At 58.0% G+C, this 57,671-nt stretch carries 47 protein-coding genes and 1 tRNA gene (1 of these 48 running past the window's edge); 2 read left to right on the top strand and 46 right to left on the bottom strand.

What is annotated here, in order from left to right:
- Window positions 1–400: 400 nt before the first annotated feature.
- The 9 genes from FYJ78_RS04275 to FYJ78_RS04315 form a co-directional block, all read right to left on the bottom strand.
- Entirely contained in the window at window positions 401–1,663 is a 1,263-nt protein-coding gene (locus tag FYJ78_RS04275; protein WP_154620185.1) for an NAD(P)/FAD-dependent oxidoreductase, read from the bottom strand.
- A 413-nt stretch (window positions 1,664–2,076) separates the two neighbouring features.
- A complete protein-coding gene (gene rpoN / locus FYJ78_RS04280) occupies window positions 2,077–3,441 on the bottom strand; it encodes an RNA polymerase factor sigma-54 (RefSeq protein ID WP_154620186.1) in 1,365 nt (454 codons plus the stop codon).
- Between the two features lie 41 nt (window positions 3,442–3,482).
- A complete protein-coding gene (locus tag FYJ78_RS04285) occupies window positions 3,483–4,772 on the bottom strand; it encodes a hexokinase family protein (protein ID WP_154620187.1) in 1,290 nt (429 codons plus the stop codon).
- Between the two features lie 110 nt (window positions 4,773–4,882).
- Window positions 4,883–6,793 (bottom strand): ABC-F family ATP-binding cassette domain-containing protein, encoded by a 1,911-nt coding sequence (locus tag FYJ78_RS04290; protein ID WP_154620188.1) that lies wholly within the window; start codon window positions 6,791–6,793, stop codon window positions 4,883–4,885.
- Between the two features lie 125 nt (window positions 6,794–6,918).
- Complete coding sequence (locus FYJ78_RS04295) at window positions 6,919–8,211, bottom strand: M18 family aminopeptidase (protein WP_154620189.1); 1,293 nt, start codon at window positions 8,209–8,211, stop codon at window positions 6,919–6,921.
- 2 nt (window positions 8,212–8,213) lie between these two features.
- Window positions 8,214–9,593 carry a hemolysin family protein gene (locus tag FYJ78_RS04300; RefSeq protein ID WP_154620190.1) on the bottom strand — a complete coding sequence of 460 codons (1,380 nt, stop codon included), beginning with the start codon at window positions 9,591–9,593 and terminating at the stop codon, window positions 8,214–8,216.
- Between the two features lie 44 nt (window positions 9,594–9,637).
- Window positions 9,638–10,825: a DEAD/DEAH box helicase gene (locus FYJ78_RS04305; protein WP_154620191.1), complete on the bottom strand. Its 1,188-nt coding sequence runs from the start codon at window positions 10,823–10,825 to the stop codon at window positions 9,638–9,640.
- 41 nt (window positions 10,826–10,866) lie between these two features.
- Complete coding sequence (locus FYJ78_RS04310) at window positions 10,867–13,338, bottom strand: DNA topoisomerase 3 (RefSeq protein WP_154620192.1); 2,472 nt, start codon at window positions 13,336–13,338, stop codon at window positions 10,867–10,869.
- A 12-nt stretch (window positions 13,339–13,350) separates the two neighbouring features.
- A complete protein-coding gene (locus tag FYJ78_RS04315; RefSeq protein ID WP_154620193.1) occupies window positions 13,351–13,722 on the bottom strand; it encodes a YkvA family protein in 372 nt (123 codons plus the stop codon).
- A gap of 171 nt (window positions 13,723–13,893) precedes the next feature.
- On the opposite strand from FYJ78_RS04315, the gene FYJ78_RS04320 reads away from it, so the two are divergent.
- Entirely contained in the window at window positions 13,894–15,153 is a 1,260-nt protein-coding gene (locus tag FYJ78_RS04320) for a diaminopimelate decarboxylase family protein (RefSeq protein WP_154620194.1), read from the top strand.
- Window positions 15,154–15,339: 186 nt separating this feature from the next.
- On the opposite strand, the gene FYJ78_RS04325 is transcribed toward FYJ78_RS04320, so the two are convergent.
- The 18 genes from FYJ78_RS04325 to FYJ78_RS04410 form a co-directional block, all read right to left on the bottom strand.
- Window positions 15,340–17,016 (bottom strand): GGDEF domain-containing protein, encoded by a 1,677-nt coding sequence (locus FYJ78_RS04325; RefSeq protein WP_195847859.1) that lies wholly within the window; start codon window positions 17,014–17,016, stop codon window positions 15,340–15,342.
- A gap of 28 nt (window positions 17,017–17,044) precedes the next feature.
- Window positions 17,045–18,793, bottom strand: coding sequence for a GGDEF domain-containing protein (locus tag FYJ78_RS04330; protein WP_154620196.1), 1,749 nt, complete (start codon window positions 18,791–18,793; stop codon window positions 17,045–17,047).
- On the bottom strand, window positions 18,790–20,145 hold the full coding sequence (locus FYJ78_RS04335; protein WP_195847860.1) for a GGDEF domain-containing protein: 1,356 nt from the start codon (window positions 20,143–20,145) through the stop codon (window positions 18,790–18,792). Before FYJ78_RS04335 ends, FYJ78_RS04330 begins: the two co-directional genes overlap by 4 nt.
- A gap of 77 nt (window positions 20,146–20,222) precedes the next feature.
- On the bottom strand, window positions 20,223–21,188 hold the full coding sequence (gene pfkA / locus FYJ78_RS04340) for a 6-phosphofructokinase (RefSeq protein ID WP_154620198.1): 966 nt from the start codon (window positions 21,186–21,188) through the stop codon (window positions 20,223–20,225).
- 143 nt (window positions 21,189–21,331) lie between these two features.
- The gene (manZ, locus tag FYJ78_RS04345; RefSeq protein WP_154620199.1) at window positions 21,332–22,156 is read right to left on the bottom strand and encodes a PTS mannose transporter subunit IID; all 825 of its coding nucleotides are present in this window, start codon (window positions 22,154–22,156) and stop codon (window positions 21,332–21,334) included.
- A 24-nt stretch (window positions 22,157–22,180) separates the two neighbouring features.
- Entirely contained in the window at window positions 22,181–22,987 is an 807-nt protein-coding gene (locus FYJ78_RS04350; protein ID WP_154620200.1) for a PTS mannose/fructose/sorbose transporter subunit IIC, read from the bottom strand.
- 80 nt (window positions 22,988–23,067) lie between these two features.
- Window positions 23,068–23,544, bottom strand: a complete 477-nt coding sequence (locus tag FYJ78_RS04355; protein WP_154620201.1) for a mannose/fructose/sorbose PTS transporter subunit IIB — start codon at window positions 23,542–23,544, stop codon at window positions 23,068–23,070.
- The gene (locus tag FYJ78_RS04360; RefSeq protein WP_154620202.1) at window positions 23,544–23,975 is read right to left on the bottom strand and encodes a PTS sugar transporter subunit IIA; all 432 of its coding nucleotides are present in this window, start codon (window positions 23,973–23,975) and stop codon (window positions 23,544–23,546) included. Before FYJ78_RS04360 ends, FYJ78_RS04355 begins: the two co-directional genes overlap by 1 nt.
- Window positions 23,976–24,278: 303 nt before the next feature.
- Window positions 24,279–27,080: a sigma-54-dependent transcriptional regulator gene (locus FYJ78_RS04365; RefSeq protein ID WP_154620203.1), complete on the bottom strand. Its 2,802-nt coding sequence runs from the start codon at window positions 27,078–27,080 to the stop codon at window positions 24,279–24,281.
- A gap of 129 nt (window positions 27,081–27,209) precedes the next feature.
- Window positions 27,210–27,644 carry a hypothetical protein gene (locus FYJ78_RS04370; protein ID WP_154620204.1) on the bottom strand — a complete coding sequence of 145 codons (435 nt, stop codon included), beginning with the start codon at window positions 27,642–27,644 and terminating at the stop codon, window positions 27,210–27,212.
- 102 nt (window positions 27,645–27,746) lie between these two features.
- Window positions 27,747–30,293, bottom strand: a complete 2,547-nt coding sequence (locus tag FYJ78_RS04375) for a heavy metal translocating P-type ATPase (protein WP_154620205.1) — start codon at window positions 30,291–30,293, stop codon at window positions 27,747–27,749.
- Window positions 30,294–30,318: 25 nt separating this feature from the next.
- On the bottom strand, window positions 30,319–30,642 hold the full coding sequence (locus tag FYJ78_RS04380; RefSeq protein ID WP_154620206.1) for a metal-sensing transcriptional repressor: 324 nt from the start codon (window positions 30,640–30,642) through the stop codon (window positions 30,319–30,321).
- Window positions 30,643–30,732: 90 nt separating this feature from the next.
- Window positions 30,733–31,824 (bottom strand): HD-GYP domain-containing protein, encoded by a 1,092-nt coding sequence (locus tag FYJ78_RS04385; protein WP_195847861.1) that lies wholly within the window; start codon window positions 31,822–31,824, stop codon window positions 30,733–30,735.
- A gap of 84 nt (window positions 31,825–31,908) precedes the next feature.
- Window positions 31,909–33,618: a vWA domain-containing protein gene (locus FYJ78_RS04390; protein ID WP_154620207.1), complete on the bottom strand. Its 1,710-nt coding sequence runs from the start codon at window positions 33,616–33,618 to the stop codon at window positions 31,909–31,911.
- Window positions 33,619–33,636: 18 nt separating this feature from the next.
- Entirely contained in the window at window positions 33,637–34,545 is a 909-nt protein-coding gene (locus tag FYJ78_RS04395) for an AAA family ATPase (protein WP_154620208.1), read from the bottom strand.
- A gap of 36 nt (window positions 34,546–34,581) precedes the next feature.
- Complete coding sequence (locus tag FYJ78_RS04400) at window positions 34,582–35,643, bottom strand: tetratricopeptide repeat protein (RefSeq protein WP_195847862.1); 1,062 nt, start codon at window positions 35,641–35,643, stop codon at window positions 34,582–34,584.
- Between the two features lie 238 nt (window positions 35,644–35,881).
- A tRNA-Thr gene (locus FYJ78_RS04405) sits at window positions 35,882–35,957 on the bottom strand.
- A 90-nt stretch (window positions 35,958–36,047) separates the two neighbouring features.
- Entirely contained in the window at window positions 36,048–36,620 is a 573-nt protein-coding gene (locus FYJ78_RS04410; protein ID WP_154620209.1) for a hypothetical protein, read from the bottom strand.
- Between the two features lie 184 nt (window positions 36,621–36,804).
- Between FYJ78_RS04410 and FYJ78_RS04415 the strand changes: the two genes are divergently transcribed.
- Entirely contained in the window at window positions 36,805–37,911 is a 1,107-nt protein-coding gene (locus FYJ78_RS04415; protein WP_195847863.1) for a chemotaxis protein CheB, read from the top strand.
- A 7-nt stretch (window positions 37,912–37,918) separates the two neighbouring features.
- Here the strand turns inward: FYJ78_RS04415 and FYJ78_RS04420 are convergent, their stop codons facing one another.
- The 19 genes from FYJ78_RS04420 to FYJ78_RS04510 all read right to left on the bottom strand — a co-directional run.
- The gene (locus FYJ78_RS04420; RefSeq protein WP_195847864.1) at window positions 37,919–39,265 is read right to left on the bottom strand and encodes an amino acid permease; all 1,347 of its coding nucleotides are present in this window, start codon (window positions 39,263–39,265) and stop codon (window positions 37,919–37,921) included.
- 133 nt (window positions 39,266–39,398) lie between these two features.
- Window positions 39,399–39,872 carry an SsrA-binding protein SmpB gene (gene smpB / locus FYJ78_RS04425; protein WP_154620212.1) on the bottom strand — a complete coding sequence of 158 codons (474 nt, stop codon included), beginning with the start codon at window positions 39,870–39,872 and terminating at the stop codon, window positions 39,399–39,401.
- A gap of 40 nt (window positions 39,873–39,912) precedes the next feature.
- Window positions 39,913–42,582, bottom strand: coding sequence for a ribonuclease R (rnr, locus tag FYJ78_RS04430; RefSeq protein ID WP_154620213.1), 2,670 nt, complete (start codon window positions 42,580–42,582; stop codon window positions 39,913–39,915).
- Window positions 42,583–42,647: 65 nt separating this feature from the next.
- Window positions 42,648–43,394: an alpha/beta hydrolase gene (locus FYJ78_RS04435; RefSeq protein WP_154620214.1), complete on the bottom strand. Its 747-nt coding sequence runs from the start codon at window positions 43,392–43,394 to the stop codon at window positions 42,648–42,650.
- A gap of 129 nt (window positions 43,395–43,523) precedes the next feature.
- Window positions 43,524–43,736: a preprotein translocase subunit SecG gene (secG, locus tag FYJ78_RS04440; protein WP_154620362.1), complete on the bottom strand. Its 213-nt coding sequence runs from the start codon at window positions 43,734–43,736 to the stop codon at window positions 43,524–43,526.
- 185 nt (window positions 43,737–43,921) lie between these two features.
- A complete protein-coding gene (locus tag FYJ78_RS04445) occupies window positions 43,922–44,764 on the bottom strand; it encodes a sugar phosphate isomerase/epimerase family protein (protein WP_154620215.1) in 843 nt (280 codons plus the stop codon).
- 127 nt (window positions 44,765–44,891) lie between these two features.
- A complete protein-coding gene (locus FYJ78_RS04450; RefSeq protein ID WP_154620216.1) occupies window positions 44,892–46,820 on the bottom strand; it encodes a TRAP transporter permease in 1,929 nt (642 codons plus the stop codon).
- Complete coding sequence (locus FYJ78_RS04455; protein WP_154620217.1) at window positions 46,817–47,320, bottom strand: DUF1850 domain-containing protein; 504 nt, start codon at window positions 47,318–47,320, stop codon at window positions 46,817–46,819. The genes FYJ78_RS04450 and FYJ78_RS04455 overlap by 4 nt, the downstream gene beginning before the upstream one ends.
- 51 nt (window positions 47,321–47,371) lie before the next feature.
- Complete coding sequence (locus FYJ78_RS04460) at window positions 47,372–48,337, bottom strand: TAXI family TRAP transporter solute-binding subunit (protein ID WP_154620218.1); 966 nt, start codon at window positions 48,335–48,337, stop codon at window positions 47,372–47,374.
- 168 nt (window positions 48,338–48,505) lie between these two features.
- Window positions 48,506–49,336, bottom strand: coding sequence for an RnfABCDGE type electron transport complex subunit B (gene rnfB, locus FYJ78_RS04465; RefSeq protein WP_154620219.1), 831 nt, complete (start codon window positions 49,334–49,336; stop codon window positions 48,506–48,508).
- Between the two features lie 36 nt (window positions 49,337–49,372).
- Window positions 49,373–49,948: an electron transport complex protein RnfA gene (locus FYJ78_RS04470; protein ID WP_154620220.1), complete on the bottom strand. Its 576-nt coding sequence runs from the start codon at window positions 49,946–49,948 to the stop codon at window positions 49,373–49,375.
- Window positions 49,948–50,592: an electron transport complex subunit RsxE gene (rsxE, locus tag FYJ78_RS04475; RefSeq protein ID WP_154620221.1), complete on the bottom strand. Its 645-nt coding sequence runs from the start codon at window positions 50,590–50,592 to the stop codon at window positions 49,948–49,950. Before rsxE ends, FYJ78_RS04470 begins: the two co-directional genes overlap by 1 nt.
- 1 nt (window position 50,593) lies before the next feature.
- Window positions 50,594–51,145, bottom strand: coding sequence for an RnfABCDGE type electron transport complex subunit G (locus tag FYJ78_RS04480; RefSeq protein WP_154620363.1), 552 nt, complete (start codon window positions 51,143–51,145; stop codon window positions 50,594–50,596).
- A complete protein-coding gene (locus FYJ78_RS04485; RefSeq protein WP_154620222.1) occupies window positions 51,145–52,176 on the bottom strand; it encodes an RnfABCDGE type electron transport complex subunit D in 1,032 nt (343 codons plus the stop codon). The genes FYJ78_RS04480 and FYJ78_RS04485 overlap by 1 nt, the downstream gene beginning before the upstream one ends.
- Window positions 52,169–53,533 (bottom strand): electron transport complex subunit RsxC, encoded by a 1,365-nt coding sequence (gene rsxC, locus FYJ78_RS04490; protein WP_154620223.1) that lies wholly within the window; start codon window positions 53,531–53,533, stop codon window positions 52,169–52,171. The genes FYJ78_RS04485 and rsxC overlap by 8 nt, the downstream gene beginning before the upstream one ends.
- Window positions 53,534–53,605: 72 nt before the next feature.
- Window positions 53,606–54,022, bottom strand: a complete 417-nt coding sequence (locus FYJ78_RS04495) for a SoxR reducing system RseC family protein (protein ID WP_154620224.1) — start codon at window positions 54,020–54,022, stop codon at window positions 53,606–53,608.
- Window positions 54,023–54,267: 245 nt separating this feature from the next.
- Window positions 54,268–56,244, bottom strand: coding sequence for a penicillin-binding protein (locus FYJ78_RS04500; protein WP_154620225.1), 1,977 nt, complete (start codon window positions 56,242–56,244; stop codon window positions 54,268–54,270).
- 335 nt (window positions 56,245–56,579) lie between these two features.
- Complete coding sequence (gene rlmH / locus FYJ78_RS04505; RefSeq protein WP_154620226.1) at window positions 56,580–57,059, bottom strand: 23S rRNA (pseudouridine(1915)-N(3))-methyltransferase RlmH; 480 nt, start codon at window positions 57,057–57,059, stop codon at window positions 56,580–56,582.
- Window positions 57,059–57,671 carry the 3' portion of a S1C family serine protease gene (locus tag FYJ78_RS04510; protein ID WP_154620227.1) on the bottom strand. The gene runs 515 nt beyond the window's last position, so only the last 613 of its 1,128 coding nucleotides appear in the window; its start codon lies off the right edge, out of view; the stop codon is at window positions 57,059–57,061. Before FYJ78_RS04510 ends, rlmH begins: the two co-directional genes overlap by 1 nt.

Below are 57,671 nucleotides of genomic sequence, written 5' to 3' on the forward strand. Positions count from 1 at the left end.
AAAAATGAAGCTTAGTAAAGAAATTGCCGATTGCTTATGTTCATAATCAATCGATGTTTTAAAAACATCTGGCTTGAATCACAAATGATTCATGTTGCATTGTTTAGTTTTCAGAGAACCACCTGAGCTTCATCTTTCAGAACTTTCAAAGTTCTTATCGGATTCAGCTTTTATATTTTATCTCATCCATTTCCGTTTGTCAAGAACTTTTTCTCAACCTCGTAACAAAAACAATGAGATCAGCTGCCGCCGCATCCGTCCCCGGTTGCTGACGACTTGTATTATGATACACGGCTTTTCCCATCCTGTCAACCCCCATTATGAAAAAAAAACACCCCCCCTTAGCATCGGATAAAAAAAGAAGAAGCTGCGGCCAGCTCCTTCTTTTTCACGGAAAGAATCAAAGTTCAATATTGGTAATGATGCGCCCGAGTCTCGTCCCGGACAGCAGATTCCATGTCCACTTAATCGCCACCGTAACGTTTGCATGCGCGCCGGCCAGCCGGATGAGATGGACAAACATCCATGCGCACCAGGCGATGAATCCCGTCATCTGCGGATTGATCTTCGTCCGGTTGACGACTGCTTTGCCGCGGCCGATCGTCGCCATGGCTCCCAAATCCTTATAATGGAACGTTTCGAGATCGTTTTCACCGCGGATCAATTTCATGATATTGTCAAAGGCCGTCTTTGCCTGCTGCGTGGCGACAGGCGCGACAGTTGGCAGAGGACGCTCCGTTCCGTGCTGAAAATGCGCGCAGTCACCGATCGCAAATACCGTGTTGCTGCCTTTAACCTGCAGTTTTTCATTAACGACAATCCGGCCCGCGCGGTCCACCTCACTGCCGCAGTTGGCAATAAACGGAACCGCCTTGACGCCCGCTGCCCAAATCACAGTCTTGGTGGGAATCTCGCTGCCGTCCTTAAGTTTCAGCGTATTGCCGTCATAATCCACGACCTGTGTATCCAGCATGACATCAACGCCTTTTCTGCGAAGGACCTCCACCGTATAGTCACGGAGGTTCGGCGCCATCATCGGCAGGACATTCGGGGTAGCCTCGATGAGTTTAATGGAGACTTCATTGAAGTCCAGCTGGTGAAATTCTTTTTTCTGAATACCGATCAGCTCAGAAATCGCGCCGGCTTCCTCAATGCCGGTCGGACCGCCGCCGACAACGACAAAGGTCAGCATGCGCCGGCGTTCGGTTTCATCGTCTTCCCGCTTGTCCGCACGCTCGAACATGTGCAGAACATGATTGCGGATATGGATGGCCTCCTGCAGCGTTTTCATGCCGAAGGAGTTCTTCTCCACCCGGTCCATGCCAAAGAAATTCGTCGTCGCGCCGGCAGACAGCACCAGATAGTCATAGGGGATCTCCCCATGATTGGTCAGCAGCACCTTGCGGTTCTGATCGACGCCCTGCGCCTTGGCCATGAAGAATTTCACATTTTTATTGTCGCGGAAAAACGTCCGGATCGGATAGGCAATTTCATCCGTGGAGAGAACCGCGGTAGATACCTGATAAAGCAGCGGCTGAAACAGGTGAAAGTTATGCCGGTCAACCAGTGTGACCTCGACATCTTCCCCGGCGAACAGTCTGGCCAGCTTGACGCCGCCAAACCCAGCACCCACAATTACAATACGCGGTTTTTTATCTGCCATGATAACGCCCTCCCCAAGCAACACAGTAAATTGTCACAGATGCTGTACAAGTGAAAAAAATCACGTTATGAGTAAAAAAAGAAAAAGCCTGCTGGTAAAATCTTCACGATATGCAGGATCTTTATGCACAGAAAACGGACAGAATGTGTATTTTTTAACTTACTTACGGTATTCTGTCACCTTGTTTCAACATCTACGAATACTATCATAGCACGTTCCAAGACAAATGCAATAGGATATTTACATTTTTCTGTAAATTTATCATTATATCCTATTTTAGTGTAAATATCCAACGCATTTTATCTTGGTTTAAGGGTTTCCTGAGTGAAAACAATAACTTGTATAGCAAAAAAAAGCAGCTGCGGGATGTGCGCTATGCACACTTCGCAGCTGTTTTCCAAATCACGAACCACTCAATACCGCTTCCGTTTGACCGACGAAGGATACCCCAGTTGTTCGCGGTACTTCATGACGGTCCTGCGGGAAAGCTCCATCCGGCGCTCCTTGAGCAACGTGCAGAGTTTCTGATCGCTGAGCGGCTTATGCGGGTCTTCCTTTTCAATCAGTTCCCGGATCGCGGCCTTGGCCTGACCGGCGATGAAATCTTCACCGCTGCCAGCCTTAGCCAGATTCGCCGTAAAAAATTTTCTCAAAGGCATCACGCCGCGCGGAAGCTCCGCGTATTTATTGGCTACGGCCCGGCTGACCGTCGACTCATGGACGCCGATTTCGTCCGCCACCTCTTTCATCGTCAGCGGACGAAGAAAATCCGGCCCCTTATCGAGGAAATCCCTCTGCACCCGCACGATCTCCGTGACAACGCGGCGAATGGTCGTCCTGCGCTGCTCGATGCTGTTGATGAGCCATGAAGCGGCATTCAGGCGCTGGGTAATATACTTTCTGGTCTCCGCATCGAACGATTCTGCCTTGCGATAGACCGAAGAAATATGCAGATGCGGTACATAATTGTCGTTGAGAATGACCTGATATTCCCCGTCGATTTTTTGGATCAGCACATCCGGCGTAATGTAGGCCGGATCGTCCCCGCCATAAGAGCTGCCGGGCTTCGGATCCAGCTGCCGCACAATGTCCACAGCCAGCTGAACGTCCTGCGGGCGGCAGTGTTCCTGCGCCGCGATCTCACGAATGCGTGATTCGGCCACATCATCCAGATGCCGGTCGATGACAGCAGCGACCAGCCCCTCGTAAATCCCCTGACGCTCTGCCTGCAGCCTGAGGCATTCAGACAGATCACGGGCCGCGACCCCGGCCGGTTCAAAGGCCTGCACACGGCGAAGCACCGCGCTGACCTCCTCCACGGAACTTTGTACAGCCCGGGCCGCCTCCTCAATGGAAAGGGTCAGATAGCCGCGGCTGTCGACCGAGCCGACGAGAAATACGGCGATCGCCCGCTGCTGCAGATCGGAAAAAGTGAAATTCACTTGCTCCAACAGCTCTTCTTCCAGCGTAAGATTCACAGGCGCTGCTTTTTCCCGTCCCGGCTCCCGCTCCTCCGGAGAGTAGCTGCCGCGGTTTTCCTCGTCGCCCAGATATTCGCTCAGACGGGAGATATTCTCCGCCCGCAGCAGCGGATTGGAAGGCTCCGGCGCCGCATCGCCGTAATCCATTTCCAGCGCGGGATTCTCCAGATATTCTTTTTCGATCTCAGCTCTGAGTTCCTGTGCCGAGAGCTGCAGGATCCGTATGGCCTGCTGCAGCTTCATCGTCATGGCCAGATGCTGCGAAAGATTCATATTGAGTGATTGTTCCGCCTGCATAAAAGGATCTCCTCACAACGGGACGCGGCCGTTTTTCCGGATTATTTCTGCGACATAGCCGCAGCGATGGCCGCACCGAGTCCCGAACCGCCGTTTTCCAGAACCGTATCGATATCCGCCGCTTCCTCGCCGAGCAGCTCGGAAAGCGCGCGCAGGATATTTTCCTTGGCCAGCGGCATCTTCTCATACACGGATCCATCAATGGCAATATGCTGTTTTTGCGGCTTGCCGCTGCCCGCCAGCTGCCAGATGATTCCCACATACGAGGCCGTGACCAGACGGGCCGAACGGATGACCAGCGTCTGCGCCAGCTGCTGAACCATCTCACAGTCCGCCTTCTCCAGCGTATGACCGGTCTTGGCGGCGACAATCTCCGCCGTTTTGCTGCGCGCAGCGCTGTCGTCGAGAATGATGTTGCTCATGTCGATACTGGTAAAACCGTACGATCTGCCCTTTTCCTGCAGCAGCTCGGCCAGTGCCATGCCGAAGAGCTCGCCCATATAGCGGCCCGAAACCATCTTCTCCAGACGCTGCTCGCCCGGTTTTTCCGAGTTCTGGTCAAATTCCTGATCCAGACGATTCGGGATCAGCTTCATAAATCCGCCGGATTCCAGATTGAGAATCATCGGCTGCTCCGCACTGTCCGCATACGGTTCGAGATAGCAGGTGTTATGACCGGTAGCATAGATGGAGCCGATATAGACATCCGGCTGCTTATAGGCGGCGGCCAGAAGGACCGCAACCGTATCATTGATCACGGCCGTCGGTTCAACATTGTCAAGGCCCTGACGGTGCAGCGCAGCCTTGAGCAGATCATTGACCACCTGCCCCTCGACGCCGGAAGTCGCAAATTCCTTTGTCCAGATGATAAGTTTTGCATTGTAGAGATTCGTCTGTTCTGACGGGAACGAGAAGGTATGCCCCAGCAGATATTTTGTCGAATGGTCTCCATCGACAGCCTCATCCACAAGTCCCGCGATAAAGTCAAACATTTGCTCTGCCGTGGACCCTTCCCCGATGAAATCATAAATGCCTTCCACCTTGAGCGGCTTTGCCACCTTGCGGACGACTTCAAATTTTCCATTGCCTTCCAGACGGATGCGGAGCACACGGACATTGGTTCCCCCAAAATCCAAAGCCAGATACTCCCCGGTCTCCGCACCAGTCGGCAGCCCGACGTAGGACTTCAGCATGCGCAGCGAAGATTCTGCGGGATTTTCCAGCCCCTTCTGCAGGTCATAACGGAAATCCGCTGCGATCTCGCGCAGCCGGCCGCCGTCCACCGTAAATTCCCGGATGATGTCGTCGAACTGATTCTTGTCGAATGCCATGATACTGTCTCCTTCTCGTTTTGATTTGATACCCTCTATGATGAACCACCAGAAAACCATGCGTCAGAAGCACAGGTCAGCCGGGTGTTTCCAAAAATACCGCAGCGCGATTATTGCTGGTGCTCTGCAATCTCTTCCAGATAAGCCCAGCGATCCATAAGCTGGTCGAGGCGGGCCGCCAGCCGTTCTTCTTCCCGGCTCAGCTCACTGAGACGCCCGTAGTCGGACGCGCATTGCTCCATCTGAAGCCGCACCGCCCGAAGCTCGCCCTCCGTGCTGGCGATGATCCCCTCAATTTCCGCATATTCCTTCTGCTCCCGGAACGTAAGCCGGGGCTGGGAAGCGGTCTTTTTCGGGACAGAGCGGGCGGAAGCTGATTCTTTCTCCTTTTCCGCAGGATGCGAATCGGCAGAATCCGGCTCCGCCTGCCCGGCCAGCTTCTGCCGGTAATAGGTATAACCGCCCTCGTACCTCGTCAGTCTGCCGTCCGGCTCATACACAAATACCCGGTCCGCCAGCCGGTCCACGAAAAACCGGTCGTGCGACACGAAAACAATCGCTCCCGGGAATTTATCGATAAAATCCTCCAAAACCGCCATCGTCTCAAGATCGAGATCATTGGTCGGCTCGTCGAGCAGCAGCACGTTGGGCGCTTCCATCAAAATGCGCAGCAGAAACAGCCTGCGCTTCTCACCGCCGGACAAGCGGGCAATCGGCGTCCACTGCAGGCTGCCCGGAAACAGGAACCGCTCCATGAGCTGCGAGGCGGAAATTCGCGTGCCGTCCGCCAACGTGACAGAACGGGCAGCTTCCTGAATGTATTCGATGGCGCGCAGCCGCTCATCCATCTCCACGGGGCGCTGAGTGAAATAGCCGATCCGGACCGTCTGTCCGATCTTCACCGTGCCGGCCGAGGGTGAAAGACGGCCGGACAGGATGTTCAGCAGCGTCGTCTTGCCCGTCCCATTCCGTCCCAGAATGCCAATACGGTCATGGCGCAGCAACGTATAGGAAAAATCCCGGATAATCGTACGCCCATCCACCGAATAGCCGACATGATCCATCTCGATGACCGTGCGCCCGAGCCGGCTTCCAGCCAGCCCGATTTCCACCTTTTCCTGTCCCAGATCGGGCCGCTGCTCCCGGATCTCTTCATAGCGTGCGATGCGGGCTTTCTGTTTTGTCGAGCGCGCCTGTGCGCCGCGGCGCAGCCATTTCAGTTCATTGCGCAGGAAATTCTGCCGTTTTTGCTCGCTGCGCTCCTCCCGTTCGAGCCGGGCAGACTTCTGTTCCAGAAAGTCCGAATAATTGCCCGTATAAGTATAGGCCCGCCCCTTGTCCAGTTCCAGAATCTTATCCGCAGTGTGATCGAGAAAATACCGGTCATGCGTGACCATGAGCAGCGCGCCCTTCCGGCCGCGCAGGTATTCCTCCAGCCAGCTGATCGTCTCGCTGTCCAGATGGTTGGTCGGCTCGTCGAGCAGCAGCAGGTCACAGGGCTGGATCAGCGCCGCGGCCAGCGCCAGCCGCTTCTGCTGTCCGCCCGAAAGCGTACCGGCCAACGCCTGATAATCCCGGATCCCGAGACGGTTCAGCACCGCCTTGGCCGTGCTTTCGAGCTGCCAGCCGCCCAGCTCATCAATCCGGGCCGTACACTCCATAATCCGCTGACGAATGGATTCATTGCCCGGATCCGCCGCAGCCCCGGCCATGGCCACCTCATAGCCACGCAGGGCCTGCATCAGCGGACTCTGCCCGCAAAACACCTCCATGAGCACCGTATGATCCGGATCGAAAACTTTATCCTGAGCCAGATAGCCGATGCGAAGCCCCCGCATGGTGATCATCGTGCCTGAGTCCACAGGGACAAGCCCGGCCACCGCCTTGAGAAAGGTCGACTTGCCCGTACCGTTGACGCCGACGATGCCGACCCGGTCTCCGGATTCCATACTGAGGTTCACATCCCGGAACAAGGTCTTTTCCCCGTAGCTCTTGGTAAAATTTTCTATCGTAACGATCATAATGATATTCTTCCTATCTGCAAACATTATCTATTATTATACCGTGTTTCAAGACAAAAGGATAGTACAGGAAGCGGAATGCGTTACAGTATACTCCAAACCATCCGGTTTCGCCGTTCATTCGTTCAGCGGCTGAAAAACGCACGGACCAGACGCTGCAGCGCCTGCTGGTCTTCCGCCCCCATCGTCTCGCGGGCAGAGTGCATAGCCAGAATCGGCACGCCAATGTCCATCGTCCGGATCGGCATATTGGCAGACAGCATCGCACCGAGTGTGGAGCCGCCGCGAAGGTCAGAACGATTAAGAAAGCTCTGGCACGGGATCTTTTCGCGGCGGCACAGTCCCCGAATCACGGCTGCGGCCTCAGCATCGCCCGCGTAGGCCTGACTGCAGGCCATTTTCAGCGTCACGCCGCCGCCGAGCCGCGGGAAATTCGTGGGGTCATTCTTTTCCGGCACATTCGGATGAACCGCATGAGCCACGTCCAGCGACAGCATAAAGCCGCGGCTGATATCGGCCCGCGCTTCGCTTTCGCTGAAGCCGAGCGCCGAATAAATGCGGTGCAGGATATCCGGCGCAAGCATGGAGGCCGCCCCCTGCTTCGTCCGGCTGCCGACCTCCTCATGATCGAAGAGCGCAATGCCGCAGACTCCCTCGGTTTCTTCCGCTCCGATCAATCCGTCCAGACAGGCATAGACCGATGTCATATTATCCAGCCGGGACGCCGACAAAAACTCCTGATGCGCGCCAAGCAGGCACGGCGGATCCGTCGGATAAGCCGTGAGCTCATAGGCCAGGATCCGGCTGCGCAACAGGCCGCATTCCTCCGCCAGAAAATCCAGGAAGGCATCCTCTTCCGGCGCGCCCTCCCGGCAGCCGGGCAGCAGCGCAAACAAGGGCAGCATATCCTTCTGCGGATTGAGCGTCTCGCCCTCATTGACCGAGCGGTTCATATGAATGGCCAGATGCGGGATCGTCACGACCGGACGTCCAAGGTCTACAAGACGCACCTCCGGACGGTAGACATCCTCCGCCTCCAGCACGATCTTTCCCGCCAGCGACAGAGGACGGTCCAGCCAGCTGCTCCGGATCATACCGCCGTATACTTCCACATTGAGCGTTCCGTATTCGCGCGTACGCAGCACCGAATGAGGCTTGACCCGGAGGCAGGGAAAATCGGTATGCGCCGCGGCCAGATGAAGCCGGCGGCGCGGCTGCCTTCCCAAACGGAACGCCAGCAAAGACGAGCCGAAAGCACGGACATAATAAGACCGCCCCGGCTGCAGCGACCAGTCTGCACTCAGATCGAGTTCTTCAAAACCAGCCCGCCGCAAACGATTTGCGGCAGCCTGAACCGCATGAAACGGTGAAACCGCTTCCTGCAAAAACGGAATCAGTCCGTCCTGTACGCTGTTCATGTTCATCCCTCCCGTTCCGGTTCTGTCCATCCGTCCCGTTTCAGGCCGCGCCCCTGAACGATCTCCTCGTGCTTTCGGGACAGCGGGCGGGCCAGACGGATCAGCACACGGGTGATGCGGGCGCCATCGACTTCCTCTACGAAAAACAGGCTGCCGTCCGCCGCCGCCATCTGCCCGATGCGCGGCTCGACGCCCAGCTGGTCGTACAGCCATCCGCCGACGCTGTCCACATCCTCGTCCTCGATCGAAATCTCCAATACGTCTTCCAGCTCTTCCAGAAGCATTTTGGCATCCACAGAATAGACCAGACCGCCCCGGCTTTCCGCCGTCGGACGCTCCTCATCGAATTCATCCTGAATATCGCCAACGATTTCCTCGACAATATCCTCGATCGTCACCATGCCCGCAGTTCCGCCAAATTCATCCACAACGATGGCCAGCTGGGAATGGCTGCGCTGCATCGTTTTCAGCAGCACATTGACGTCCATGCTTTCCGGCACGACAAGCGCCTTGCGGGCCAGTTTGCGCAGATTCGGGCGGCGTCCCTCCACCATGACCCGCATCAGGTCCTTGACATGCAAAAAGCCGATGATGTGGTCCTTGTCCTCCCGGCAGACCGGATAACGCGTCAGCTGCTCCGTCGTGATGATTTCCATATTATCCTCGAAGCTGTCCTCCAGATACAAAACCACCATATCCGTGCGCGGCGTCATGATCTCCCGCACATTGAGCTCCGTAAAATCAAATACATTGTCGACAAAATCCGCCTCGGTATCGTCGATAAGCCCCTGACGATGGCTCTCTTCCATCAGCAGGCGGATCTCTTCCTCCGTATGCGCATTCTCGCCCTCGGAAGCCGCCTGAAATCCCATGCGGCGCGCCACCCAATTGGCCACATGATTAAGGACCCAGACAAAGGGGTACATGACTTTATGAAAAATCAGCATGGGAAGAGCGACAGCCAGCATGATTTTTTCCACATTCTGAATCGCCATCGTCTTCGGCGTCAGCTCGCCCATGATGATATGCGCCGCCGTAATGAGCGAAAAAGCAAGAATCAGCGAAATCGTATGACCGATCCCTTCATCTATGCCCAGCCAGCCGGTGACGGGAAGAATCAGCGTCGCCACGGCAGGCTCGCCGACCCAGCCCAGTCCAAGAGATGCCAGCGTGATGCCGAGCTGCGTGACAGACAGCGACGCGTCGAGATGATCCGTCAGCCGTTTGGCATAAACGGCCCGTTTGCTGCCCTCCTGAATCAGCGTCTCAAGCCGCGACGGACGCATCTTGACACAAGCAAATTCCGCCGCGACAAAAAAACCGTTCATGAACACAAGAAAAACGACCAGTACCAGCTGAAACAATATCGGTACAATATCCAAGACGATATTCCCTCCATTTTCTTAAAACCCTTATTTTTGTCCGTTCAGGCATGCGGCTTTCGGCCGGCAGAGGAATCCCTGCGCCTGCGCCCGGCTGATTTCTTTTTCCCCGGACGGGTTTCGCCGCCCGGCAGCGGCCGGAAACGGATGCCCAGCTTCTGCTCCAGCTGCCCGACTTTGGCCATTTCCTTATCGTCGGCCAGCGTAATGACCGCTCCGGCTGCGCCGGCCCGCGCCGTACGGCCGGCACGATGCCGGTACGTCTGCGCCTGATCCGGCAGATCGAGATTGAACACATAATCTATCCCGCCGATATCCAGTCCGCGGGCTGCCAGATCCGTGGCCAGCAGCAAACGGATGCGGCCGACCCGGAAATCGGCGATGGCTTTCTGCCGTTCCTGCTTATTCTGATGGCCGAGGAGCGAGCCCGCCCGTATCCCGTCAAACTGAAGGCGGGCCAGCGTCCGCTCGGCATCAAAGGAACGGTTCAGGAACACCAGACCGCGCTGAACATCAAGGCGCCGGGAAAGTCTTCGCACCATCCCCGCTTTCTCACGAAACGGCACGCGCACCACATAATGCGAACGCTTCTTCTGCGCCGCTTCGTCCTCGCCGACGGTGATGCGCTCCGGGCTGCCGAGAAAATCCGCGCGCTCCAGCGCCTTCTTCGACACCGTCGCCGAAACCATGACAACCTGTCTGTCCTTGGGAAGCAGACGGACAACAGCCGCTGTATCCTGCAGATTCTGATCATCGAGCATCCGGTCAAACTCATCCAGCACCAGCAGAGCAGTGTCCCGGAGCTTCAGTTTGCCCTGACGCGCAAGTTCCAGAATGCGGCCGGCAGAACCTGTGACAAGCTGCGGCTTTTCCTTCAGCTTGTCTGCCTGACGGGCAAGACTCGCCCCGCCGATCAGTCCGAGCACCCCTACGCCCAGTCCCGCCTCACGGCTGAGTGTCCGCGCCACACCCGCAATCTGCATGGCCAGTTCATACGTCGGCGCCAGAATCAGCACCTGTGTCTGGCGCTTGGCAGCATCGATCCGCTGCAGCGCCGGCAAAAGATAGGCCAGGGTTTTCCCGGTTCCTGTCGGAGCCTGAGCGATCAGATTCCGGCCGGACAAAACCCGGCCGATCATTTCTCTCTGGATCCCGGTCGGTTCTTTGATGCCCTGTTCTTCCAGCACCGGGCAGAGCGCTTCCTGTATGCCAAGATCGGCAAATGTCGTCATTGTCTTTCCTTTCTACTCCGCTGCCATCTTAAGCGGCAGACTTATGTGCTTAAAAGCGGCGCCCCCCGGCTGTCGTCAAATGTCGCGGTACAGCGCGGGTAATTGGAGCATCCCCAGAACACCCCGTTCTTCCCGTGAATCTGCCGGAGATGCCCCTCCCGGCAGCGCGGGCAAAGATACTGCGCCGACGGCTGGCTGCCCGTCTCCTTTTTCATATGCTCCATCGGACTGGCCGAATACTTTGGCTTGTCCGCGCCGGAGCCCCATCGGGCGAAGCTTTTTTTGTCCGGAGAAACGTACTCCTTCATCGCCGCAGCGATTTCCGCTTCATAGTCCGCAGGAGAAAACAGCCGGTTGAGCTCTTCCACCTCCCCGGCCGGCGATGCAGCGTTTCGCTGATATCCGCCGGCCGGGCGTCCGGCATTCTGCGGCGTCCGGCGCGCCATCGCCGAAGCCGATACAGCGGCGGGAGCCATGCGCTGCGGGCTGCGGGCCAGCTTCTCTCTGGCCGCATCGAGATCCGGCTTTCCGTCCCGGTCATCGCAGGTCATCCGGCAGGATGGGTAATTCGAGCATCCCCAGAACAGGCCGTTTTTCCCCTTGCGCCGAATCAGCACGCCCTTCTGACAGCGCGGACACACAGGCCCGCCGCCGGTTTTCATCGGCGCACTTCCCGCTTTGCGGCAAAGCTCCCGCGTAAAGGCGATCTGTCCCTGCAGAAATTCTTCCAGCGTTCCCTCGCCCTCGGACATTGAGTGAAGCTTGTCCTCCCAGATCGCCGTGGAATCCGGATACGTCATTTCATCGGGCAGCGCGTCCACGAGCAGATACGCCGCAGGAGTCGGAATCAGGTATTTCTTGCGCCCCTGTGTTTTCATGAACCGGCGCCGGATCAGATCATCGATGATCGTCGCGCGCGTGGCCTCCGTGCCGATTCCGTAGACATCCTTCAGCTGCTTTTTGGCCTCGGGATTCTTGACATACTTATGGATCTCCTTCATACCGGCCAAGAGCGTCGACGGCGTAAAGCGCACCGGCGGCTTCGTCGCCCGCTTAAGGATATCGCCCTTCTGCCAGTCCGCGCGGTCCTTTTTCTTCATGGCCGGCAGCGTTTTGTCGCTCTCGTCCTCCTCCGCGTTCTCGTCCTCTGCCTTTTTGCGCCGGGACTGATACATAACCTTCCAACCCGGGTCGCGCTCCGTGCGGCCGCTGGCCGTAAACAGCTCATCCTGATAGGTGACCTCCACTTTCGTCTGGTCATAGATATGAACCGGATAGAACTGAGCGATGTAGCCGCGCGCGATCAGGTGATATACATTTCGCTCCTCCGGCGTCATGGACGTCACGTCGGCCCGGACGGTCGTCGGGATGATCGCGTGATGTGCGGAAATTTTCTTATCGTTCCAGGCGCGGCTCCGGATCCCGCGGTCCGCTTTCGGCGCCCATTGCGCAAGCTCAGGATCGCCGCAGGAAGACAGATGGGAAAGAATCGTCCCGGCATCGCCAAACTGGCTGACCGGCAGATACTCGCAGTCTGAGCGCGGATAGGTCGTCAGCTTCTTCTCATAAAGGCGCTGCGCCGTATCGAGCACCAGCTGCGGCGCATAGCCGTACCGCTTGCCGGCCAGCACCTGAAGCGAGGACAGGGAAAACGGCAACGGCTGCGGCTCCTGCTTCTTCGTCTTCTGATAAGCAGAAATCACCGCATCATGCGGCTCAGCCTGAAAAGATGCCAGTTTTTCCTCTGCGGCCCGCCGGTCAATCAGACGGTTTTCGCTGTCCAGTCCGGCCATGGTATCGGCCGGTTTCCACTGCGCGGTAAACGTCCCATTCGCATGAAGAAACGTCCCCTTGATCAGATAATAATCCGTCGGCTTGAACTGCTCGATCTCACGCTCCCGCCGCACGACCAGCGAAAGCGTCGGCGTCTTGACCCGGCCGATGGGCAGAACCAGTTTATCATGACCGGCCCGGCGCGCAGCCAGCGTATAAGCCCGGGAAAGATTCATCCCGATCAGCCAGTCCGCGCGCGCTCTGGCCAGTGCAGACTGCTTGAGCGGGAAAAAATCCCGGTTTTCCCGCAGGCTGGCGACGGCCTTCCGGATGCTCGTCTCATCCAGCGCATTGAGCAGAAGGCGTTTGACCGGCTTGGTATTGCCCAGATAATCCAGCACCTCGTCCACCAGCAGCTGTCCCTCGCGGTCCGGATCTCCGCCGTGCACGATTTCGTCCGCTCGCTCGATCAGCGCTTTGACGATCGCGAATTGCTTTTCACAGTCTTTGGTCACAAACAGCTTCCATTCCCGCGGAATGATCGGCAGATCCTCCGCCCGCCAGCGCTTATAGCGCGGATCGTATTCCTCAGGCTCCGCCTGACGCAGGATATGCCCGAACAGCCAGGTCACGATCCCGTCCTTTGTCTCAAGGCAGCCGTCGCGGCGGATCACAGGTCCGGTCAGACACTTGGCCAGTTCCCGGCCGACACTCGGTTTCTCGGCAATAAACAAACGCAAAATAAAAACTCCTCATCCAGCAATCAGCTTATAGATCCCATACAGGAACAGGGCAGCCCAGGCCAGTACGACCAATGAAGCGGCGATCACAAAAACCGGCATATAGCGCGACACGCGCTCCGCTTTCCATTCCGCATCACGCCGCACATGATCCGGCAGCAGTCGGGTCAGACCGCACACAGCAGCCGGAACGATGAGCACATCATCCATGACCCCGGCCAATGGTATCGCATCCGGGATCAGATCCACCGGACTCACAAGATACAATACGGCCGCCAGCAGCAGCAGCTTGATCCGCCGCGGAGTGTCCCGATGCCCCATGGCAGCCAGCATGACCAGCAGATCATAGCGGAACAGCTTCAGAAAACCGATGATTCGCCGCATGAAAATCCCCTCCCCTATAAATAAGAACTTCTTTTTATTTTACCATATTCATCTAAACCGTGTCTGTATACATTATTATTATATCAATTGACAGGATTATGCTATTTTGTTATAATTTATTTACCTTTACAGATAATAATAATTCTCGATGCCCGACAGGAGGAATACGCTATGCCTAAGAAATCATTCCCGCTTTCCCATTCCCAGCTGCAGGAAATCGTAAAAAAATACCCCACGCCGTTTCATATTTACGATGAACATGCCATTCGGGAGAACATCCGCGCGCTGCAAAAGGCGTTCGCCTGGGCGCCGGCTTTCCGCGAGCAGTTCGCCGTCAAGGCCCTGCCGAATCCGCGCATCGTCCAGATCCTGCATGAAGAAGGAGCCGGCACCGACTGCAGCAGCAAGGCAGAGCTTCTGATCTCCGATTACGCGGGCGTCAAAGGGGAAGAGATTCTGCTGACTTCCAACGATACGCCGGCCGATGAATTTCAGAAGGCCATCGAACTCGGCGCCATCATCAATCTCGACGACATTTCCCATCTGGACTACCTCGAAAAGAACGCCGGTCTGCCGGAGAGCCTCTGCTTCCGTTACAACCCCGGCGACCTCATGGAAGGCAACGACATCATCGGCAAGCCGACCGAAGCGAAATACGGCCTGACCCGCGACCAGCTCTTCGAAGCCTATCGGATGGCAAAGGAAAAAGGCGTGCGCCGTTTCGGCCTTCACACCATGGTCGCTTCCAATGAGCGCCGCACGGAAGCCTTCCTGTTCACGGCAAAGCTCATGTTTACGCTGGCCGGCGAGCTCAAGGAGCGGCTCGGCATTCATGTCGAGTTTGTCAATCTCGGCGGCGGCTTCGGCATCCCCTATCGTCCGGAAGAAGAGCCGCTGAATCTCATGGAAATCGGCGAAGGCATCCATAAGCTCTACGAGGAAATGATGGTGCCGAAAGGTCTTGGCGACGTCGCCATCATGACGGAAAGCGGCCGCGCGATGACCGGCCCGGCAGGATGGCTTGTTTCCACCGTCCTGCACGAGAAAAAAACATACAAGGACTATATCGGGCTCGATTCCTGCATGGCCAACCTCATGCGCCCGGCCATGTACGGCGCGTACCACCATATCACGATCTCCGGCAAGGAAAGCGCGCCCTGCGATCATATTTATGATATTACCGGATCGCTTTGCGAGAATAATGATAAATTCGCCATCGACCGCAAACTGCCGAAGATCGACATCGGCGATCTGGTCATCATTCACGATACCGGAGCCCATGGCAGCGCCATGGGATTCAACTACAACGGCAAGCTCTGGTGCGCAGAACTTCTGCTGCGCGAGGACGGCAGCATCGAACTGATCCGCCGCGCCGAAACCATCGACGATTACTTTGCCACGCTCCGTTATCCCGGCTCCATCATAAAGTAAAGGAAAAAGCCGCCCGTCCTCCGTCACACAGAAAGTCCGGCAGCCAGCGCAACACGCTCTGGCTGCCGGACTTTTTTGCGAAGTCTCCGCGTTATTCTTCCTCCGGCTTCTCATAGGCCCGGCCGACCCCGTACCGCTTTGCAGAGGTTTCCGCCAGCTGATGCCCGGTCACACCGCCACCCGGTGTCAATCCTCCCCGGCCAGAACGACGCGGTTGCGTCCTTCCTGCTTGGCCCGATACAGCGCCGTATCCACACGCTTAAACAAAGCGTCCGGCGTGTCCTGACGTCCATGCCAGAACGCCACGCCGATACTGCAGGTGATCCGGTGTCCGCCGAGATCCGCCGACTCCGTTTTCCGGCGCAGCAGCTGCGCCTGACGAACGACCGCTTCCCGCTCCTCCATATCCATCAGGATCATGAACTCTTCTCCGCCCCAGCGGATACACGAGCATCCCGGCCCCATGCTGCTGCGTACCATCTGAGCAAAGGCGGCCAATACCCGGTCGCCGGCCACATGTCCGAACTGATCATTGACCCGCTTGAAATGATCGATGTCCAACAGAAGCACCGCAAAGCCATGCCCGCCGCTCTGCACCGCCTCGGTAATGGAGGACGCCAGCAGCCGGTTCAGGACCGAACGGTTCCAGCAGCCGGTCAGAACATCCGTCTCCGCACGCTGCAGCGCCCGCGCCGCCTCCCGCTCCAGCCCCGCATTGTGCACGGCCAGACGGTGTTCCCGCCGCAGCTTTTCCCGCAAAATGGCAATCACAAAATAGAGGAACGCGTAGATCGCCAGCGGAGTCAGAAACGTATGCCATGTAAACAGGCGGAAATGGCCTGCCATCCCGTCAAGCAGGCCCAGCAGCGTAAACGTGGCCAGCGGGACCATGACCGCCCGGCACAGCCGATTCCCCTGCCGGGCAGCGCGCCAGCACCAATACATGGCGGCGGTCTCGCCCGCGGCAAGCAGCGGGTAAAATACGTCCATGAGATCATTCATGCTGTGCAGTCCCAGAAGTTCGCCGGCCGCCGCCAGCAGGAACAGCAGCGCATTGACGCCCGTTACCAGCTTCATCCTCGCATAGGGCTTGTCCTTTAAAAGCTCAGACAGCATAAGGTTCGCCGACAGCGGAAGAAGATAGGCCAGTATGCTGAGCATATACCACCAAAACACCGGATGATCAAAGAAGAGCGACCGGACCTTGGCAGCGCTGACGAGCCAGCAGGAAAAGACGAGCAGGAAACCGATCACGAAGCTGTACAGGCGATTCCAGCGGCCCGAATAGAAATACTGGCACAGCAGCATCAGAAGAATCATCGCCGCCGCAGCCGGCAAGGCCAGAATCACCGGCAGATCATAGAGAAAGATCCGCTGGACCTGACGGGACGGCGTGTCGAGCGACAGGAGATGAACGATGCCGAGCTGGCGGTTTTTCGCCGCGTATAATTCGATTTTCAGCTGTTTCCCAGCAAAATCCCCGGGAAGCGCAACCCGGTGAAACACCGTACCCTGATCGAAACGGGTGGGACGAAATTCCCCCCATGTATAGATCATCGTACGGTCCAGCCATACCCGAACGGCCTGATTCGTCGTCAAAAACATCAGGACATTCCGGTCGGGCGCATCATCCGGAAGCTGCACGGACAACCACACCACATGACTGTCCGGAGACAGCGGCGGACGCTTCCGATGATCGTACGGATGCCAGTCAGCGATCTGCCCCTCCCGGCCGAACGGCACAGCCTTTTCCTCGTGATAGAACCAGGATCCATCCCATGCGGCTGCCCCGGCCTGAACCGGCAGCAGGAACAGCAGCAGGCAAAGGAGCCCTATCCTCTGCCATCGGTTCTGCCGTCTCATCCTGATTCCTCCCTTCCTTTGCTCTGTCTCATTCCGGTGATCCGCCTTCTGCGGCGACCCGGTTGCGCCCCGCCCGCTTGGCCCGGTAAAGCGCCTCATCCGCGCGCCGGAAAAGCGCCGTCCACGGATCGTCTGCTCCGTGCCAAAACGCCACGCCCATACTCACGGTCACCGGGCGGGCGGGCAGAATCTCCGCCCGCCCGATCCTTCGGCAGAGATCCTCTGCCAGCTGCACGGCCTGATGAAGATCCCGATCCGGACAATACAGAATAAACTCTTCGCCGCCCCAGCGAAAGAACCGAAACCGGTGATCCAGATGCCCGCGAACCAGCTCCGCGAACCGGATCAGCACCTTGTCCCCCATATCATGCCCATACGTATCATTTACATCCTTGAAATGATCGATATCCATCATAATCAGGGAAAACGTCCGCTCATTCCCGCGCCGGGCAGCCTCTCTAAGAAAGGTATCAAAAGCTGCCCGGTTGCGGCAGCCTGTCAGCGCGTCGATTTCCGACCACTCTACCGCCTGCGCGATCTTATACGTCAAAGCGACCTCCTGCTCCTGCATCCGGCGCTCGCGCAGCAGCTGAGCGCGCAGCATACAGACGACAAACGAAATAAACGTATAAACGCCAAGCGGCAGCAGCCGTGTCTGCCAGGGGAAGAGATGCAGCGTCTGATTGAGCCCGTCAAACAAGGCCAGAGCGCTCACGCCAACCATCGGCAGCATGGCGAACCGCGCATAAACATTTCCCCGTCCGATTGACACCAGCAGACAATCCAGCACGACAGCCTGTCCCGGCAGAAGCAGCAGGTACAGCAGCTTCTGCCCGTAGTGAAAGCCGTCCAGCATCAGCATCTCGGCCAGCAGGGCCAGCGCCGTCAAGGCAGAATAGGCGCCGACGACCTGCAGAATCCTCCGCTTCAGATCCAGCTCTACAATCTCATACAGCACCATATCGGCCGTCACAGGGATCAGAAAGAGCAGAAAAAGGGAAAGCTCCCGCCAGAACACCGGCCAGTCCAGCAGAAGCTGCCTGACCTGCGACAGACTGACCATCCACACGATCAGGACCAGCAGCAGAAGAATCAGATGGATATTCAGACGTTTCCAGGCCAGCTGATTGAAATAATACATACTCATAACGGCAATCATCAGCACGCAGACGGGAAGTGACGCCGCATAGGGAATATCTTCGGTAAACACGCGCATCATCTGCGTTTCTTCCGAAGCCAGACTGAAATCCCCCAGCCGTCCCAGCTCATACGGATGATCCGCATACAACTGCACCAGAAGCCGCGAGGTTCCGTTGAAAGCGGGAAGGACGACCCGGTGCCAGCGATATCCATGGCCGAACGGCCGGACAGGACCCATCACTCCGTCGGAATAAATGAGCGCACCATCCATCCAAATACGGACAGCCTGTCCCTCCGTGGAAAAAAAAAAGGTATTCTCGTCCGGAAATTTATCCGCTATAGGAATGGAAAGCCAGAGCCAGCGGCCCCCGGACTGCACCGGAGCAGACAGATCTTCGTCAGGCTTCCAGTCCTCTTCGGCGGGCAGCGTCTCCCCGTCGGGGACAGCCTGATAAACCACGCTGCCGGTCAAAGCAGCGGCTTCACCGCGCACCGCTCCCATCGCCGCCATGCAGCAGAAAAACAGCAGCACCGCCGCTCTCCCGAACCATTTCATCATTTCGTCTCCCGTATCCGCCACAACATCCATCTCTTCACTCAGCCCGCGCCGCTTACTGCAGCTTATGGAAATACTCAAACCAGCTGCAGCGTCTCATCCGGGATCGTCTGCGGCTCGCAGCACACCCGGTTCCGGCCGCTCCGCTTGGCTTCATACAGCGCTTCATCCACCCGCTTCATCAGCTTCTCCGCCGTATCGCCGTCCCCGTGCCAGACGGCAACGCCCATGCTGCAGGTAATGCGCCGCGGGAAAAGAAGATCCGCCCTCTCTACCTCCCGGCGCAGCCGCTCCGCCATCCGGCCGGCCTCTTCCCGGCCGCAGCCGCGGCAGATCAGCACGAACTCCTCGCCGCCCCAGCGGACAAACACATCCGTCCGCTTGATCCGGCTGCGGATCCGTTCCGAAAAGGAAGCCAGCACGCGGTCGCCGGCGTCATGTCCATACTGATCGTTAACCTGCTTGAACCAGTCGATATCCATCATGACCACGGAAAAACATCCGGCCGCCTGTCCATGCAGCCGAATCTCCTGATCGAGCGCCGCATCCAGCCGGTTCCTGTTGTAACAGCCGGTCAGCGCGTCCAGCTCCGAACGCGCCACAGCCTCCGCCACAGCATCCTCCAGACCGGCGGTCCGCAGGGTAAGCGAACGCTCCCGCCGAATCTGCTGGCGAACCAGAAACAGAACGAACACCGGCAAAGTGAAGGAAACATACGGCAGGGCATAGCCGTCGGCCCTCAGCCAGTGAAACTGCAGAGCCGCGCCGTCCAGCATCCCGGCGCCCAGGATCCCGGCCAGCGGCAGAAGGACAGCCCGGCAGTAGCGGTTTCCCTGAAAGGCGGCACACAGGACGCGATACCCAACCACCGGCTCCAGTGCAAAGACCAGCAGATAAAAGGCCGGCAGACCGCGCTCCAGCCCGCGAAAGCCGGCCAACTCCGCCGCCGCAGCCAGCAGAAACAGGCCGAGATAAGCCAGCACCGTCAGCCAGACCAGCCGCCGGTACGGACGGTCGATGATCTGATAAATCACCATATTCGCCATGGCCGGCAAAAGATAGGTCGCCGCACGGAACAGGAAGATCCCCGCAGCATCCGAAGCCCCGCGGGCCAGCGAGGCGCAGAGCATCCATACCTGAAAAAGCACCAAAAAGGCAATGAGCTGCCGGTAAAGGCGCCGCGGCGCCATCGGACTGGTATAATACATCATCAGGAGGAGGATCATAAACAGAGCCAGCGGCAGATTTGCCATGCAGGCAATGTCCTGAAAAAAGAGCGGCCGCATCGGTCCGTCCGCTGCCGCAGACTGCCAGTAACAGCAGCCTTCCAGCCCTGCCGCAAAAACAGGCAGCAGCACCATCAGCAGACCGGCAGCCAGAAAAACACCGCTTTCCTGCCATTTCGCTATGCCGTTGTTTCCTCTTTTCCTCATGGTCCGCACGCGCCGCAACCTCTTTCTGCAAAAAACAGCCCCACCAACTGTCAGGTGGGGCCGGACTTCATTGTTCCTCAAGCCAGGACGCGGGCCAGTCTCACCAGTTCCGGATCCAGGGTCTTCTTATTGTTCACAGCATCAAACAAATTGACGCTGACGACTTTTCCTTCATTAAAGCCGAATACGATATTGGTTGCTCCCGAAATGATGGCCAGCGCCGCCTTCTCTCCGAGCATCGACGCCTTCATCCGGTCCTCCACCGTCGGCGAACCGCCGCGCTGAATATGGCCGAGCACCGACACGCGCGTATCGATTCCCGTCTTTTCCTCGACGATTTTCCCGAGGCCTACAGCGGAGGCCGCGCCTTCCGCCACCACGATGATGCTGTAGCGCTTGCCCGCATCATACATGGCCTTGAGCTCATGGCACATATCATCGAGATCGTACTTGACCTCCGGGACCAGTACATACTCCGCGCCGCCGGCGATACCGGCCATCATGGCCAGCCAGCCGGAATTCCGGCCCATGACCTCGACGAGCATGATGCGCCGGTGAGCCGAAGCCGTATCCCGGAGCTTGTTGATCGCATCGACAATCGTATTCGCCGCCGTATCGCAGCCAATGGTATAATCCATTCCCCAAACGTCATTGTCGATCGTACCCGGCAGGCCGACAATCGGCAGACCCGTTTCCTTACTGAGCAGCGAGCCGCCGGTCAGCGACCCGTCGCCGCCAATGATAACCAGGCCCTCGATGCCGCGCTTCACCAGATTGTCATAGCCCTTCTTCCGGCCTTCCGGCGTCTTGAACTCCATGCTGCGGGCCGTCCCGAGGAACGTGCCGCCGCGCTGGATCAGATCGCTGACGCTGCGGCTGGTCAGAGGAACAATATCATCGCTGATCATCCCAGCATAACCGTTATTGATGCCGTAGACCTTCACGCCTTCATACAGGGCAGTGCGGACCACAGCGCGTGCAGCCGCGTTCATTCCCGGGCTGTCTCCGCCAGAAGTCATTACGGCAATTGCTTTTTTGATCATGGAACCATCTCTCCTATAAAAACAGATAAATCTTTATGATCCAACCATACTACTTTATTTTACGAAACTCCATCATAAATGTAAAGTAGTTCCAACGAAAAAGGGGCTGAAAATCAGCCCCTTTACGGTGAGAAACGATGTAATTATTTGACGTTCATGATGCCGAGCGCATAGCAGATAATACCGACAGCGAACAGTCCGAAGATGATCCAGATCGCGTTGACCTTCCGCTTCAGAAGCGCCATGCAGGCAAACGTCATAAGCAGCGGAACAAGGCCCGGCATCAGCTGATCGAGGATGGTCTGAACGGTCGTCGTGACGACCTCGCCCTTCGCGTTGGTGATCTGTGACACGACCACCGGGATATTGACCGACGTCCATTTGTTGACCAGCGCGCCCATGACGAACAGGCCGAGGATCGATGCGCCCTCCGTGAGCTTCTGCAGCTTGTTGCCGGCCACATCCTGCACGATATCCGTACCTTTATCATAGCCGTATTTGATTCCGTACCAGCGGATCGCCAGACGGATCACATTAAAGAGCACAAAGAAAAGAATCGGGCCGGCAAGGCTGCCGCTGATGGCAAACGAAGCGCCGAGAGCCGCCGTGATCGGACGCAGCGTGCCCCAGAAAATCGGGTCGCCGACGCCGGCCAGCGGGCCCATCATACCGACCTTGATGCCGTTGATTACGCCGTCGGGGATGTCCGCACCATTGGCGCGTTTCTCCTCCAGTGCCGCCGTGATGCCGATAATCGGCGCCGTGACGAACGGCTGGGTGTTGTAGAACTCAAGGTGGCGCTTCATCGCCTTTTTCAGCTCCTCGCCTTCATAGAGACGGCGAAGAATCGGCACCATACCGAAGGCATAGCCCAGCGCCTGCATGCGTTCCATGTTCCAGGAGCCCTGCAGAAAATTCGAACGGACAAACGTCCAGAAAAAATCACTTGAAGTAAGTTTCTTTTCCATTGTTAATTCCTCCTCTGCTCTCAATCAGTCCAGTTCATCGTCCAGATCATCGTCAGCGCCCGAAGATGCAGCTGCCGGCGCTGCGGCGACCTGCTGATATTTCGGATTCAGCTGGATGTAGACGATTGCGGCGACAAGGCCGATCACGCCGAGAGCAACGAGGTTGAACGTCGTGAATGCGGCGACGACAAAGCCGAGGAAGAAGAACGGCATGAGGTATTTGGCGCCCATCATGTTGATGACCATCGCATAACCGACGACGACGATAAATCCGCCGGCTACCTGCAGGCCGCCCGTGATGACCGGGGGAATGGCATCGAGCATAGCCTGTACGGCGCCCGTGCCGATATACATGGCAACAAGCGTAGAAGGAACGGAAACGCGCAGCGCCTGAATGAGCAGTGCGCCGATGTGGCAGATATCAATGCCGCGCAGATTTCCTTCTTCCGCATAGCTGTCCGCCTTGTGCTGGAACGCGACGGTAAGCGTACGGCAGAGGATGGTCAGAACCTGTCCGGCGGCAGCCAGCGGCATCGCGATCGCAATGCCGGCGCCGATGGACTGATGTCCGGCAATGACGAGAATGGTCGAAATCACGGAAGCCAGAGCCGCATCCGGCGCCATGGCAGCGCCGATATTCATCCAGCCAAGAGCGATCATTTCCAACGTACCGCCGATGATGATACCCGTCGTGATATCTCCGAGAATAAGACCGGTGAGTGTGCAGGCAATGAGCGGACGATGGGTCTGGAACTCATCCAGAACCGAGCCCATACCGGCGACTGCTGATACAATGAATACAGCAATGATTTGAATACTACTAAGTTCCATTATGTTTCCCTCCATTATGTAATAAAACATTGGATTCCTGCCGGAACACCCCCCAATGCGTTCCGGCTATGATCATGCCCTTATTTCAGGACATCCATCAGCATAACTTTCTTATCGGTATCCACCTTGCGGATCTCCAGCTCAATGCCCTTTTCATTGAGTTTCTTAAACGCCTCGATGTCCTTATCATCCACCGAGACCGCGCCCGTGATCTGATGCTTGCCCTCATGGAAGCTCATGCCGCCGATATTGATGCTCTTGATGTCCACGCCATGCTCGACCAGATAAAGAACGCTGGACGGATTGGTGAAAAGCAGCAGGCAGCGGTCGTTTTCATATTTCGGGTTGTTGTAGACCCGGATGGCCTTGTCCAGATCGACGACATGCGACTTGATGCCTGCCGGAGCGACCTGCTTCAGCAATGTGGCGCGGATCGTATCCTTTGCCACCTCATCGTCACAGACAATGATGCGCTGGCAGTTCGTCACCTTGGACCAGACCGTTGCGACCTGCCCGTGAATCAGGCGGTCATCAATTCTTGCTAATACGATATTCATTATAAATCGTCCTCCTCATCCTCAGAAATCTGGCTGGCGTGGAATGTCTGCGTGCCGTTCTTTCCGGCCTCCACCGCCTTCTCCATCAATGCCTGAATGTCTGAACCGTCGTCGATCATCTGCGCGCTGCACATCTCGATGAGCATCGGCAGATTGACCCCCGTCACGATTCCATACTTTTCGTTGCTGATGACCAGCCGGCAGGCCGCGTTGTACGGGCTGCCGCCGAACAAATCGTTCAAAAACAGCACGCCGCCCCCGCAGTCAAGCTCGCCGATCGCCGCCTCATATTTGGCGACGACATCATCCGGTCCCTCGCCCGGAACCAGCGTGACTGCGCGGACATTCTTCTGTTCGCCGCAGATCATCTCACAGGACTTCACCAGTTCTTCGGCAAAGCGCCCGTGCGTCCCTACAATAATACCAAACATCACAATACCCCCTTGTCCTCACGTTCCAAAAAACCTTCGTCTTTATGGCTTTTGCACTTACAGCCTCTATATATTGCAATCAGCGTGCCAACTTTGTGTATCAAAACGAAACCTCCCGCTTTCGCTATTCTTTCCGCGTTTTCTATTCGAGTTTTCTCCCGTTTAATACTATAATTATGATTCTGATACACTTTTTATCCTGTTATGATACAGTTTGATACGATCTGAAACGAAATTCAGGAAAATAAAAATACACTATGGCTCGTTTTTTCGCCATAGTGTATTGTATCGTATCGTTTTTTATCAGATCATATTTGCCATAAAGCAGATTTCATCCTCATCAACGCGCAGCTTCAGCGTATCATCGAATACTCTGACGGCCTCCCGGACCGCCGACAGCTTGCGCTCATCGAGCTGCCCTCTGTCGCCCTTATAGACCAGCGGGCTGCGCGTGACAATGCGCTCCAAAGCACAGCCGCAGTGAACGAGCAGGCGGATGCGGAGCGGGTTGGACAGGCGGATGCCCAGCGTCTTTTCCAGCCGGTAATCGAACTCCATCAAAACGCCCATCACCTTGGCCGGATTCAGATAGGTCAGGAATTTCTGCAGGGACTCCTCGCACAGCTTCTGCACCACCAGATTGCTCCGGCGCTGCGGCGTCATGGTCACGCGCCGATCCAGCACCAGCTCCGTCAGCAGCTGTTCGCCCGAACCGTCGATCAGCTGCTCCAGCGGGATAAACGGGATGTCCATTTTCGGCTTTTTCATGCCGACGGCCGCCACGATGCGATAGGTCCGGCTGATCTCTTCCAGCCTTTCCTCCAGCCGCGACAGGCCGACAGGAAGGACCTCCATCGCCCGCCCCGCATGATGCAGGACATCCTCGACCAGCGTTTTCAGCTTAAGCGCCGCGCCCTGACCGGACGAGCAGATCGTAATGATCGCCTCGGGGCTGCCGCCCGCAGGATGTTCTTCCTCCGCGGTATCGACGGCTTCATACCCCTTAAAGCTGCGCAGCGACTCATAAATGCCGTCCAGATCCATGCCGGCGATGTCCACCTTGCGCATCGCTTCCAGAATCAATGGCGTCGATACCATGTCCAGCGTCCGGACCGGAATCTTCAGCTTTTCCGACAGCATGGCGCCGATGTTGCAGAGCGAGCCCATATCCGCCAGGATCAGCACGCCCTTCCGGCAGCTCATGGACCGCAGCATCGCCGCGGTCTTGTCAAAGATCTCCTGCGGCCCGACCTCCAGCGGCATATCCACGGCGATGATATTCGTATCCATCGAGCTGAACAGCTTTTGCGCCACATCGACCATGGAGCTGGCCGTGCTTTTCCCATGCGTCGCCACGAGAATGGTGACCTTTTCATCTGAATCGTCCTCATCATCCGCCGATTCCAGCAGCAGCGCAATATATTCGATTTCGTTAGCCGGCACCTTGATATGGTAATGGTTCTCGATCAGACGGCCGATTTCTCCGGCAACCTGCTGGCATTCCGAGTCCTGCCGCACTGCGCCCTCGATCTCCGTATGCGTAATGGCTTCGTTGGACTTGGCCCGCTTCAAAAAGGCCGACAAGTGCAGGCTGAACGCATAGAGGAACCGGTCGCGGTAGCTGCGGTTCATGCGCTTCTGCACATAAAGGGAAATCTGCTCCGAAAAATCAACCAGCGAAGCATCGACGATTTTCAGCAGCCGCTCACGCGTCGTCATATTGACCGAATGCTTTTTGTTATACAGATCCTTGACATAGACATTGACATCCGTGGCGACGATCTGCTTGATCAGATCATCGCTGATCCCCTCGCCCTTGAGCAATGCCACCTTGTCCTCAACCACCTGATACAGGTTGAAGCCGTTCTCGCTGCCGGACGCATCATCCTCCATCTGAAACGAGCCGCCCGGCGGCGATACGACCAGCGGCTCGCTGACATACTTCGTGAGCTCCGTCAGGGCCTGCCGGTTCGCCGACAGGGTCAGCAGCCCGTCCTTGACGTTCGGCGGCAGCATCTTAAAATCCACTTCAATGTAGTTCGGATTGTCGATGCCATTGAGAAACGCCTGCGCGCAGAGCAGCTTGATGTTCGATTTCAGCTGGCCGACATTGCCGCCGCCGATGCTGCCGATCAGCGCTTTGACCGACTCCACGCTGATGCGGATCGGCTTTTTGACACGCTGCGCCTCATCCATGAACAGCAGCTTCAGGATATCGAGCTTTTCCTCCAGCGTGCGTTCCGCTAGCGGACGGATCGTGATGATGTTCGGGATGCGCCGCACGAAGGTCTTGGTCAGCGCTGAATCCGGATCTTCCGTCGTCGCGCCGATGATGAGCACTTTGGCATGGCGGCTGCGGGTCGTCTCTCCGAGCCGGTTGAACGATCCCGTATCCATGAAATAAAAGATCATCTCCTGGCCTTCCGGCGGGAGGCGGTGAATCTCATCGAGGAACAGAACGCCGCCGTCCGCCTCCTCCACCAGCCCCGCCCGGGACGAATCCGCTCCGGTAAAGGCGCCCTTGATATGGCCGAACACATGGGAGATCAGCAGCTGCGGATTATTGTAATAATCCGCACAATTAAATGTCACAAAGGGCGCGTCCTCGGCAAAGCGGTGCATTACCTTGCCATAGGAAAACATCAGATGCGCAAACAAAGTCTTGCCCACGCCGGTCTGGCCGACGATCAGCGTATGCAGGCCGTCCGGCGGATAGAGGATCGCCGCCTTGGCCTGCTCCACCTGCCGTTTGAGGCTCCGGTCCGCGCCGATCAAATGCGCGAACGGATTCGATTCCTCCTCATCGCCGCTCAGTTTCCGGCACTCATCGATATCGCGGAAAATGCAGGGCTTCGGCCCGAAATCCGTATGAAGCAGCGTTTCCAGCGCATCCCGGTCGAAATACCGCACCGGCCGCCCCGAAAACTTCACAATCCGCCCCTGACGATGCAGCTCATTGAGCTCCTTGGAAACATTATTCCGCAGAATGTCCAGCGCCGCCGCGATTTCCTGCGCGTCCAGTCCGACTGTCCCCTTCAGCTGCGCCTTGGTATACTTTGTGGATTGTTCCCTGATGTATTGGTAAATACGCTCTCCGCGTCTCATCTGTACCGCCTCATTTCTGATACTCTTGATTGTATTATTATATCATGTGTATCAAAAAACAGGAAAGATCCCGCCGTGCTCCCGGTCAGGGAGACGGCGAAGCTTCTTTCCTGCTCCATCCGCTTTCGCTTATTTCTTTTTCGCAGCCGGCTTCTCCGCCTTCTCCTTGAGCGGCGTCAGCGCAAAATTCTGCAGCTGGCCCTTCTTGTCAAAGAGCAGCGCGCAGCGCACAGCCGGTTCCTTTTCAAAGGTCATGAGATAGATCATCTGATCCGCCTGATCGAAACGGGTCCAGCTCACAAACCGGCGTTCCTTCAGCTGTCCCAGCCGGCTGGCGATATCGCCGCTCAGTGTATTGAGCTTCGCCTTGTCTATCTCTTTCTGCGCATCGCCGGCCATCAGTTTCAATGCCGCGGAAGAGTCCCGTTTCACCAGCATCGTGTCTACCCATTTTCCAGCGATATCCTGTTCCCCCGAAAAAGCCGCGGCATCCGGCGAAGCGGCCATCGCCGTACCGGAGAGGAGCAGAACGATCAGCGCTGCTGCAGCGATATATTTTTTCATGAAAAAACCACCTTTCCTGTTCTTTTTATTGTATCATATCCGCCGGAAAAAACAACGAAAAAGCGGCGCCTGCCTCTTTGGGAAAGCGCCGCCCGCAAGGGATCAACCGACAAGCTCGTAGCCAGCTTCCTCTATGACCTTCTGAAACTCTGCCCGCGGGATATCCCGGTCGGCCCTGACGTTCGCCGTGCCCTGCTCAAGATCCACATGGACCTCGCAGACGCCCTGCATCGCCGACAAAGCCTCGGTTACATGCTTCTGGCAATGCGCACACATCATACCCTGAATGTTCAATGTTGTTTCCATACTGCACTCCTCTTTCTGAATTCTTCCTTCTTTTTCCTGCTGTTCTGTCTGCGGCAGCGCGTCCGGGCGGAACCGGCGCAGGCGCAGAGCGTTGAGGCACACGCTGACGCTGGACAGGCTCATGGCCGCAGCGCCGGCTATCGGCGAAAGCCGAAGGCCGAAGGACGGGAAAAACACGCCCGCGGCCAGCGGGATACAGACCACATTGTAAAAGAACGCCCAGAACAGATTCTGCCGGATGTTGCGGATCACGGCTCGGGAAAGCCTCACCGCACTGACTGCATCCAAAAGATCGCTGCGCATCAGCACCGCATCGGCGCTTTCGATGGCCACATCCGTCCCCGCGCCGATCGCGATGCCGACATCCGCCTGCGCCAGTGCCGGCGCATCATTGATGCCGTCGCCGATCATCGCCACCTTATGTCCGGCAGCCTGCAGCGCAGCGATATGCTGCGCCTTGTTCTGCGGCAGCACGCCGGCGATCACCCGCGGGATGTCCAGACGGCGGCGGATCGCTTCCGCCGTGCGGGCATTGTCTCCCGTCAGCATGATCACATCGATGCCCATCTGCCGGAAACGTCGGATGGCCCCGGCGCTCGTCGGCTTTTCCACATCCGCCGCGCCGATGAGGCCGGCAGCCGTTCCGCCGCAGGCAAACAAAAGCGGCGTGCATCCCGAATCGGCCAGCGCGTTCAGCCGCTGTTCATACGGAGTCATATCGATGCCCTGCTCCCGCAAAAACTCCGCATTGCCGGCCAGCCAGACCGCACCGGACGACTCCGCCCGGACGCCGCGTCCGGCGATCGCTTCAAAATGCTCCATCGGCTGCGGCGCGATTCCCCTTGCCGCCACATACGACGTAACCGCCTCAGCCAATGGATGCTCACTGCCCTGCTCCAATCCCGCCGCTGCCGCAAGGAACAGCGCCTCGTCCATGCCAAACGGGTCCACCGCAGTGACCCGCGGCCGCCCTTCCGTGATCGTACCGGTTTTATCCATGACCACCGTATCGATGTCATGGGCCCTTTCGAGCGCTTCCCCCGACTTGATCAGAATCCCGTTTTCTGCACCCTTGCCCGTGCCGACCATGATGGCCACCGGCGTCGCCAGTCCGAGCGCACAGGGACAGGAAATCACGAGAACCGCAATCGCCGAAGAAAACGCGAACTCCGTCCCCGCGCCGAGCGCCAGCCAGACCGCACCGGTTATCGCGGCCACAAGCATCACCGCCGGAACGAATACCCCGGCGATCCGGTCCGCCATACGCGCAATCGGAGCCTTCGAGGCGCTGGCCTCATCGACCAGCCGGATGATCTGACGGATCGTCGTATCTTCGCCGACGCGGTCCGCGCGGAACCGGATAAATCCGGTCTGATTGATCGTCGCGGAAATGACCGCATCGCCGGCCGCCTTCGCGACGGGCATGCTCTCGCCGGAAATAGCCGACTCATCGACGCTTGTCGATCCATACAAAATCGTTCCGTCTGCAGGAATCTGCTCGCCGGGACGCACTACGACCGTATCGCCGGCCGCCAGTTCAGACACCGGAACGACCGTCTCCGTGCCATCACGCAGAACCGTCGCCTGCTTCGGCGCGAGATCCATGAGCGCTTCCAGCGCCCGCCCGGTCTGCCGCTTGGCGCGAGCCTCCAGATATTTACCGACCGTGATGAGCGTGACAATCATGCCGGCCGACTCAAAATAAAGATTCCTGCTGTAGCCGGCCGCCAGCTCCATATCGCCATGCCCCAGACCCCAGCCCATGCGGAAAATCGCAAAAACGCCAAACAGCGCCGAGGCCATCGAGCCCATGCCGACCAGCGTGTCCATATTGGGCGCGCCCTGCAGCAAGGTGCGGAACCCCACGATATAAAACCTGCGGTTCAGATACATGATGGGGAGCACCAGCAAAAACTGCGCAAAGGCGAAGCTGACCGCGTTTTCCGGACCGTCAAAAACCTCCCGCACGAGTTCCGGCACCGGGAGGCCCAGCCATGCAAGAACCGTGCTGTGCATGGAAAGATACAGAACCGGCAGCAGAAACAGCACCGAACGCCACAGCCGGGAATACAGCTCCTCCGCCTGCCGCTCGGACACATTCTTCTCCGGCGCAGCCGGCGCGTCCGCCCTGCCCGGGAGGGACGCGCCGTACCCCGCCTGCTTTACCGCAGCGATGATCGCCGCCTCACTCGTCTTTTTCTCGTCAAATTCCAGCTGCATGCTGCCCGTCAGCAGATTCACCTGAACCGCGCGGGTTCCCACAAGCTTCTCCACTGCCCGCTGAACCCGCGACGAACACGCCGAACAGGTCATGCCGGTGACTTCAAATTTCTCCTTTTTCATCGCCGCTCCTTTCTCATCCCCGCGCTCATTTCATCACCTTCTGCAGCAGCGCGCAAAGCTCGTCCACTGCCTCGTCATGACCGGCGCGGATATCTTCGACCACACAGCTGTGAATATGACGATTCAACAGCTCCTTGGTAAACGCATGCAGCGCAGCCTGCACCGCACTGACCTGTGTCAGGATATCCACGCAGTACCGGTCGTCCTCCACCATCTTGTGAATCCCGCGAATCTGCCCCTCGATTCGGTTCAGCCGCCGGATCAGGCACTGATATTCCTCGCCGTTCCGGTCCCGGAACTTATGTCTTACCTCCTGACAGCAGCCCGTTCTCTTTCCGTCCGCTTCCATCCGGTTCACCTCCTGTCTTCATATACCCTATGCCGGTATCATATACCCTATATGGGTATATGTCAAGCAAAAAGAAAACAGCCGGTTTTTTTACCCCGGCTGTCCCGCCTGTATCGCTGTCCGTATCTGATCTTCCTCCTGATCGTGCTCATGCAGCAGATAATCCACATCCTCATCGATAATCTGCACCATGACCTTCACGAAGCGCGGATCAAACTGCGATCCCGCGCCCCTCAGAAGCTCCTCACGCGCCACATGCTGCGGCAGAATATCGCGGTAGCTGCGCCGCGATGTCATAGCATCGTAAGAATCCGCCACGGCGATAATGCGCGCATAAACCGGAATGGCCTCGCCGGCCATCCCGTCCGGATAGCCCCGGCCGTCAAAGCGCTCATGATGCGAACGGGCGCCAATAGCCAGCTCCGGAAACTCCTCGACCTGTCCCAGAATCTTCGAGCCGATCACCGTATGTTCGCGAATCTTCGCATACTCCTCTTCCGTAAGGCGGTCCGGCTTATTGATGATCGCCTCCGGCACGCCGATCTTGCCAATATCATGCAGCAGGCCCATCTGATAAATTTTCACTTTCTCCTCGTTCTGCCAGCCGATTCTGGCGGAGATCATGCGGGCATAGCGGGCAACCCGGCGCGAATGGCCGCGCGTATACGCATCCTTGGCATCGATCGTCTCCGACAGCGCCATGACCATCTGCCCGAACAGCCGCCGGCTGGATTCCAGCCGCTCCTCAGCGAGCTTTGTCTGCCGCCGGACCTCACTGCGCAGATGGCGGTGCAGATACTCCAGCTCCAATACCTGCTCGACTTTTTTGACCACGATGATCGGCACAAACGGCTTGCGGATAATATCAAACGCACCGGCCATAGTAATGGCCGCTTCGGCCTTCTGACTCTGATCCGTCGTCATCATGATGACCGGAATGCTTCGCAGCTTCTCATCCTCATGGATACAGCGCAGCAGCTCAAAGCCATCGCTGTCCGGAAGCGCCGTCGAAAGCAACACCAGATCCACAGCATTCCATCTCAGATACGTCAGCAGCTCCCTTCCCGCCGACAGCCCCGTAAAGGTAACGCGCGAGGACAAGATCTGCCGAAGCTTCCGAAGAGCCTCCCCGCTGCCATCCACGGCCAGTACCGACGTCTGCCGCATCTGATAGATTTGCATTCTCTCATCCCCCCCTGTTCCTCAAACGATATTCTCCCCCAAACAGCTTATTCTATTCTGCCCTGTTTTTCTGAAAAAATCAAGTCAGCCGGCATCCTGCCCGATCTGGCGCACGATCCATGTGCCGACAGTCCGGGAAAGACGGCCGATTTCCTCAATGCGGGCGCTGTCCTTCCCGTAAATCTCCCGCACCGCAGGCCCCGTCACCGCTTCCGGCAAAACGCTGTTGATCAGTCCGACCAGTTTCACCCCATGACGGCGCAGCGTCCGCGCGGCGGCAGCGGCATCCTGCACGGCTGACTCGCCCATATAACGGCGGCCCGGCCGGAGACCGTCCGCCGAAAGCCCCAGATCGTCGCCGGGCCGGGCGTCAGTCAGAACGAGCATCAGCGAGGAACGTCCCTCCTGCCGCAGCATCCGCTCCGCCCCGGCAAGAGCCAGTCCGTCACGGTTCCAGCCCTGCGCCGAATAATCGAAAATCCCCTCACAGCTTTCCTCTTCCAATGCCTTGAGCTGACAGAACACCGTAACGCCGTGGGTACTACAGAACGATACAACCTGAACCGGTATATGGCACAGGCAAAGGGCCGACGCGATGGCATAGGCCTGCGAAGCGATCAGCGCCTGCTGGCCGACTCTCGATTCGGAGGCGTCGAGCAGCAGCATGACATCAAACGATGCCCTGCTGCACTCGCGCCGCAGAGTAAAGACCCGGCTGTCATTCTGTTTCAGGGCCTGCCAGACGAGTCCGGGACGAAAGCATCCGGTCTTCCCGCGAAGCTCCACAGGCTGACGACAGACGGACAGGCTGCTCTGCACCCTGCGGCGCAGCTGGCGGATCGCCAGCCGGTAACGGGTCCGGTTCGCCGCAAAAAACGCCCGGTTCGCCGCATGGCTTCCGGCTTCATTTTTCCCGCCGCGGGCAAAATAGAGCTGCGCGCGGCGATGTGCGCCGACGCAAAGCTCCCGCTCAATCTGGAGGCGTTTCGTTTCGCTGAAAAGAGGATTGCCGAAGGTCTGGCGAACCTCCGCCAAAGCCCGCTGCGCGCCAGCGCTTCCGTCCCATCCGCGAAACGTTTCCGCCGGAAGCGCCCCGCCATGCTCCGCCGGAAGCGCCGCCTGAAGACGCCGCATGCCGGCCCCGCGGCGCTGCTCTGCCGGCAGAATACGGCGCAGCCAGGCATTCAGCCGGCTGCCCAGCGAAATATGCCAGACGCGCCGATGACGAAGATCGGCAAAGCGAAAGACGAAAAAACGCCGGAGAACATCCTCCGTGTGTCCGATGATTTCTTCCGTAGTAAGGCGGCCCGGATACTTCAGCGCCTCATACAAGGCTTTATCCCAGGGATTCCGTATGCCCGGCCTTCCCGTCAGCACCTCGCGGCAGCGGCCTGCCTTCAGCGTATGAATCAGCTCGCTGCGCATCATCAGCTGCTGCATCGGCAGATCCTCCTGATCCAGCAGAAAGCGGCGGGCATGCTCCCGGCGCAGGTCGGCCATCACCGGCCGCTGCGGGAGTTCACGGTCATATACGGCATGCTCTATCCCCAGCCACAAAATATCCGAAAACAATTCCCGCAGCAGCGACTCATCGAGCCGGCAGACATACGCATGCAGCAGCTGCTGATCGTAAAACCTGTGCGCAAACCCGACCACCGAGTTCAGATAAAGATCCGGACTGCCGTCCCTGTGAAACGCCAGAAAATCCGGAAGGAAGCCGTACTCCCCCGCCGCCGTCCAGACCATATTCAGCGCCCGGCGCTGACGGGTGCCGCGTCCCCAAATCTCTTCCATGACGATCCTCCCGGCGGATCAGCGCGCAAACAGCGCTTCGCCCATCATATGCGGAGAAATCCGCAGCGAGATGCTGTCCGCCACCAGATTCCGCTCCTCTTCGTCAAAGCATTTATTCGTAATGCCCATATCCAGCGCCCGACGCACCGGAAGCCCGAGCTCTGCAAGGCGCAATGCGTCCAGAAGGCCGCGCAGATCCACAGCCTTGCCGGAAATCTCCGCATTCTCATACTTCTGCCGCAAATCGAGGAAAAGCCCGGCAAACAAAGCCCGTCCCTTTCCGCTCAGGCGCGGGAACTCCGCACCGAGCAGCTTTTCCAGACCTTCCCCGTCAAGCGGCGGCATCTGCAGCACCACGAAGCGCGAGGCCAGCGCTTCGTTGAGTTCGCGCGTTCCCGCATAGCCGTGATTCATCGTTGCGACAAACCGCGCGGCCGGATGAAGCTGCAGCCTCCCCTGTCCCGGCACATCGAGAATCCGGCGAAAGTCCAGCAGCGAATGAAGAACAGCCAGCGCCTCATTGCGCGCCATATTGATCTCATCGAGAATGCCAAAACCGCCCGCCGAAGCGCAGGCATAAACCGGCCCCGGCCGGAATACGACCGCTCCGTCGCGAAAGGTATCGGTTCCCAGCAAAGAAGCGGCATCCATATTGATATGAAACGAAACATTCCAGTCCGGACGCCCGAAGGCCGCCGCCAGCGTCTCCGCCAGCACATTTTTCCCCGTGGCCTTCGGCCCGGCCAACAGCAGATTTTCCCCGGCCAGCATAGCAGCGGCCGCCGCTTCCAGCACCTCCCGGCCGTAATACGGGTACCTCGGACGCGCCAGGCCGCGGCCGCCCTGCCACGGATACCGGCGGCGATATTCCTCCACACCGCGCAGCAGCGCCTCGGAAACTCCCTGCTCCCGCCAAAACTCCAGCATAACCTCTCCTCTTCTCTCTTGAATCGCTTTCCACGCTCAACGCATCCTGTTCCGGCAGCCCTCCCTCTCGGTCAGGCGAAAGGCGGGCTGCTCCGGCATGAGATGGCGGCTCCGCCGGCTGTTGATGGTTCCGTCGATGATTTCACCGATGATTTTCCCCCAGTCCACGCCATGACCGGACGGCGCCGCCTCCGCGGGATGAGCCTTCGCCTCGGCGCGGCGCAGGGCGGCGCCGATCTCCGGATCATTATGCCCCGACGCATCCCATGCCAGCCGAAGCTCCTCACAGGCATCCTGCCAGCGCCCGCGATCGTAATAAATCCTGCCGCGGTAATAATGCGCGCGCCAGACCGGATACACGCCGTCATCATGCGGAATACGCTGCGTTTCATTGAAATCCTCCAGCGCCCGCCGCTCCGCATGCTGCTCATAATAAGCCCGGCCGCGCAGATAATAAGCGTATGCCAGCGGGCTGTCCGTAACCGACCGGTCCCCGATCACGGCCGTCAGCTCACGAACCGCCGTCTGATGCTCGCCGCGCTGAATCAAAGACACGCAGCGATCAAAAATCTGCCCCAGCGTATACTGTTTTTCCAGCTTTGTCCCCAGCCGATCCTTTTCCGAACCGGCGGCCTCCTTGTATTTTTCCAGCAGCTCCTCATTCTGCTTGCGCAGATCATCCCTCTCCTTCTGCAGCTTTTCCAATTCCTCGCGCTTCTGCATCATCGCTTTGAGATCCATCTTATCCGGATCGATTTCTGCGGTCAATGTCACGGTATAGCGCCAGACATTCCCCAGCAGCTCGGGCACATCCTTCTCCGAAGTCACCTTCAGCACCGCGCCGGATAAAACGCGCACATCGTCTTCCGTCAGCGTCATATTCTCGGACCGGGAATAACTCTCCACATAAACGCCCGCCTTTTCCACGGCGATTCGCATGGCTTCCTGCCGCGCCGCGTCCTTCGCGATGCGGGGCGAATCATTCTCCCCCATCACATAAACCCCGGTGGCCGTAATGCGCTGCGGCGACGCTTCACCGGCCGCTGCCGCCGCCAACACCAGAAAAAACACCGCCATCGCCGTCAACCAATTCCTCATTCCAACACCTTCTTCAATGAGCAGGTTTCCCCGCAATGTCTCCATGATCTCCATTTTCCCATCATAAAAGAAATAGTTGACAAAGTCATTAATTGATTTTTATATTTGGATTAAAATCTGCCGCAACATCCATGCTTTGTTTCTTCGTTTTTTTCTTCGCCGTCCGGGAAAAATCCTGCCGTCCGGCCCAATTTCTGCAAAAAAAGACCCCCGATCACCGGGAGTCTTGAATGTACTATGGAGCTGATTATAGGACTTGAACCTACGACCTGCTCATTACGAATGAGCTGCTCTACCAACTGAGCTAAATCAGCACAACCAACCGCTTGCGCGACTGACAAAATATATTATAGCGGATCGATCTCATCCTGTCAACTATTATTTTTATCCGATCGAAACGATCGTCACATCTTTTTCAATCCGAACCACTGGCAGGAAGCGTCCCAGAATGCCTGCGCCTGGAAGTCCGTCCGCCCGTAGCCGTCCGTGCTCGTGATAATCAGCTGCTGATCAACGATCTGCGAAACGATCCGATGCCAGCGATCCACACGGAATCCGAGATTCGACAGGCTGTTCCACGAAATATATGTCGTCCAAAGTCCGTTATGTTTGCCGACCAGCCAATATCCACAGTTTTTGTCCTGTGCGCCGCGCACGGCGATGATCTCAAACAGACGCATGCCCGGGTCCGTCGTTTCGATGGCGCGCACCTGAAAATTCACTCCCGTATAATGCCCGTCAAAGCTGTTGAACGACAGGAAATCCTTTGTCCCGTCGGCGCTCATAAGACGCAGCACACGTCCGTCGGAGACAAACTTGATGTTCTGCCCGTCCTGATCCGATGCGGTCACCGTCTTATCCGCAATCGTCATACTCTGGCTGATGCCTGTGACCATCATGGCGTCCGCCTGCCCCTGAGCAAAAAACAGTGAAGCGGCAATCCCGGCCGCTGCAAAACATGTACTGATTCGATTCATCTCGCCAACACTCCTATCTCTTTCTGAATCCGATACGATCTTTCCATAGATAAGTTCTGTATGATTATAGTTTCCACATTGCCCGTCATTTTCCTTCTTTTCACCGCAAAGTAGATTGTGTTACAATAATATATTGAATACACGGTACGGACAAGGCCATACTACGATGAGAGGACGGGATTTCATGCGCGGACTGCGAATACTGATTATTGACAACTCCATCTTCTTTCAGGACACCTGTACACGGGAGCTGGCGCAGCGCCTTCCCGCCGGCAGCCTGCTGGAAAAGGCCGGCGATCCGGTGGAAGCCCGGAACAAAATCGGCTTATTCCGGCCGAACCTCATCCTTCTGAACTTTTCCCTCGCAGTCATCACCGTCGACGGGAACATGTTTCTTCCGCTGCTCGTCAGCCGTCATCCGAAGCTGCCGGTCATCAGCTACGGACTGCTTCCCGGCAGCCGGAACACCGCCCTGAACATGGGCGCCGCCGAATACCTGCCGAAACCGGGGCCGGAAAAAAACAGCGCCGCCTTCTTTGACCAGCTGGCCAAGCTCATCTGTTCCTGTCCTCCCGAACGCAACGCCGCGTCCGGGCAGGAACAGATGGTAGGCCCCGGCGCCATCGTGACGCGCGAAGTGTGGCATGCCGCCATGGTCCCCCCGGCAGCGCCGCGCAGCCCGGGCGCAGCACCGGAGCCAAAGACTTTTCCGACGCCGCGCCCGGACACCCGCATCATCGCCATCGGCTCCTCCACGGGCGGCACGGAAGCCCTCTCTGCCATATTGACGCAGCTTCGTCCGCCCCTGCCGGGGATCGTCGTCGTCCAGCACATCCCGCCGATGTTCTCCCGGCTGCTGTCGCAGCGCCTGAACGAAGAATGTGTCCTGACGATCAAAGAGGGTGCTTCCGGCGACGAGGTTCAGCCGGACCATGTCTATATCGCGCCGGGAAACCACCACATGACCGTCCGGTGCCACGAAGGCCGGATCTATCTCGACTGCCGCCCCGGGCCGCCGGTCCACAGCTGCTGCCCCTCCGTCGATGTCCTGTTTGACTCCATAGCCAGCCAGATCGGCGCGCGGGCTCTCGGCGTCATCCTGACCGGCATGGGCCGCGACGGCGCCGCAGGGCTTCTCCACATGCGTCAGCAGGGCGCGCTGACGCTCGGTCAGGATCAGGCGACCAGCGTCGTATACGGCATGCCGAAGGCGGCGTTCGATCTCGGCGCCGTCATGCAGCAGGTTCCGCTGCCCGGCCTCGCCGGTGCCATTTCCCGCCTCGTGCGCTAAGCTCCGCTCATCCGCGCCGATACTCGCGGAACCGATAGCCCGCCCAAAGCAGCAGCAGCCAAACCGGCAAAAGCCAGACCGCCAGCCGCATGTCCGGAATCTGCGTCATGAAAAACCAGATCCCGATCAAAAACGCCAAGCAAAGATAATTGATCACCGGACAGAGCGGCGCCCGGAATTTCGTTTCCCGCCCCTCCCGGCGGCATTGCCGGCGGAACTTCAAATGCGTGATCGTTATGACCATCCAGCTGATCGTCGCCGCAATCGTAGCCACCGACATCAGATACATAAAAATTTTTCCCGGGAAAAAATAATTCAGCGCCACGCAGATCAGCGTGATGCCCGAGGAAACGAAGATACCGCGCACCGGCACACCGCGGCCGGAAAGACGGCCGAGAAACTCCGGCGCCTCTTCCTTGGTGGCCAGTCCGTAGAGCATCCGGCTGTTGCTGTAAATGGCGGAATTATAAACGGAAACCGCCGCCGTCAGAACGACAAAATTCAGGATATGTGCAGCCGCCGGAACGCCGACATACGAAAAGATCTGGACAAACGGGCTGGCCTCCATGCCGACCTGATTCCACGGCCAAAGCGCCATAAGCACGGCCATGGTGCCGACATAAAACAGCAGGATCCGCCAGATGACCTGATTGATCGCCCGCGGAATCGTATGATCCGGATCTTCGGCTTCGCCCGCCGTAATACCGATCAGTTCGATGCCGCCGAAGGAAAACATAACGACCGTAACCGACAGGGCCAGCCCCCACCATCCATTCGGCAGAAATCCGCCGTTGCGCCAGAGGTTGCTGAAATTGTCTGGAAAGGCCTGCGGGCCGCTGAAGAGCAGATACAGCCCCATCACGATCATCATCACGATGGCGGAAATCTTGATGAGCGCCATCCAAAATTCAAATTCGCCGTACAGGCGGACATTGATGAGATTGACCGCCGTGATCACGACCAGGCAGACCAGCGCTGCCGCCCATTGCGGCAGATCCGGATACCAGAACTGCATATAGATCCCCACGGCGGTAAGCTCCGCCATAGAGACCAGCACATAATTGAACCAATAATTCCAGCCGGACAAAAAGCCCGGGAACCGTCCCCAGTATTTCGTCGCATAATAGCTGAACGAGCCAGATACCGGCTCGTCCACGGCCATTTCGCCGAGCATGCGCATGATAAAGAAAATCACGGCGCCGCCGATCAGATAAGCCAGCATGACCGCGGGGCCGGCCAGCGCGATCGTCGATGCGGAACCATAGAAAAGCCCGGTTCCAATGGCTCCGCCGAGAGCGATCATCTGCAAATGACGGTTCTTCAGCCCGCGCTTCATTTTTATCGGTTCACTCATAAACTTCATCTCCCAAAAAACAAACGTACCGGACTATTATACCATCATTAGCAAATCCTTTACAACTCCGTACCATCGCCCCCCAAAAAAAGATTCACCGCCTGCCCGTTTCCGGGAAGGCGGTGAATCTTTTTCAGCCGCGCTGCCGGTCCTTCAGCGCACGCTCTATGTCGCGCTTCGCCGCTCTGGCCTGCAGATCCTGCCGCTTGTCGTAATTGTGCTTGCCGCTGGCAAGGGCCAGTTCCAACTTGGCCCGCCCGTGCTTGAAATACACCTTGAGCGGCACCAGCGTATACCCTTTTTCACGCGTCTTGCTGAACAGCCGGACGATCTCCGCCTTGTGCATCAGCAGCTTGCGCGCGCGCAGCGGATCATGATTGAAGATATTCCCCTGCTCGTACGGGCTGATGTGCATGTGCTCCACAAAAACCTCGCCGTTCCGGATGACGGCATAACTGTCCTTGAGATTTGCCCGGCCGGCCCGCAGAGACTTGACCTCCGTGCCCTGCAGTGCCAGACCGGTTTCAAAGGTTTCATGGATGAAGAAATCATGACGTGCCTTGCGATTCTCGCAGACGATCTTTATCGCGATATTTTTCTTGCCCAATGTTCCTCACCTTGCCGTATTCCCTGTTTTCTTCCGCCCGTCATTTGCTGTTTCCGGTTGAACGCTCGGTCCGATGATGCGGGCGCGGCCGATGCTTCGGCGCCCCGCCGGCCTGCCCGGCCTGTGCTTCCTCCCGCATCTTGCGCTCGTGATAGCCCGGCGGATCCGGCCAGACCGCGCTGTTGAGTCCCGTCACGCGGACGCGGTGATAATCCGCACCGGGACGGCCGCTGTGGCCCTCTGCACCGCCCCGGCGCTCGTCCTTTCCGGCCGGGCGCCGGTCTTTTCCTGCCGCTTTACCCCGCTTGCCTTTCTTTTCCGGTTCCGGATGGGAAAGCTTTTCTCCCGAAGCGCCGCGCTTGCGGTTCCGCCCGCCGCGGTGCTTTTTCTTTTTCGGCGTACCGGCATCCTCTACCGGCTCGGCAATAATATCCCGGATCTTCGGCTTCCTGCTACTTTCCCCGCGCGCCGGCCGGCTTTCGCCGCGCTTTTTGCCTCTCTCCTCTTTATGCCCGGCAGAGCTCTCTTTGCGGCCGCCGCGCACGGCGTTTTTCATCGCCGCCGGATCGTAAGCCCCATTGTCCTTGAGCACAAAGTCCAGATTGCGTTCCTCGACATTGGCCCGGACAAGCAGAATCTGTACCTCATCGCCGAGCCGGTATTTCTTCTGCGTGCGCTCGCCGACCATGGCATACTGCTCCTCCACATAGTCATAATAATCATTGACCATTGTCGATACATGGACCAGCCCCTCCACGCCGTTATCCAGCTCGACAAAAAGGCCGAATGCCGTAACGCCGCTGATGATGCCGTCGAACGTTTCGCCGACAAACTGCGCCATGTATTCAATCTTCTTCATATCCGTCGTTTCGCGCTCCGCCTCGATCGCAACGCGCTCGCGCTGTGAGGCATGCTCGGCGATCTCCGGCAGGACGCTACGAAGTTTCACCTGACGTTCCGCCGGCATGGTTCCCGTCGCAAACGTCTCACGCAGCAGCCGGTGAACGATAAGATCCGGATAGCGGCGGATCGGCGACGTGAAGTGCGTATAGTAGCGCGCAGCCAGACCGAAATGGCCGAGGCTGAGCTCTGAGTAACGGGCCTGCTGCATCGAGCGAAGCGCCACCGTGCTGATGATGCGCTCCTCCGGCCGGCCTTCCACCTTGGACAGCACGCGCTGGACATCCATCGGGCGAATCTGTCCGGCTTCATCGGGACGGACAAACAGCCCGAACGCCGCCAAAAGGTTATTAAACCGCTCGATTTTCTCCGCGGAAGGCTGCTCATGCACCCGGTACATAAACGGGAGATGCTTTTCATCCATATGGCGGGCTACCGTCTCATTGGCCGCAAGCATGCACTCCTCGATGATGGATTCCGCCAGCGATCCCTCGCGCTTGATGAGCGCCACCGGATGCCCCTCCGCATCCAGCTTGACCTTGACTTCCGGCAACTCGAAATCGATCGATCCGCGGCGATGGCGTTTCTCCTTGAGCACGCCGCGCAGATCGGCCAGCGTTTCCAGCATGGTGCGGATGTCCTGATTGTCCGACAAGAACGGCTCTTCCCGGTCGACGAGCACCTTGTTGACGATATGATACGTCAGCCGGCGATAGACATGAATCACCGCCGGCAGAATCTCATAGCTTGTGACCTCGCCTTCCGGAGAAATCTGCATCTCACAGGCCATGGACAGGCGATCCACGCCCGCATTGAGACTGCAGATGCCGTTGGAAAGCTCCTTCGGCAGCATCGGGATCACGCGGTCGACGAGATAGACGCTCGTCCCGCGCTCACGAGCCTCGCGGTCCAGCGGCTGATTTTCGCGCACATACCAGCTGACATCGGCGATGTATACGCCAAGGAAGAACGATCCGTCCTCATTCCGGCGCGCATAAACTCCGTCATCGAGATCCTTGGAGTCCTCGCCGTCCACCGTGACGATCGGCAGGCTGCGGCGGTCGGCGCGGCCCCGGTATTCCTCCGGCGACGGCTCCTGCTCCACCGCTTCGGCTGCCGCCTGAACCTCCTCCGGAAACGTCTCCGACAGATCGTACTGACGCATGACCGAGAGCACATCGACGCCGGGATCGCCCGCCTTGCCGAGCACCTCGACGACCTCGCCCTCCGCATTGCGGCGCCGCTCCGGCCACTTCGTGATCTTTACGACCACCTTGCTTCCCGTCTTGGCGCCATGGAACGCTTTTTTCGGCACAAATACATCCTGTGTGAGCTTGGTATTGTCCGGCGTCACAAAGCCGAACGTCTTGCTGCGCTCGAACGTGCCGACAATCTTCTCGTTCGCCCGCTCCAAAATGCGCAGAATCTCTCCTTCGCGGGAGCGGCCGGGCTCCTCCGACGGAGTCACACGGGCCACGACCCGGTCCCCGTGCATCGCGGAGCCGATTCCCGGCCCCGGCACAAACACATCCGTTTCATCTTCGCTCGCACGGACATCCGGGATGATAAACCCGAACCCTTTGGCGCTCATCGACAAACGGCCCACAACCAGATGCATGCGGGACGGCAGGCCATAGAGATCGCTGCGGTTCCGGATGACCACGCCTTCCTTTTCCAGTTCTTCCAGCGCCGCATCAAAATGCACGAGCTCCTCCTGCGTCAGCCCCATGCCTTCAGCCAGATCCTCTGCCAGCAGCGGTTTATAAGCGTCTTCGCGCATATACGCGACAATTCTTTCTTTTAAATCCATACGTTTTCTTTTCTCCTATGCGGTCCTTTACGACCAAGTCTTCGATTTTCCTGCAAAAGCGTCCCTTACTCGCCGGACGCCTGCAGGAAGGCAGCTGCCTCTGCAAATACGGTTTCGCGCTCTGCTGCGACGGGCAGCAGATGGCCGGACTTTTCCAGCCAGAAAATTCGGCGGATCTTGCTTTTCACCTGTCCATAGATATACTCCGCGCTCCGGGGATCCGCCGTATGGTCGTCACGGCTGTGCATAATCAGCACCGGCGCCGTAACCTGACTGATGCAACCCTTCGTCCGGCCGATCACATCGACAAGCTCATGCACGCCGACCAGCGGCATCCGGCGGTATGTCCGGTTCACCGCCGGCGGCACGCCCGAAAGACGGCGGCGGGCCTTCGGAACGAACTGGCCCGTGCAGACCTCCCGCGGCGGCAGGTACCGCAACCCCCGCTCCTCGGCAATATAGATCGGCGCGGCCAGCGTAACGACCCGGTCCACCGGTTCTTCCGTAGACAGAAGCAGCGCGAAAAGGCCTCCCATGGAATGACCGACCACGCTGACCGAGGAACAGCAGCCCGCCAGCACGGCATATCCGTCGCGCACGGAATCCATCCAGTCTTCCCAGGTCATACGGCTCATATCTTCCACCGTCGTCCCATGTCCGGCCAGACGGACGCCAAGCACCGTAAATCCCTTCTTCTGCAGAAAATCGCCCATCAGCAGAAGCTCCGCCGGCAGCCCGGTAAAGCCATGAATCAGCAAAACGCCCTTTTCCCCGCCGGGCAGAAAAAAGGGCTCTGCTCCGGGTAATATCATCTTCTCACCCCCGCTCTCATCGTCAAAAGCAGAATGCGCCCCTCATCCGCTCTGCAGACACCGCGCACACACTCCGCCGTAAAAAAAGGCCCTGCTCTGAAACGGCAGAACAGGGAACGTTTTCTCGTATCAGTTGGTCATGCGGGCAATCACAATCGTGATGACGGCGAACAGGACGGCGAAAATCACAGTCACGCGCGCCAGCAACGCATCCATACCGCGGGCCTTGCTCGAAAACACAGTATCTGCGCCACCGCCCATCCCGCCCATGCCGGATGATTTGGCTTCCTGCCCGAGCACCGCTGCGATGAGGACAATTGCTACCAGTGCATCGAGAATCATCAAAATGGTAAGCAACATGTATCGATAAGCCTTCCTTTCCTTACAATTTCCACTCTATCTTACCATAAAACACCGCCGGACTGCAAGAAATCCGAAATAAATCGCCGGAAATCACCCCCATCAGCATCGGATTCATTCCACCAGAGTCATGGGAAGCCTAAAACTCCCCATGAGCAGGTTTCCTTTCATGCCTCCGCATATGCCTTTTCGATGAAAGCCCGCGCCGCTTCGGCATTGTCCGGCACCGTGTTTTCCAGCGTCGCATGAATATACGGCTTCCGGGTGCGGATGAAATGAAGAATATCGCTGTAATCCATGCAGCCGGTCCCGCAGGCCGTCGAGATCAGCGAACGCCCATCCCCGGCGGGCCGGAAGTCCTTCAGGTGGACCACATCGATATACGGGCCGAGATCCTCGATCGCCGTGCGGATCACCTGTCGGCGGTGGTCTGCATTGTGCGGCCCCAGTAGATTGACCGGATCAAAAATGATGCGCAGATTCGGCGAATCGATCTCGCGCAGCACGGTCAGCGCCCGCTTGGAATCATAAACGATATGGCGGCACACCGGCTCGATGGCCAATATGACGCCGAAGCGCTCCGCGCAGGCGACGACCGGGCGCAAATTGCGGATAAACGCCGCCAGCGCCTCTTCCGACCGTCCCTCCGGCGTATCTTCGATATACCCGACATTCGGCGCCCCCGTCTCCGTCCCAACTACGCCGGCGCCCAGCAGCGCCGCGAAGCGGATGTGTTCATAATAACCCTGCTGGATCCCGCGCAGCTGCACAGGATCCGGATTGCCCAGATTCTGATAATTGCCCAGCACCGCCACGTCCATATCGTACCGGCGGAACAACCGGCGCAGATACATCGCATAACCGGGCGTCAGCGCTTCATTGCCCGGATAATCGCTCAGCACCTTTTTCAGCGCCAGATGACCGCAGCAAAATCCCTGCCGGCGGGCCGAGACCAGACGTTCCTCCAGCGAGCCCGGCGCCAGATCATGAAGGCGAATCCCCAACTGCATAAAACCGCTCCCTTTCTTCCTCTCGGTTTGATTTGTAAGTACTTTCATTTTACCATAGCGCAGCAAAAAAGGGAATCCCGGAAGAAGCGCAGGCTTCCCGGAATTCCCTTTTCGCAGGCTGCAAAGATCAGGCCGCATCCTGTGCCGCCCGGCGGCGCCTCAGCTGCAGGAACAGCACCAGCCCAAACAGGATAATGCCGACCGCATCCGTCAGGAGCCCCGGCTTGATCATGAGCAGGCCGCCCACAGCCAGCAGCAGGCGCTCCGGCAGGCGGCAGTGATCCGCCAGAAAACCGATGAGCGACGAGCTGAGCGCGACCATGCCGATCAGCGCCGTGATCGTCGACAGCAAAAGATCCAGCGCCGAGCCCTCGATCATCAGAATCACCGGTGACAGGACGAACATATACGGAATAATAAACGCCGCAATGGCCAGCTTCGACGCATTAATGCCCGTCTTCAATGGGTTGCCGCCGCTGATTCCCGATCCGGCGTAAGCCGCGAGGGCGACAGGCGGCGTAACATCGGCGATAATGCCGAAGTAGAACACAAACATATGCGCGGCCAGCACCGGCACCCCCATCTGCACGAGAGCCGGCGCCGCGATGGTCGAAGTAATGACATAGTTGGCCGTAGTCGGAACCCCCATGCCCAGAACGATCGCCGTAATCATCGTAAAGAACATCGTCGGCAGCAGCAGCCCGCCGGAAAGATCCAGCAGGCCGGAAGCCAGCTTGAGTCCGACGCCGGTCTTCGTGACGACGCCGATAATGATGCCGGCCGCCGCGCAGGCCACGAGGACGCCGAGCACATTGCGCGCGCCGTTCTCCAGCCCGCGCACGATTTCAATCGGCTTCATGCGCGTAGACTTGCGGAGCGCCGAGCAGACAATGGCCAGCACGATCGCCACGAGCGCCGCCCGCATCGGCGTATAACCCGACACGAGCAAGTAGACAATGATGACGAGCGGCAGCGCCAGATGACCGCGCTCACGGAGCAGCCGGCCGATCTTCGGCAGCTGGCTGCGCGGGATTCCCTTGAGGTCCTTGCGTTTGGCCTCGAAATGAACGCCGAGCCAGACGCCGGCAAAATAAAGCAAAGCGGGGACAACCGCCGCCTTGACGACATCGATATACGGGACGCCGACGAACTCCGCCATGAGGAAAGCCGCCGCGCCCATAACGGGCGGCATCAGCTGGCCGCCCGTCGAAGCCGCCGCCTCGACGGCCCCCGCAAAGTCCTTATGATAGCCGAGCTTCTTCATCATCGGGATCGTCAGCGAACCCGTGCCGACCACATTGGCCACCGAGCTGCCGGAAACCGTCCCCATCAGGCCGGACGACAGGACGGCGACCTTGGCCGGGCCGCCGCTGGCCCAGCCGGCAATAGCATTGGCCAGATCGATAAAAAACTTGCCGAGTCCGGTGGACTCAAGATAAGCGCCGAACAAAATAAACAAGAAAATAAACGTCGAGGAAACGCCTAGCGGTATGCCGAAAATGCCCTCCGTCGTGAAATACAGATGGCTGACCAGCTGGGAAACCGTCAGCCCTCGATGGGCGAGCACGCCCGGCATATACGGACCGGCAAAGGCATAAAAGAGAAACGCCAGCACAACACAGACCATGGGCAGCCCGACCACGCGGCGCGTCGCCTCAATGACCAGAAGGATACCGATCAGTCCGACGGCCAGATCGGTATCCGAGACCAGCCCCGCCCGCAGGACGAGATGCTGATATTCCAGAATGATATACGCCGGAGCCGCCGCGCCGAGAACCGCCAGCACAAGATCCAACGGATGAATCTTATGGCGCGACCAGGATTTTCTCGACGGATACAGCAGAAAAACCAGCGCCATGCCGAAGCCGAGATGCACACCGCGCTGCAGCTGCGCATCCAGCACACCAAAAGTCGCCGTATACAGCTGAAACACCGAAAACGCAATGGCAATCGCGGCGACAACCTTAGCCATGACCCCGGTATACTCCATCGTATCCGATTCCCTGTCATACTGCTTCAGGACGTCCTCCGCTTTCCTTGCCTCAGAATCTTTCATAATAACAATCCTTTCCCTAACGGACAAACCAGAAGCTCCACCGGCGTCCCCGGCGGATACGCTTCAAAGAGCCGGTATTCCCGCCCGCCCAAAAACAAAGTCAGCTGTGTGCCGACGCCCGTGCGAAGCGTAAGCTGCGGAAAATGCCGCTCCATGTCGTCCATGATATAATAATCGCCCTCCTGCCGGAACCGCCCTTCTCCTTCCAAAAAGGGAAGTCCGACGCCGAAGGACTGGTATTTCGTCGCGTGAAGAACAAAATGCCGCCCATCCTCATCGACAGCCAGATACTCCCAGACCGGCGTCTTCTGCACGGAATGTATAAACCGGATGACAAACGGCGTGCCTGGAGCCGCCTGCACAGCGGCGACGCGCTGCCCGCCCGCCAGGACGAACAGGCAGGGCTGGCGCAGCACATCAAAGACCCCCAGCAGCACGCCGATCACACAAAGCCAGATCACCGGCCGTTTCCACCAATGCAAGCCTGTCACAACCCTCATGTAAAACACAGCCCCGCCCCAAGCGGGGCAGGGCTTTTTCCAATCTTCCGCTTATTCCTTAAAGAACTTCTCCGCTCCGGCGTTCATCGGCAAGGACATGCCCTTGAGCGCGCCTTCCTTCGTGATCAGCTTGCCGACCGAATGTGCGGCCTGCAGGCGGTCAAGATTCGAGAAAATCGCCTTGGCAATATCGTAGCCCATCTGATCATCCACCTTATCCGTAGCGACCAGCATAGCCATGACGGAAATCGTCGGAACCTCCTGATCAAAGCCGGCATACGTCCCGGCCGGGATCACCGTCTTCGTATAGAACGGATACTTCGCGATCAGTGCATCCGCCTTATCCGCGTCAACCGGCAGCAGGCGAATCTTGTTCTGCGAACTGATATCCTGCACCGACGCCGTCGGATAGCCGGCCGTCAGGAACGCCGCATCGACATTGCCGTCCTTCAATGCACTCGCGCCCTCCGCAAAGGAAAGATACTGCACATCGATATCATCATACGTGATGCCGTATGCTTCCAAAATCTGGCGGGCATTGGCCTCCGCGCCCGATCCCGCAGCGCCGACCGCTACCTTTTTGCCTCGCAGATCGGCGATGGACTTGATCCCCGTGCCGTCCAGCGTGACAAACTGGCAGGTCTCCGGATACAGCGTGGCAATGCCGCGGATATTGTCCACGTTCTTATCCTTGAACATCTCCGTGCCGTTGACCGCATAATAGGTAATATCATTCTGAACGATAGCCAGATCCACCGAGCCGTCCTTCAGCATATTGATATTCGCCACCGTCGCCCCGGTACTCTGGGCGCTGGCATTCATTCCCTTGATTTCCTTGTTCAGAATCTCGGCCATCGCGCCGCCGATCGGATAATACGTTCCAGCCGTGCCGCCGGTCGCGATATTCAGGAACTTCTTCCCGCTGTCGCCGCTGCCGCCGCAGCCTGTAAACAACGCCGCCGCGAATACCGCCGCCATCCCGGCGGCCAGAACCTTCTTGAATTTGCCCCACTTCATTGCGAATGCCTCCTGTCACTTATATATTCATCTTTTATATCATGTATGATATTATAGCATATATCATATACACTTTACAACGATATTTTGCTTAAAAAAACAGGTTCGTGTAATGTATATCTGTATACATTACACGAACCTGCATAATATTTGCTCAACCCGTACGTATCAGGCCGTTTTTTCCGCTGCCCGCACGCCGATCATCTGCGAAATGGCCTTCGTCGGACATTTTGCCAGACAAACCGGTTCCTCGCAGTCCCGGCATTTTTCCGTATCCACCACAGCCACGAAGCGATCCAGCCGGATCGCCCCATGCGTACAGCTGCGCATGCAAAGCCCGCAGCCGATGCAGGCATTCTTGCAGAGCTTCCGGGCTGCCGGCCCCTTGTCATGCGAACTGCACTCCACCTGAACCGGTGCATCAAAGGTCTGCAGGACAAGCAGAGCCTGCGGACAGGTCGACACGCACTTTCCGCACCCCGTACATATCGACTTGTCCACCACCGGAAGTCCATCCTCTCCCATAGACAAAGCGCCGAACGGGCAGGCGCGGACACAATTGCCGAACCCGATGCAGCCGTACTTGCAGCCCTTCGGCCCGCCCTGAACCAGCTTGGCCGCCGCACAATCCGGCACGCCCTCATAACGCGCAGCCATCACCGCTGCCGTCCGCGTGCCGCGGCACTTGAGATGCGCATAGCGCGGAACGGAAGCCCCGGCTTTCTTTCCCGTCAGCTCCGCCACCTTGGCGGCCACAGCCGCCTTGCCCGGCACACAGAGATCCGGCGGCACATCCTCCTGCTCCACCACAGCCTCAGCATACTTCGCGCAGCCCGCAAACCCGCAGGCGCCGCACTGCCCTTTCGGCAGCACCTCCTCGACCTCCTGGATCAGCGGATTGACCTCCATGGCAAACTTTTTGTCGGCCAGGGCCAGCACAACGCCGAAAAAGGCGCCGATGCCCACGAGAACGACAATGATCATGATCGCTGTATTCATCGAAAAACTCCTCCCACTCTGTCACGGCCGCACGTCTTACAGCATGCCCGAAAAGCCCAGAAAGGCCAGCGACAGCATACCGGCCAGGATAAAGGCAATGCCGATCCCCTGCAGCGGCTTCGGCACATCGGCATAATCCAGCTTTTCGCGCAGGGAAGCCATGAGAATGATCGCCAGCGCAAAGCCCAGACCGGAGCCGATGGCAAAAACGATGCTCTTCAACAGACTGTAGCTGTTCTCCACGTTCAGCAGCGGCACCGCGAGCACAATGCAGTTTGTCGCGATCAGCAGAAGATAAATGCCCCACATATTATAAAGCGCAGGCGCCTGCTTCTTGATAATAAGTTCCAACAGCTGCACGAAACTCGCCGTCAGAATGACAAAGACGATCGTCGTCAAAAACGTCAGCCCGAGCGGCTGCAGAATGAAGAAATAGACCAGCCAGGCAAGGATCGAGCTCATCGTCATGACCGAAGTCACCGCCATGCCCATCCCCACGGATGCGCTGAGATTCTTCGAAATGCCGAAGAAAATACAAAGTCCCAGAAACTTCGTCAGTACAAAGTTATTGACAATGACCGCACCGATGAATAAGGTAAGGTATTCCGCCATTATGCCTCAGCCTCCTTCTTTGCCGCCAGATCGCGCAGCGCCGCCTTCCGCTCCTGACGGGCGTTCCACGTCTTAAACGCCGCGACAAGATACCCGATCAGGATAAATGCTCCCGGCGGCAGCACCATCATCAGCATCGGATTATACCCATCGCCGAACACCGGCATGCCGAGAATCGTCCCCGCGCCGATCAGTTCGCGGATCACAGAGATCAACAGCATCGCCAGCGTAAAGCCGCAGCCCATGCCGAAGCCGTCGGCAAACGACTTCACCACGCCATGCTTTGACGCAAACACCTCCGCCCGCGCCAGAATGATCGCAAAGACCACCACCAGCGCCAGATAAATGCCCAGTGCTTTGTACAGCACCGGAAAATACGCCTGCAACACCAGCTGAGCCACCGTGACGATCGTCGCAATCGACGTAATGTACACCGGCACGCGGACCTTCGGATTCACCCAGCGCCGCACGAGAGACACCACCACATTATTCGTCGTGATGACAAAGGTGACGGTAAGCCCCATAGTCAGTCCGTTGACCACCGTCGTCGTCACCGCCAGCGCCGGACACAGCGACAGGGCCAGGATGAAGATCGGATTCTCGGCCACAAGCCCTTTGCTGAAAATCTTCCAAAGTTCTTTCATCTCATTTCCCTCCCGTAAACGCCGTCACGGCTTCCACCGCCTGCTTCACGCCCCGGGTCACGGCGCGGGACGATATAGTCGCACCGGTCATGGCCTGAATATCCTCCGCATCGCCCCGGTCCTTGACGACTTTCAGATGATCGGCCGTCTTGCCCGCAAACTGACCGCGGAATGCCGGCTTCTGCGCATTATCGCCCAGTCCCGGCGTCTCATTGTGTTCGAGAATATTAAAATCCATAACCCGGCCATCCGCTGTAACAGCGACCAGCAGGCGGATCCGCCCGCCGTAGCCCTTCGTCTCACTTGGCACAATATACGCCTCCGCCTTTCCGCCTTTCATCGCGGCGAACCAGCCCTCATGGCCATCCACCGGCTGGAACGAATCGGCATCCTGAACCAGCGCCTTCATGGAATCCTGCTTCATCATCTCCGCCTTCTGTGCGGCGACGGGCGCTGTCACATAATAAACCGAGCCGATGACCAGTCCGGAAACCAGGCAGGCCATCGCCAGATTGGAAGCGATCCGGAAAATGGAATGTTCCTTCGCAGCCATCATTTATTCCCCCCTGTACCGAAAATTTCCGGACGGATAAACCGATCGATCAGCGGCGTCACGGCATTCATAAGCAGCAGCGAATAGCAGACGCCCTCCGGATAACCGCCGACAAGGCGGATCAGCACGGTGATCGCCCCTGCGCCCGCGGCAAAGAGAATCTGCCCCTTGACCGTCATCGGTATCGTGACCATATCCGTCGCCATAAAGAACGCGCCGAGAATCAGGCCTCCGGCCATCATATGAAACACCGGATCCCCCGTAAAGAGACCGGCTGGACCGAATATCCACGTCAGCACGCCAACCGTCAGAATCATAACGGCCGGCACGACCCAGTTCACATAGCCCCGCCAGATCAGATACAGCCCGCCGAGCAGCAGCAGCAAAGTACTCGTCTCGCCCAGCGAACCATTGCGGGTTCCCAGAAACATATGCAGATACATGTCCGCCTGTCCGCCGAACGTATTCACCAGCGCATCGTAGCCCTGCATCTTCAAAATATTGAGCGGCGTCGCGCTCGTCATGGCATCCACGCCGGCCGCAGCATCCTGCATCTTCGTCCAGGTCGTCATAGCCACCGGCCAGGACACCATCAGCGCCGCGCGTCCGATATGCGCCGGATTGAAAATATTAAAGCCCAGACCGCCCATCGACTGCTTGGCCACGACAATCGCAATCACGGAACCGATCGCGACCATATACGGCGGCAAAAGCGGCGACATAGACATCGCCAGCAGAAGGCCGGTAATGCAGGCGCTGCCGTCCAGAGCCGTAACCGGCTTTCCCATCGCCTTCTGCCAGAGGAACTCCGAGCCCACGGCGAATACCACACCGGTAAGCATATTGACCAGCGCCGGTACGCCGAACCACCAGACGGCAAAAATCGCCGCCGGCAGCAGGGCCAGATTTACCTGCCACATGATATGCGGTATCGTTTCGCTGTCGCGGATATGCGGCGACGACGATATCGTAAACACCGGCTCCGCCTCCGCCGCGGGCGACGGCTGCGCCTTCACTGCTTCTTCACTCATTGCTTCCAGCCTCCTTTTTCGCCTGCTCCGCCGCGGCCTTCGCCCTGGCTTTGGCCTGTTCGTCCCGCACCCATCCTTTCGCCCGGCGGATATACTGGACGATATTTCGCTTAGCCGGGCAGACATATGTGCAGCAGCCGCATTCCACGCAATTCATCACGCCGTAGCTGTCCCGGCACTTGGCAAAATCCTGCCGCTGCGACAAAATGGACAGCATGCTCGGCACCAGCCCCATCGGGCAGGCCTCCACGCAGCGTCCGCACCGGATGCAGTTCATCTCAGGCCCGTGCTCCGTGACGCGTCTCGTCAAGGCCAGGATCCCCGACGAACCCTTCATGACCGGCACATCCTCCGTAAACTGCGCCATGCCCATCATCGGGCCGCCGGCCAGAAGCTTATCCGGCTTCTCCCGGAACCCGCCGCAGAACGCAATCGCGTCCCGGTATGTCGTGCCGATGCGGACGCGAAGATTCTTCGGCTCGGCAATCGCATCGCCCGACACCGTCGTAATGCGCTCCGTAAGCGGCAGTCCATGCACAACAGCATCCGTAACAGCCGCCGTCGTACCGACATTCTGCACGACAGCCCCCACATCCATCGGCAGGCCGCCCGCAGGAACCTCGCGCCCCGCCAGCACCTTAATCAGCATCTTTTCCGCGCCCTGCGGATACTTGGTCTTCAGCGCCGCGACCTCGATCTCCGTACCGGCCGCGGCCTCTTTCAACGCGCGTATCGCTTCCGGCTTGTTATCCTCCACGCCGATCACACTGCGCTGCACGCCCAGAACCCGGGCCAGAATCTGCGTCCCCGTGATGATTTTCTCCGGCTCCTCGACCATCAAACGATAATCCGCCGTCAGATACGGCTCACATTCCGCGCCATTCAGGATCAGAATATCAACCGGTTTCGAAGGCTTGAGCTTGATATGCGCGGGAAATGTCGCGCCGCCCATTCCCACGATACCGGCCGAACGGACCGCCTCAAGAATCTCCGCATCCTCCATCGCCTTCCAATCCCGGTTCATCGGCAGTCCATCGGCCCAGGCATCCGCACCGTCGTTCTCGATGACCACCGACAGACAGGCAATACGCCCGGAATGCGGCCGCTCCTCGATCCGGATCACCTTGCCGGACACCGGCGAATGAATATCGGCATGCATAAACGCCTCGCTGGTGCCGATCAGCTGCCCCCGCCGGACCAGATCGCCCGGCTTGACCACCGGCGTACACGGCGCGCCGATGTGCTGACTCATCGGCACGACAAGCTCAGCCGGCGCCGGCATCGCCTCAATCGGCTTATCCTTCGCCAGTTCCTTGCCATCGTGCGGATGAATCCCGCCAAGGAAACTCTTGAACATCAAAATCACCTCATAGCTCTCCAAAACCATTCATCATACCGGCAGCATGTTTAGGGCCGGTATACGAAACAATCAATCATCGAGAATCTCCAGGATAACCGGTTTCAGTTCCTGATTTCTCCCGGCCCGGCGGTCAAAATACTTCACCGCCGGCAGCGAAAGGACGAACAAGGCAGCCGCCCCGGCCGGCGCAGCATAATCCACCCCGACCCCGGCGCCCGGACCGATCAGCCAGCCCAGCACGGCTCCGGCTCCCGCAGCGAGCAGCGGCAGAACAAAAACGACAAAGGCGCCCAGCAGCATGTGCTGCTCCCGCATCTCAAACCGAACCCGCTGTCCCGGCTGCGCTCCGATCCGGTTCACGGCCTCCACCATGACGTGGCGGCTGGACGGACAAGCGCCGCACCCCGTACACTCCTCATGACGGCCCACCTTGATCCGGGCCATGCCGTCATGCACTTCAATGACCAATCCCTGCTCTTGTTTCATCTGGATCACCTCCCATTTTGATGTAGACCGATCCGGTTTCTGCAGGTATATACTTGATTTATTCTCTTTCCTTTTGGAAATTCCTGTTGATTATTATTTGTGAAAATATTCTTTTGCAAATTCTTTTTTTCACAAGTAACATGAAATTATGAAAATTACCGGTTTCTATCAAAAGCGAAAAAAAATAAGACGTCTGCACACCATAAAAGTACAAACGTCTTTATTTCAAATCCCGGCCATTTCTGTCAGTCGGGCTTAAAATACACAACGATCTGCGCGCCGTTATCCACCAAAGTATTCGGCGGAATACTCTGCCCCGAAGCATAGCCCGACCCTTCGCTGTCAAAGCTCAGCCCCTTATCCGCGGCCATACGCGCCGCTTCGCGCAGACTCTTGCCGGAAAAATCCGGCACCACAATCTTGCCGTCCGGCACCGCGCCCTCATAAGCGCGGGCCGGCTTGGGCTGGGCAGTCTTCGGCGGCTCCATTCCGGCAAACGGATCACTTGACGGCTCAATCTTCAAATAACGGAACAGCTGAGAAAAGATCCGCTCGGCCACCGGTGCGGCAATCTGCCCGCCGTAATAATTCCCTGTACTCGGATCGTCGATCATGACCAGCACGGTCACCTGCGGATCCTCCACCGGTGCAAAGCCACAGAACGAAGCAATATAGCGGCCGTCCATATAGCCGCTTCCATCCTCGCGAATCTTCTGCGCCGTACCGGTCTTGCCGGCGATCCGATACCCTTTGACCGCCGCTTTCTGTCCGCCGCCGCTCGACACGACCTGTTCCAGCAGACCGATCAGCGTCTTATCCGTCGCCGAATCGATCGTCCGGCGCACCTCCGTCGTGCCCCGCTCCTCATAAACCGACCCGTCCGCATTGCGGATGGACTTGACAATATGCGGCTTCAGCAAAACGCCGTCATTGGCAATCGCCGACATCGCCGTAACCAGCTGAAGCGGCGTCACAGCAATACTCTGGCCGATCGACATCGTAGCGATATCCGAATCGCGCATATCCTCCGGCTTGAACAAAATGCCGCTCTCCTCCGCCGGGAGGTCAATCCCCGTCGCCTCGCCGAAGCCGAACTTTTTTGCATACTCGGTCAGCTTCTCCGCCCCAAGGCGCAACCCGACCTGCGCAAAGCCCGTATTCAGCGACTGCTTGACCACATCCGTAAACGTCACCGTGCCGAAACTCGTACCGCTCCAGTTCTGGATCCGGCGGCCCGAAACCATCACATACCCCGGATCGACAAACACCTGATTCGGCGTGACCACCTTTTCCTGCAGTGCCGCGCCGGCCACGACCGATTTAAACGTCGACCCCGGCTCATAAATAAAGGAAACCGCCCGATTTTTCCAAACCTCCGACTGATATTCCCAGAACCGGTTCGGATTATAGGACGGCCGCGAAGCCATCGCCAGAATCTCGCCGTTTTTCGGGTTCATGACCACGCAGGTAATCCCCTTCGGGCTATTCTCCGCCACCGCACGGTCAAGCTCCTGCTCCACAATGAACTGAACCGCACTGTCCAGCGTCAGCTCCACCGTCTTGCAGTAATCGCCCCGATACCGTCTCCGGCTGGAAAAAATCGAATCCAAAATCGGACGATCCTGCCGGTCTGTCTGCAGATGCGACTCCCGGACCTCGCCCTTGAGCAGACTGTCCATCGCCTGCTCCACGCCGTCCAGTCCCTTGTCATCCGTCCCGACAAAGCCCAGCACATTCGCCGCCAACATATCGTTCGGATAATACCTTTTTGCCTCATCCCGGAAATTCATGCAGTCCGCATACGACTTCTCCTTTATCAGCCTGCGAACCGCTTCATACTCCGACTGCTCCATGCGCCGCTTGACCCAGACGAATCCGCCGCCCACAGCAATATCATCCAGAATCTCCTGCTCCGGCGTGTCGATCAGCGGCGCAAGATCCGCGGCCACCGCCTCCGGATCTTTGACATGAGCCGGATCAATATACAGAGACTTCGTCATCGTACTGACCGCCAGCTCCCGCCCATTGCGATCCAGAATCGTCCCGCGCGGCGACTGGATCGAAAAATCATGCCCGACCTGACTCTCCATGCGTTCGGCCAGCGCACCGCCCTGCACCAGCTGCAGCCAGCCATAGCGCAGCACAATAACGCCCAGCACAGCCAGCATCACCGCAGCCAGAACAGCAATATTATGCTGTGTCTCTCCTCGTCTGCTCCTCATTCCCGAACCTCACTTCTGCCAACGCCTGCATCACACAGGCCTTCCGTACCTGCTGTCTTTCTATCATACCACAAAACCCATACGCAAAAAAGCCTTCCCGCCGGACCGTATAAGGAAGACCTCCTCCGCGGAGGACGGGTGCGGCCGGCTATTCACGGCAAATCAAAGGACTATCGCGTATCAAAGCCAGCCATTCCACGCAAATCCCATCCGGAAGAAACGACCTGCCCTTCTTCTTTCCGAAAAACGGCATACAAAAATCCCGGCGCATGAATCATGCACCGGGATCTTCGTATGCCGTGCATTTATTTTCCATTAACCACGCGGCTTACGGATCACCAATGATACTTCTCGCCGCGGTTGATCTTAAAGGCGCGGTATATCTGCTCCACCAGCAGCAGCCGCACCATCTGATGCGTAAACGTCAGCTGCGAAAAGCTCAGCCGCTCATCGGCAGCCGCGCGAACCTCCCGGGACAGCCCGAAAGCGCCGCCGATCAGGAACGCAAGATTGCTTCGCCCGGAAAGTCCGAGCCCGTCGATGCGGGACGCCAGCTCCTCCGACGACATCTCCCGGCCATGCACATCCAGCACAAACAGATAACTGCCCGACGGGACCAGCTTCAGCAGCTTTTCGCCCTCCCGGCGCAAAACCTGCTCCTTTTCCGCTTCCGATGGATCATCCGGCATTTTCTCTTCATGAACCTCCCGAATCTCCACCTGCGCAAACGGCCGCAGACGCTTCAAAAACTCCGCGATCCCCGCACTCAGATACTTCTCCTTGATCCGGCCGGCACAGACCACCGTAATCCGCATCAGTTCTTATCCTGCGGCATTTCTTCCAGAACAACATCCACCGTCCGCGTCTTGCCGTTGCGGTCAAACGTCACCTTCACCGTATCGCCGACCTTGTGCTCCGCAATCTTTGCCCGCAGCTCCGCCACACTGTTCGTCTCCTGATCATCCAGCTTCAGAATAATATCGCCGCGCTGCAGACCAGCCTTGCCGCTCGGGCCATTCAGCGTGAGCTGGAAGATATACACGCCCTTGTCGATATTGAGCTCATAGCCATAGCGGCTCGCCGTATCCGGATCGAACACCGAAACGCCCAGATACGGGCGGGCAACATAGCCCTTATCCATAAGCTGATCGATGATATTCTGCACCGTATTGATCGGAATCGCAAAGCCCATGCCCTCGACGCCATTCGCCGCCACCTTGGCGCTGTTGATACCGATAACCTCGCCGTCCGCATTCACAAGCGCGCCGCCCGAATTGCCCGGGTTGATCGCCGCATCCGTCTGCAGCAGCTTGACGCGCTTATCGCTGATATCCAGCGTACGATTCAGCGCACTGATCACGCCGCTCGTGACACTGCCCTGAAACTCAAGCCCCATCGGATTGCCGATAGCAATCGCCGGCTCGCCG

It is taken from the genome of Wylensekiella montiformis (assembly GCF_009697385.1).
GTDB lineage: Bacteria > Bacillota > Negativicutes > Selenomonadales > Selenomonadaceae > Selenomonas_A > Selenomonas_A montiformis.

Coding starts and splice junctions, on each gene's coding strand:
- FYJ78_RS04275 (WP_154620185.1), bottom strand. CDS start 1,663: ATGGCAGATAAAAAACCGCGTATTGTAATTGTGGGTGCTGGGTTTGGC.
- rpoN (WP_154620186.1), bottom strand. CDS start 3,441: ATGCAGGCGGAACAATCACTCAATATGAATCTTTCGCAGCATCTGGCC.
- FYJ78_RS04285 (WP_154620187.1), bottom strand. CDS start 4,772: ATGGCATTCGACAAGAATCAGTTCGACGACATCATCCGGGAATTTACG.
- FYJ78_RS04290 (WP_154620188.1), bottom strand. CDS start 6,793: ATGATCGTTACGATAGAAAATTTTACCAAGAGCTACGGGGAAAAGACC.
- FYJ78_RS04295 (WP_154620189.1), bottom strand. CDS start 8,211: ATGAACAGCGTACAGGACGGACTGATTCCGTTTTTGCAGGAAGCGGTT.
- FYJ78_RS04305 (WP_154620191.1), bottom strand. CDS start 10,825: ATGACGACATTTGCCGATCTTGGCATACAGGAAGCGCTCTGCCCGGTG.
- FYJ78_RS04315 (WP_154620193.1), bottom strand. CDS start 13,722: ATGCGGCGAATCATCGGTTTTCTGAAGCTGTTCCGCTATGATCTGCTG.
- FYJ78_RS04320 (WP_154620194.1), top strand. CDS start 13,894: ATGCCTAAGAAATCATTCCCGCTTTCCCATTCCCAGCTGCAGGAAATC.
- FYJ78_RS04325 (WP_195847859.1), bottom strand. CDS start 17,016: ATGAGACGGCAGAACCGATGGCAGAGGATAGGGCTCCTTTGCCTGCTG.
- FYJ78_RS04335 (WP_195847860.1), bottom strand. CDS start 20,145: ATGAGGAAAAGAGGAAACAACGGCATAGCGAAATGGCAGGAAAGCGGT.
- pfkA (WP_154620198.1), bottom strand. CDS start 21,188: ATGATCAAAAAAGCAATTGCCGTAATGACTTCTGGCGGAGACAGCCCG.
- manZ (WP_154620199.1), bottom strand. CDS start 22,156: ATGGAAAAGAAACTTACTTCAAGTGATTTTTTCTGGACGTTTGTCCGT.
- FYJ78_RS04350 (WP_154620200.1), bottom strand. CDS start 22,987: ATGGAACTTAGTAGTATTCAAATCATTGCTGTATTCATTGTATCAGCA.
- FYJ78_RS04355 (WP_154620201.1), bottom strand. CDS start 23,544: ATGAATATCGTATTAGCAAGAATTGATGACCGCCTGATTCACGGGCAG.
- FYJ78_RS04360 (WP_154620202.1), bottom strand. CDS start 23,975: ATGTTTGGTATTATTGTAGGGACGCACGGGCGCTTTGCCGAAGAACTG.
- FYJ78_RS04365 (WP_154620203.1), bottom strand. CDS start 27,080: ATGAGACGCGGAGAGCGTATTTACCAATACATCAGGGAACAATCCACA.
- FYJ78_RS04370 (WP_154620204.1), bottom strand. CDS start 27,644: ATGAAAAAATATATCGCTGCAGCAGCGCTGATCGTTCTGCTCCTCTCC.
- FYJ78_RS04375 (WP_154620205.1), bottom strand. CDS start 30,293: ATGAAAAAGGAGAAATTTGAAGTCACCGGCATGACCTGTTCGGCGTGT.
- FYJ78_RS04380 (WP_154620206.1), bottom strand. CDS start 30,642: ATGGAAGCGGACGGAAAGAGAACGGGCTGCTGTCAGGAGGTAAGACAT.
- FYJ78_RS04385 (WP_195847861.1), bottom strand. CDS start 31,824: ATGCAAATCTATCAGATGCGGCAGACGTCGGTACTGGCCGTGGATGGC.
- FYJ78_RS04390 (WP_154620207.1), bottom strand. CDS start 33,618: ATGGAAGAGATTTGGGGACGCGGCACCCGTCAGCGCCGGGCGCTGAAT.
- FYJ78_RS04395 (WP_154620208.1), bottom strand. CDS start 34,545: ATGCTGGAGTTTTGGCGGGAGCAGGGAGTTTCCGAGGCGCTGCTGCGC.
- FYJ78_RS04400 (WP_195847862.1), bottom strand. CDS start 35,643: ATGAGGAATTGGTTGACGGCGATGGCGGTGTTTTTTCTGGTGTTGGCG.
- FYJ78_RS04410 (WP_154620209.1), bottom strand. CDS start 36,620: ATGAATCGAATCAGTACATGTTTTGCAGCGGCCGGGATTGCCGCTTCA.
- FYJ78_RS04415 (WP_195847863.1), top strand. CDS start 36,805: ATGCGCGGACTGCGAATACTGATTATTGACAACTCCATCTTCTTTCAG.
- FYJ78_RS04420 (WP_195847864.1), bottom strand. CDS start 39,265: ATGAGTGAACCGATAAAAATGAAGCGCGGGCTGAAGAACCGTCATTTG.
- rnr (WP_154620213.1), bottom strand. CDS start 42,582: ATGGATTTAAAAGAAAGAATTGTCGCGTATATGCGCGAAGACGCTTAT.
- FYJ78_RS04435 (WP_154620214.1), bottom strand. CDS start 43,394: ATGATATTACCCGGAGCAGAGCCCTTTTTTCTGCCCGGCGGGGAAAAG.
- secG (WP_154620362.1), bottom strand. CDS start 43,736: ATGATTCTCGATGCACTGGTAGCAATTGTCCTCATCGCAGCGGTGCTC.
- FYJ78_RS04445 (WP_154620215.1), bottom strand. CDS start 44,764: ATGCAGTTGGGGATTCGCCTTCATGATCTGGCGCCGGGCTCGCTGGAG.
- FYJ78_RS04450 (WP_154620216.1), bottom strand. CDS start 46,820: ATGAAAGATTCTGAGGCAAGGAAAGCGGAGGACGTCCTGAAGCAGTAT.
- FYJ78_RS04455 (WP_154620217.1), bottom strand. CDS start 47,320: ATGAGGGTTGTGACAGGCTTGCATTGGTGGAAACGGCCGGTGATCTGG.
- FYJ78_RS04460 (WP_154620218.1), bottom strand. CDS start 48,337: ATGAAGTGGGGCAAATTCAAGAAGGTTCTGGCCGCCGGGATGGCGGCG.
- rnfB (WP_154620219.1), bottom strand. CDS start 49,336: ATGAATACAGCGATCATGATCATTGTCGTTCTCGTGGGCATCGGCGCC.
- FYJ78_RS04470 (WP_154620220.1), bottom strand. CDS start 49,948: ATGGCGGAATACCTTACCTTATTCATCGGTGCGGTCATTGTCAATAAC.
- rsxE (WP_154620221.1), bottom strand. CDS start 50,592: ATGAAAGAACTTTGGAAGATTTTCAGCAAAGGGCTTGTGGCCGAGAAT.
- FYJ78_RS04480 (WP_154620363.1), bottom strand. CDS start 51,145: ATGGCTGCGAAGGAACATTCCATTTTCCGGATCGCTTCCAATCTGGCG.
- FYJ78_RS04485 (WP_154620222.1), bottom strand. CDS start 52,176: ATGAGTGAAGAAGCAGTGAAGGCGCAGCCGTCGCCCGCGGCGGAGGCG.
- rsxC (WP_154620223.1), bottom strand. CDS start 53,533: ATGTTCAAGAGTTTCCTTGGCGGGATTCATCCGCACGATGGCAAGGAA.
- FYJ78_RS04495 (WP_154620224.1), bottom strand. CDS start 54,022: ATGAAACAAGAGCAGGGATTGGTCATTGAAGTGCATGACGGCATGGCC.
- FYJ78_RS04500 (WP_154620225.1), bottom strand. CDS start 56,244: ATGAGGAGCAGACGAGGAGAGACACAGCATAATATTGCTGTTCTGGCT.
- rlmH (WP_154620226.1), bottom strand. CDS start 57,059: ATGCGGATTACGGTGGTCTGTGCCGGCCGGATCAAGGAGAAGTATCTG.